The organism is Paenibacillus sp. P22 (assembly GCF_000469945.2).
Taxonomy (GTDB): Bacteria; Bacillota; Bacilli; order Paenibacillales; family Paenibacillaceae; genus Paenibacillus_O; species Paenibacillus_O humicus.
On sequence record NZ_CBRA020000129.1, the window covers coordinates 1 to 43,584 of the forward strand.

Here is a 43,584-nt window from a genome sequence, read left to right on the forward strand (position 1 = left end):
GCTCCACCGCCGCAGCCCGCCGGCAGGCGGAGCAGGCTGCGCGCTGGCTGCAGACGCATTATGCCGAAGCCGTGTCCATCTCGGAGCTGGCCAAAGCTCTCGGCTACCATCGTTCCCATCTGTCCAAGGTGTTCCGAAGCGTCACCGGCCTCTCTCCCATGCAATATCTCCAAAATATCCGCCTGCGCCGGGCGATGGCGCTGCTCGGCACGGAGCTGAGCGTGGAGCAGGTGGCGGCGTCCTGCGGATTTTCCGATCCGCTCTATTTCTCCCGGCAGTTCAAGCGCAGCGCCGGCTGCTCGCCTTCCGCCTACCGGGCGCGGCTTGTGAACCCATGAACAAAACAGGCAGCCCCGAAGCGATCGCTTCGGGGCTGCCTGTCGGAATGCAAAAAGCAGGTTCTGTCAGACCTGCTGGATCTCTCGACGAGATCCTGTTGCTGCGGAGACAGGTTTTGCCTCTAAACCTGCTGGATCTTGATGAGATTGGTCGCTCCGGAGCGTCCGCTCGGCACGCCGGAGGAGATGACGACATAATCGCCTTCATGCAGCAATCCCGTCTTGCTGCCGTCGACGATCGCGGACTGGAGCAGCTCGTCCGTGCTCGTCGCGCGCTCTCCGAGCACGGGAATGACGCCGCGCAGCAGGCTCAGCTTGGCCGTGACGCGAGGATCCGGCGTGATGGCGATGATAGGAGCCTTCGGCCGGTACTTCGATACCATGCGCGCCGTGAATCCGGATTCCGTCGGCGTCAGGATCGCCTTGGCATCGAGATCGATCGAGGAGCTACGGCCGCCTGGCTGATGACCTCGGTCGTCGTCGTGGCGTGGAGCGCCCGGCGCGACTGGAATTCAAGCCGGTAGTTCAGCATGGACTCCGCCTTGACGGCGATCGAGGCCATGCGGCGCACCGATTCCACCGGATACTTGCCGGCAGCCGTCTCGCCGGAGAGCATGATGCAGTCGGTGCCCTGCTGCACGGCGCCGGCGACGTCGCTCACTTCCGCGCGTGTAGGGCGCGGGTTGACCTGCATCGACTCCAGCATATGGGTGGCGACGATGACCGGCTTGCCTGCAATGTTGCACTTCGTAATCATTTCTTCCTGAAGGGCAGGCACGTCCTCGACCGGAATCTCCACGCCGAGGTCGCCGCGGGCGACCATGATGCCGTCCGATGCCTCGATGATGGCATCCAGGTTCTCGACGCCTTCGTCATTTTCGATTTTGGAGATGATCTGGATATGTCCGGCGCCGTTCTCTTCGAGAATCTGGCGGATCTCCATGATGTCTTCCGCTTTGCGGACGAACGAGGCGGCGATGATGTCCACGTTCTCGCCGATCCCGAAGTGGATATGCTTGACGTCGCGCTCCGTGACGCCGGGCAGGCGGGTGCGCACGCCGGGCAGGTTGACGCCTTTGCGGGGCTTCAGCATGCCGCCGCTGACGATCTCGCAGCGGATCTCGGTGCCGCCGGATTCCTTCACCTTCAGCTCGATCAGGCCGTCGTCGATCAGAATCGTGCTGCCTTCATGCACATCCTCCGGCAAGCCGGGGTAGTTGACGGAGATGCGGGATGCGTCGCCTTCGAGCTCGATCGTGGTGAGCACCAGCTCGGCGCCCGTCTGCAGGTGGACCGATGGGGCGGAGAGCTTGCCGATCCGCACCTCGGGTCCTTTGATGTCCATCAGGATGGGAACAAGCTGGCCGCCGACAGCGGCCGAAGCCTCGCGGACCGAGCGGATGCGGGCGGCATGATCCTCCAGCTCACCGTGAGCCATGTTGATGCGGGCCACGTTCATGCCGGCCTCCATCATTTGCTTGAGGGTGTCGACCGACTCGCTTGCCGGACCGAGCGTACATACGATTTTTGTTTTGCGCAGCATAATTGAAGTCCTCCTAGGTGTTTGCTTCCTCCATTGTACCTGTTGAAGAAGACCAAAACGACGTCCTATAGTATAATAAAAAACCTATAGTACGATAAAAGGAGCCAACCGATGGCGCAATTGCCCAACAACTGGGATATCAACCGGATTCAAGGAAATTCCGAATCGCTGATCAGCCGCCGATCGGACGATCGGAATGCATTGCTGCTGGCCAGCTACGGCAAGTTCACGCTTGAAATAGACGGGGAGCCGATCGGGACCGCCCGAGGAGACCTCATCTTCATTCCCGCGGCGGCAGAGGCCAGGTCCGTCGCTCTGCCGGGAGTGTTTCATGAGATGTATGTCATCTGGTTCAGCATGGAATCATCCCTGGCCTCCGGCTTTCCCCTTCCGCAGAGATGGGATCGGACAAGGCCTGCCGCTTATGATCTGCTGCTCGACCGGATCAAGTCGATGCTCGGCGAAAGCAAGGAGGGACTGCCCTACTCGCGCTTGCTGGGAACGGGGCTGCTGCTGGAAATAGTGGCTTTATGGGGAAGAGAGCGGTCCAAGGGTGAAGCCAAGGCAGCCGGAAGCCGCCATATCGACAAGATGAAAGCTTTCCTTCAGGATCATTACCGGGAGCATGTGACCAAGGAAGAGCTTGGCGAATGCATCGGCCGCACGCCGAATTATGCCGCTTCGCTGTTCCGAAGCGGCACCGGTCAGACCATCAGCGGTTATGTCCATTCCTTGCGGATGAAAACGGCGGTGTATATGCTGCAGGAATCGCTGCTCACCGTGGAAGAAATCGCGGCCTATCTCGGCTATGCCGAGGTATCCTACTTTCAGCGGGTGTTCAAGCGCTCCTACGGAGAACCGCCGTCTATGTACGCCAGCCGCATCCGCTAGGATGAGCTGGAGGCTCCTCAGATTTTGCCGGAGCCGTCTTCTTCGGCATCGATCGACTCAATGTGTTCATTAATGACGAAATCCGAGACGTCCAGATCGTCGTGCGAAGCCGCCGATGCGATGACCGCGAGCTCGCGATCTTCGCCGCGGTCCCAGAACTTGATTCCGGATGCCAAGGTTTCGGCCGTTTGAATGGCTTTATCCTTCAACGCCGTTGCTCCGGCAGCCGTCTGCCTTGCCGCTGCCGCAGCCTTGTCGCCGATGATCTCGCCGATTTCAACCGCCGTGTCGGCCGCCTTGGCCGCATACTCGCCGATGTCGGAGCGCAGCTCGCGGCCCGACTTCGGAGCCAGCAGCAGCGCCGTCACCGATCCGACGATACCTCCCGCAATCGCGCCCCATGCAAATCCATATTTCTTCTTCGCCATCTTAATCGCTCCCTTCCTCGTTAGGGTTCCCATTGTTCCGTCCGGAACATGCAGAGATTCCAAGCTTTTCGCGGCGGCTGCGCCAAAACATCCATCCTTCGAGCGCGACCTCGGCGATGCCGATCGCCTGATCGATCTGCTCCCGGTATTTGCCGGCCGCCTGCTCCACGCGGACTGCAGCCGATTCGGCCGTGTCCGCAGCCGCATGGGCGAGCTTTCGCGCCGCGAGCTGCGCATGGTTCGCTGCGTCCTGCAGCTTGAGAGCGGATTCCAGCACCGGACCGAGCAGCATCAGCTGCCTCCTCGCTTCCTCGGCCGCCTCTCTTGCGGGCCGCAGAGCATGGCGCGCATCGCTCAGAAGCTCGTCAAGCTGCTCCAGCGATTTGTTTCCTGACGACTGGGCTTCTTCCATCCACGCTTTCAGACGGCGAAGCACCCCGACGAACTGCCATGCAGCCGCAGCGACCGCGATTGCCGCCACGGCGGCGCCCAGCGCCGCGATCCAAGCTGCCATGCCTCCACCTCCTGCATGTTCCGGTTCCGGGCGGGAGCCCATTGCCTGAGATCAGTAGATGCGGCGTGGGCTTGGCTTGACACTTCAATCTCAAAATAAAAAAACCGCCCATTGAAAGGCGGCTTCAAAACGGGCAGTCGCGATGTTATTGTTCCTTGGCGAGATAAATCTCCACCTGTTCCCGGAAGCTTGCCAGCCAGCCGGGAAGCTGCGCCGTGAATGGATGCAGCTCGCTTCGCGGCCAGTCATAATATTCCTGAACGAGCTTGCGGCGCAGCGAGGCCAGCTCCGCCAAGCTGCGGGCAAGCCCGGCATCGATGACTTCCTCGCCGCCGATGATTTCGACAATATCCTCGTAGCTGCTGGCATCCCTCATGATATAACCGTCGATGAGGCAGCTGCCTACGTCGGTCACGGTTTCGATCGCCAGATGGAGAGCCCTTTCCTGGGCAAGCCCTTGAAGCAGGGTTCCCTGCCAGCCGGCCGCCAGCTCCCTCAGCGCCTGCTCAAGCTCCGGCATGGCGCCGAGCCTGAGACGGATGTCTTGCACGTTGACGTAATACATGAAGCGCCTCCGTTATCGGTTATTCTTTTTTCTGCCGCGCCGTTTCAGCCAGACGATCATGATGATGCTGCTGACGATGACGACGAACAGATAGACGATCATCTGATAAAAATCTTCCCCAAGCGATTCTTCCTGCATAGTTACGCACCTTCCTTAAGAAGCCGGAGCTCCTCCTGCTTGTTGGTTCAGCCTATGTAGTCCACGCTCACGGAAGATTCGCGGGCCTCGTTCATGTGCTCGATGACCTTCTGGTGAACGGGATGCACCTGGTATTCGCCAAGAGCCTCCAGGGAATCGAACCTGGTCACGAGCGCGATATCGTACGAACGCTCGGAATGGACGACATCAACGCCTACCTCCAGATGCCGGAGCACCTCGATGCGGCCTTCCATGCCGCGAAGGACGGAGGCCGTGCGCTCCACGCTGTCTGCGCTGCGGTCTTTGAGGCGGAAGAACACGATATGGGTCAGCATAGTAGTGAAAACGCTCCCTCTTGATCATGAATCGGCGCGGAACTTGCATCACCTGCATGTCCCGAGCCCTTTTGACCCATAATAACTCAAGCCGCATCATTCGGCAATGCCAGCAGAAGGGAGCAAGAACAGGTGCGTTATCCCGTCACGATCGCCGCGGTCCTGATCAGCCTTGCCCTATGCCTTTTCAGCTCAACGGGGTATGATCCCCATAACTTCTTCTTTTTCATGTTCAGTCCTGTCGCCTGGATCTCGGATGTCTTCTACGATATCCATGCCACGCCGGTCTTGATCATGTACATCCTCACGATCGCCTGTTATGCGGCCATCGGGTATGCCTGCGACCGGATCATCCAAGCCGAGCGCCGCAAAAGAAACGCTGCCTGAAAATCGGAAAGCCCTTGGGGACGCCTGCTTCGTGCAGGTTCCGCAAGGGCTTTTTCCGTTCGCCTGCCGATCCGGGCTCAAGCCGGCTGCAGCCGGCCGTTCTCCAGCTTCAGCACGCGGTCGCAATACTCCAGCACCCGATCGTCATGGGTGACCATGATTCCCGCCTTCTTCTGCGCCTTCACGCCGTCCCGCAGCATGCGGACGACATCCCTTCCGCGCTCGGCATCCAGGCTTGCCGTCGGCTCGTCGGCATAGATGACCGAAGGATCGTTCATCCACGCGCGGGCGACGGCTGTCCGCTGCCGCTCGCCCCCGGACAGCTTCTCGGGATAGGATCTGCTCCTGCGGGCCAGCCCCAGCAGCTCCAGCAGCTCCTTGGCCCGCTTCGAGGCTTCGGCGGCCGGAGTTCCGGCCAGCTTGGCGACCAGCAGCAGCTGCTCCTCGACGCGCAGGTACGGAATGAGGTTCGCGGATTGAAACACGAAGCCGAGCTTGGTGAGCCGCAGATCCGCCAGCTGCCCGGCGTCCATGCCGCCGAGCGGCCGCCCGTCTACGCTCACCTCGCCTCCGGTCGGAGACAGCAGCGCTCCGGCGATCGAGAGGAAGGTGCTTTTGCCGGAGCCGGAAGGTCCGGTCACGGCGACCAGCTCCCCCTCTCCGACTTCCAGCGACAAGCCGTCCAGAATCGTTACGCTTGATTCGCCGTCCTGGAACGTCTGGGTCACATTTTCCATAAGCAATCTCGGTTTCATCATGCCGTCCTCCCTATCGCATCCAGCGCGTCGGTGCGCGCCACCTTAATGACAGACAACAGCGAGCCGACTATCGAAGTAGCTAGAAACAAGGCGCAGGTGAAGGCCGTCGTGCCGGCATCGAGCTGGAACGGGACCGTGGAGGGCATCGCCGCACGCATCGCCCAGATGAGCAGCAGGCTCCCCGTCAAGCTGGCCGCGGCAAGCAGGAGCACCTGCCAGAGGACGCTTGCCGACAAATAGCCGGTTCTGGAGCCGATCGCCTTCAAGATGCCGAATTGGCTCGTCTTCTGGATGGTCATGACATAAAAGAACACCGCCAGGACGAATGCCGATATGACGAACAGAAACGCGATCATCATGACCAGCGTGCCTTGCTCCTCGGAATAGCCGGGAATCGCCTGGATGATCTGCTTCTTGGCGAGCAGCTCCGTGCCGGGCAGCTTGCCCTGCAGCGCTTGCGCATCGGCCTGGCTGCCGCGGAAAGCGATCGTGTTGTAGCCGCTTTCCCGTCCGGACTGCTGCAGCTTGCTCCATTCCGCGGGGCTGACGAACGCCGCCGGCGTATGGCTGTAGGATTCATCCTTCACGAAGCCGGCGACGGTCCAGCTGCGGCCCGTTACCGTGTCGGTAAGCTTCGTCCCGAGCTCGACTCCCGATTCCGACAGCTTCCGGTCCACGAGTATGGCGCCATCCGTTCCTGCGGCCGGCTTCGTCCCCTCGACAACGGGCGGCGCCAGCCATCCTTCCGGCTCCACGGACATGAGCGCGGCATCCAGCTTGGCCCCCGTCGCCTCGTTCTGAAGCGAAGCCATGCGCACGCCAAGCAGCTGGACGGCTTCCTCCCCGGCTGCCTCCTTGGCCGCTGCCGCCTGCTCCGGCGTTATCGCCGAGCGGGCGAGCCGGCTGTCCGAGCCTTTCTGGACAATAAAGTAATCGGCCTTCATATTCACGACCGAGGATGCGTTCGCATAGGACAATCCTTGCGCCAGCCCGGTCACGAACAGCACCAGAAAAGATACGAGCAGCATGATCGTCGTGATCAGCGCGTACTTCAGCTTGGAATGCCTGATTTCCCGCAAAGCCAAAAACATGAACATCTCCTCCTTCTCATGCCTTCAGCTTAGAGCTGCTGCGTGAACGGAGCGTGAACCGGAGATTACAAGCGGCCGCATGGCTCCGGGCTGAGCAGCCGGACGCCGCTTCCGCCCGGGCAATTCGAGCAGAAAGCTCAGCGGCTGCGCCGGCCGCATCTCGGAGCGATCGCCAGATCGCTGAAACGCAAAAAAAAGCGTTCCTCCTCTTAAGGAGAAACGCTTTTCCCATCTGCATGCTACTCGACGACGAGCTCGGATACCATGTTCGCATGTCCGGTTCCGCACATGACGGAACAGTGCATTTTGTAGCGGCCCGGCTTGTCGAAGGTAACTTCCTGCTCCATCTTGTCGCCTTGCAGGTCGATGCCGAAGTCCTCGATGGCAAGGCCGTGCATGCCGCTCTTGTTGTGCAGGACGAGCTTGTACTTCTGGCCGGCCTTGACTTTGTATTCCTTCTGGTCGAACACGAAGTCCTGCGATGCGGTTACCTTCAGCAGCTCGACGCCCTCGGGCAGTCCGGCGCTTTCGTCCTTCGGAGGCAGCGGAAGTCCGAGCGTCAGCATGTACAGACCCAGCAGGGCTGCGATAATCAGCATTGTCGACATTACGTATTTCATGCGTTCCTTGCTCCCCTTCATGCTTAGATGAGATGCCCATATTTGACCATGACTGCTTCTATAATACCTAAGAACAGGAAATGATCACAAGCTTTAACCGTTTTCAATTTTATTTTATCCCGAAATGTTTGACAGATTCATGAACATTCCGTGGCGATCATGAATCTTTTTTTTGCGGAAGATTTCAATGAAAGCCTTGATCCTTCCCGGCAGCGGCAAGCCGATCCGGCCGTAATTCTCCGTGATGGACAACAGCTCGTTGCCCGTATAAAAGAAGATCGCAGCCGTCATGACGGCGTTGCCTCCCATAAGCTCGTCTATCCGGTGCGCGATGAGGATGACGAGCAGCGTCAGTCCCTTGCGGGCCAGCCCCCACCAGCCGACGAGGCTGCTCAGACGCCTGCCTTCGCTCAGCGAGGCCGCCATTCCGGAAATATAATCGACCGCCATGCAGACGAGCAGCAGCGTCAGCGATTGATGCCAGGCGCCGAACGCAAACCCGATCATGGAGCCGATGATCGCAACAAGCGAGCCCGTGGAAGAATCTTTCATTCCTGCTCCCCCCTCTATCAGCATTTGATAGATTATCCTATGCCGATAACAGGGGGATGCGATGGTTGTCCGCCTTTTTACCGCTGGCCAGGCTCAGGTCAGATCGAATTTGCCGGTGTGGACCAGGTCGAAATGAACGTCGACCTTCAGCTCGCCGGGAATCGGGATCCATTCGCCGGCTTTGGTCAGCTGCTTCCACAGCTTGTTGTGATTCCGGTAGAGGAATTCTTCCAGCTGCAGGATGTCTACGTGCTTGCTGCAGCCGATCGCGAACGTCCGCTCGATTTCAGCCTTTATCTTCTGTTCGACCTGACGGGATATTTCCCGCTCCGTCATCGGGCCGGTCAGCTCGATCAGATGGCCCTTCGCGCGGATATCCAGCTTGATCTCGGGATTCTGGCCCGCTTGCACGAGACGGTAGGCAGGCTTGGAGGAAGTGATGTTCAAGGTTGCGATATTCTCTTGCCGCCCTCCGTCCTTGCCCGAATTCAACCCGGTGTAGATATAATGCTGCTGGAAGGTCGGATCGATCCAGCGCATGCCGCCGATTTCATCGACATCCATGAACGGCTTCGCTTTTTTCAGATAGAAGGGGACGATGCCCTCATACTGCTGGACCAAAAGCTTCTTCTCCGATTCCTGCCAGTCGCTGGCATTGGTTCCGATGACGGGAAGCACCGCCGTGAACCCCGGTTCTTCCATCGCCTTGACAAGCTCCTGCATCGTAACCGGGCGGATCAGGCTGTTTTGGTTGAACTGGATCTTGGGGTTGTACATGATGCTCAGCAGAGGCGAGCGGCCGAAAAAGGTGTCGGTGTTGAACAGCTTCTCGAACGGCTCTCTAGTGACGAATACGAGCGAAGTGTACCGGGAAGCCCTTTGCCGGTTGTTGGCATCCAGGATATCCTCCATGCGGGACAGCGCCCGTTCTTGAACGACCAGCACCTTCATATGGTCCAGGTTGACCTCGAACTGCGACGACTTCTGCAGATCGCCCAATGCGGTGAGCATCGTCTTTCCTTTTCCATTGCCGACCCATACGGTAGTCCCGTTTGTACTCATCGGATCCTGGGATTTGGCGACCGAGCTCATCTGCATGAGCTGCACGGTCATCCTGTACTGGCCGTCCGCATAATCGATCCCCAGCGCCGTCACATAGCCTTGATCGGTCAGGTCGACTTCATCCCAGCATCCAGCGGTCAGCAGAGACAAGGCGGCAAGCACGGCAAGCAGCAGCCCGGCCCTCATCAGAATCGGCCTCCCTTTCTCCGCCGCTTGACCCAAGGCAGCTGCAGGAATGCCTGCGGCATCAGCCTGAACCTCATCGTAGCGAGGGGAGCCATATAAGGCCTTCCGAACGATTCCAGCGAGCACAGGTGGATGACGATCGCGAACATCGAGAGGAAAAAGCCGAGCATGCCCATGAACGAGACCATGACCAGCACGAGCAGCCGCAGCACTGTGACCGTCCCGTTGAGCGTCTGGTTCACAAGGGCGAACGTGGACACGGCCGTCACGGCCGCGACGACCAGCATCGTGGGCGAAGTGAGCCCGGCGTCGATCGCCGCATTGCCGACGATCAGCCCCCCTACGACCGACACGGTCTGGCCGACCGCCCGCGGGAGCCTGACCCCTGCTTCCCGGAACAGCTCGAACATGAGCAGCATGAGGAACATCTCCATGGTGGTCGATACCGGGAGGCCGTTCCGGGACGTGGAAATGGTCGCGAGCAGGTTGAAGGGAATCTGATCGGTATTGAAGGAGCAGAGAGCGATCCAGAAGCCCGGCAGGAAGATGCTGAAAAAAAAGCCCCAAGAAACGCAAAAGCCTCTCTAAGGAAACATAAAAATAAGGCATATGCAGATCTTCGGGAGACTTGACGAGGAAGGCCAGATCGGTCGGCCCCATGATGACCGCAGGATTGCCGTTGACGATGACGATGAACCGCCCCGACATAAGCGAGGAGGCGGCATAATCGGGACGGCCGGTGTAGGTCGTCAGAGGGAACAGCGTAAAGCGCTTGTCGGAAATCAGGGATTCGATCTGGGTGCTGCTGTCGATGGAAACGACGTTCTTCGCGATCTCCTGCAGCCTGCGCCTCGCTTCGGCGATCATCTCCTCGTCCGCGAGACTGGCCATATACATCAGGGCGACCTGGGTTCCCGATCTGGAACCGATCGTCATGATCTCGCACTGGAGATCAGGCGTCTTGAGACGGCGGCGGACCAAGCTGATGTTGACGTTGACGCTTTCCACAAAGCCGTCCCTCGGTCCTTTGAGCGACACCTCCATGACGGATTCGTCGGGCTGCCGCTCCGTCAGGTTCCCGATGAAGGAGGCGTAGATTCTGGCCCCTTCGTCCAGCACGATCAGGACGGCGCCGCTGAACAGCATTTCAAAAAGATCCTGGCCGGCGTCCGACTCGTCGCTGATCATCATGAGATTGGTGTCGGAGCCCTCCTTCAGCCTGCCTCCGTCCGTCTGGAGAGCGGGCAGCAGAGACTGCTGGAGCAAGGAAGTATCCACCATCTGGGTGCAGTAGAATAAAGTCGCGGGAAAGTGCTCGCCGTTTTCGAGAATGAAGCTGGTCTCGATATGGACGACATCCTGGCAGCCTTCGAGCTTTTCCTGCAGCTGCCGCAGCGTCCATTTGGAGCCGGAGGCTGCGGCAGTCCCGTCGTCGGCAGACGACGAGGACGTCCTGCTTTGGGAATAGGCACTATTCTGGGTCTGCTGGCTCATGACGGCCCTCCATTTCCTTCCGCTGGCATCCCGGCCGCAGAGGTTTTCTTGTCGCTGCTGCGCGCGTCCATGACCGTCAGCAGCCAGATGATCATGCTGATGGCGACGACGGCAGCACCCGCGATGGGAAAGTAATACATCATGATTTTGCGGTAAAGCACCATATTGTCGCTGATTGCCTGACACAAAGGAACGAGCAGGACCAGCAGGACGATCGCGAATCCCCACTTTTTGCCCTTTGAACGAAGGGACAGCATGTCGGCCATGAGGAACAGCGACAGCGACAGCCGAATCATCGCTCCGGATATCCATTGGTAAATGGCGAAGAAATCCAGATGCTCGATGAACTTGCCGATCTGGACGAGCCTCCACTGGGAAAAGGCCGGGTACCTCATCTTCTCCGCTTCGACCGGCCCGAACTGGGTAATGGCTCCCGTCAGCGGCCCCAGCGTCAGCAGCGACAGGATCGTCATCAGCACGAACATGTGGATCCATTTGAACTTTTTCTTCAGATGATGCTGATAGAGGACGAGCGTATAGAGCTCCACCAGCGCGCAGACGCTGAGCAGCGCCCCGTACCACACGGGAGTCCAGCCATGCTCCAGATACGGCTTCAGATAGGAATAGTCCTTATGGGGCAGATTCGCCGTCATGACGAAGTCTCCGAGAAGCAAGACAAACGGGAGCAGAACGGCCGAGGCGTAGGCGATCGTCCGGAGGCCGGTGCCAACCGCATACAAGACAATGAGGATAATGGCGCTTGAAATGACCCAGGTCGGCGTCTTGGGCAGGTAGGTCGTCTTCGACCATGAGATCGTGTCGACCAGCGTATTGAGCGTAATTCCGAACAGCATGACGGCGAGCGGGAATTTGAGCGTCCAGGAGCCGGCTCTGCCCATAACCCTCTCCAGCATGGACTTCAAGGATCCGTTCAGCCGCTTCATCGTGCCGTATACGGGAAAGCTGACCCATAAAACGGCGATGATCCAAGCGATCACCGGACACATCCAGCTGTCCCGCTTGGCGGTGTGCAGAATAAGAGGCACGATGAGGACATGGTTGACGAGGCCGACAGACAGGATTTGGATCATGACAGCCGGCAGCAGGCCGAACAAATTCGTTTTTTTCATCTCCGCACCTCTTTCGAGGTTAGATTATCCCTCTGGCGGAAACTTTATCCACTGAAGCCTGGAGCCCCTCTGCTACAGCCATTGTCCGCGGATCGCAGTGGGCCGAATTAATCCCCGGGGAAAAGAAAAAAGCCGCCCCCGGCTGGAGGCGGCTGAAAAACAAGCGAAAGGCGCGGAATCGTTCTGGAGAAACGAATGGGGTCGCCTTTGTCACCGGATTTCGACCGCAACAATGGCAAGGATCAGATAAATTCGGGGACAACGGCGATCGGAAGAATGATCCGCGAACGCAGAAGACAGCTTTTTCAGCGGCCTCCCCTGCTGGCCCCGCTTCTTGCGCGTCGGCATTCAGGTACGGGTGCGGCCGCTTATTCGATGTAGATCATTTTGCGGGTCATGCCCCCGTCGACCGTCACATTCGTACCCGTGACGAAATCGTTGTCCGGATCGGTCAAGTAGAAGCAGGCCCGGACGACATCCTCCGGACGTCCTACCCTTCCCGCCGGATGCTGCCTGTGGTCGGCTTCGCTCAGCTTGGCCGTGCTGCCGGTCTCGATCCAGCCCGGGCTCACGGAATTGACCCGGATGGCTTCCCCGCCGAGCGACAACGCCAAGGCGTGCGTAAGCGACAGGATCCCTCCCTTGGAGGCGGCGTACGCTTCGGAGGAAGGCTCCGACATGAACGCGCGCGTCGAGGCCATATTGACGATGGAGCCTCCCCGGCCGTCCTCCTTCATCAGGAGGGCCGCAGCGCGGCTGCAGAGGAAGGTGCCGCGCAGGTTGCTGTTCAGCACCTCGTCCCATTCCTCCACCTTCAGCTCCCAGATGGACTTGAAGGCGCTGATGCCGGCATTGTTAATCAGAATGTCGACTCTTCCATACCTTTCCTTGATGCCTGCGAACAAAGCGGCGATGTCCTCAGGCTTGCCGAGATCGGCCGTCCATGCCGAGCAGCTTCCTCCGCTTGCCCGGATCAGAGACGCGGTTTCATCGGCGCCGGCCCGATTTCGGTCGACAAGCACGGCATCCGCGCCTTCCGCAGCGTATCCCAGCGCGACTGCACGTCCGATTCCGGAGCCGGCTCCGGTCACGACGACCGTCTTTCCTTTGAATCTCACCCTGCATCCTCCCCTTTCGGCGTTCCTGCCTGCCTATCATACTTTACCTTGGGGAGCCGCCGTCAAACCTGCAAAAAAGCCGGACCCGGCTTCCGCCCGGTCCGGCCCCCTTCGCGCTTGGCGCTTGCCCCGGTCAGCCTGTCGAAGGGCTGTTCGGCACATGGCCTTTCTGGTTCCTGTTCTCGTTCGTGGAAGCGGCAAGATTGTTCTCGGCTTCCTTGCTCCGCTCCGCGTATCCTTTCTGCTTGTCCTCGAACGAATGCTTTTTGTTGCGCGACATGGCTCATGCCTCCTTTCTCGCCTGGACCTGCACCCGCTCCGCTGGCAGGCGGCCCGACAGCGGCACGGCCTGCAGACAGCCGGACTGGCAGGCGGCCAGCCAGGCAGCGAAGCCTGCTTAGAATGCCCATGCCGGACGGAAGTCATGACGGCGTCGGCCCTTTTGTTTCCCTTTTGGCGCCAAACTCGTTAAAATATAGACCGTATTCATTATCGGCACAGAGAGGAAGCGTTCCATGATCATCAAACCAAGAACCCGCGGCTTCATCTGCACGACAGCCCATCCGGAAGGCTGCGCCAAACAGGTCCAGGAGCAGATCGACTACATACAAAGCCAGCCGAAGTGGGAAGGCCCCAAGCGCGTGCTCGTGCTCGGCGCTTCGACCGGATATGGCCTGTCTGCCCGCATCGCCGCCGCATTCGGAGCCGGCGCCGACACGATCGGCGTCTTCCGCCCGAGCGCCGCTACCGACAAGCGCACCGCGTCCGCCGGCTGGTACAACTCGGCCGCATTCGAGCGCAAGGCGGCCGAGGCTGGACTGAAGTCCATCAGCGTGACGGGAGACGCCTTCACCGACGAGACGAAGGACCGCGTCCTTGACGCCATCGCCAAGGAATTCGGCCAGGTGGATCTCGTCGTCTACAGCGTCGCGGCTCCCCGCCGTACCGATCCCGATACGGGAGAGACGTTCAACTCGGTGCTGAAGCCGATCGGCGCTCCTTACAGCAACAAAACCGTCAACTTCCATACCGGCGAAGTGACCGACGTAACGATCGAGCCGGCCGAAGGCGACGACATCGCCCAGACGGTAGCCGTCATGGGCGGAGCCGACTGGCAGCGCTGGATCGACCGGCTGCAGGCTGCCGGCCTGCTCGCCGAAGGCGCGGTGACAATCGCCTATTCCTATATCGGTTCGGAAATCACGCAGGCCATCTACCGCGACGGCACGATCGGGCAGGCCAAGGACGACCTGGAAGCGACGGCGCTGCGCCTCGGAGATCAGCTCTCCCCGATCGGCGGCCGCGCTTACGTATCGGTCAGCAAGGCGCTCGTGACGCAGTCGAGCTCGGCGATTCCCGTCGTTCCCCTCTACGTCTCGGCTCTCTACAAGATCATGAAGGAGAAGGGCCTGCACGAGAATACGATCCAGCAGTCCCACCGCCTCTTCGCCGACCGCCTCTACCATCCGGCCGGCACGCCGGTCGACGAGAAGGGCCGCATCCGCATCGACGACTGGGAGCTGCGAGCGGACGTGCAGGAGGAAGTGGATGCCGTCTGGAACCGCGTCGACACCGATTCCATCTACAGCCTGACGGATCTCGAAGGCTACCGCCGCGAATTTTTCCAGCTGTTCGGATTCGAGACGGAAGGCGTCGATTACGACCAGGATGTCGACCCCCAGGTCGAGATTCCGGGCGCCAAATAAGAACAAAAAAAACGCCTGCGAAGGCGTTTTTTTTTCATTTACGACTGAGAATGGGAATCCTCGTCTTCAAGAACGAAAACGCTGATCTCCCCAAACAGACGGCCCGACAGGTCATGGATATCTCCCGCCTGGCCCGCGATTCCCCGGATCGCCTCATGCTGCTCCGTGCTCAAGGCGCTCATCCGCTCCACTCCCGCTGCGGTCTGCCCGGCTATGGCGGCGACGCTGCGGACCGCTTCGGCCAGCTCCTCGTTGCTGCTGCGCGTGCGCTGCACCTGGCCGTGGACATGATGGATGCGGGTGCCGATGTCTTCCATGGAACGGCTGATGGATTCGAAGGCGTCGAGCGTGACCGCGACCTGTCCTTCCTGCTCGTCAAGTCCGCGCTTCGTCTCCAGCATGGACTCCCGGAAGCTCGCCATCCCTTCCTGGAGCCTTTCGATCAAGCCGCCGATATGGAAGGTCGACTGCTTCGTCTGGGACGCCAGCTGGCGGACCTCCTCCGCGATGACGGCGAAGCCTCTGCCGTGGACGCCGGCTTGGGCCGCTTCGATAGAGGCATTCAAGGCCAGAATTTGCGTCTGGGCCGATATCTGCGCGATCAGCCGCGTCACGCCGGTAATTTCCTCCGACTGGCGGCTCAGCGTATCCAGCTGCCTGTACATCCCCTCGATCGATTCGCCGGAGCGTCTCGCCGAACCGCCCAGCTCTCCCATCGCCGACAGCCCGTTGCCGATATTGGCGCCGGACTGCTTCCTTGCCGACATGACGGCGTCCATCGCCTCCAGCATCTCATCGAGCTCATGCTCGAGCCGCCCGATAAGCAGGGCGCTGTGCTCCGACAATCCGGACTGCTGCTGCGCACCGGCGGAAATCTCCCCGATGGAAACGAGAATGTCCTCGTTGGCCTTGGCCGTCACGCCGGCAGAGGAGCGGAACGACTCGGAGTAGTCCGTCATCGAGGCGGCCACTCCGCGCGTCTGGCCCAGCATGCTGCGGACCTTGGACACCATATCGTCGAAGTGCCGGCTAAGCTCGCCGAGCTCGTCCCGCCTGCGGGAATTGATCCGCACGCGCATATCCCCGGCCGCCAGCGCCGCGACCGCCTTCTGCAGCCGGTTGACCGAGGAGGCGAACGAGCGGATCAGGAAGAAGGCGACCAGAACCGTGAACAGGAGGACGATGCCGAGTCCGTACAGGGCGGCATCCGATGTTTGGCTGAGCAGCTCGAACGACCGCTCCTGGGCCGACCGCGCGTTCCGGTCTGCTGCCGCTCCCAGCCGCGAGGTGATGTCGAGCATGTTCTGGCTTTCCGCCGACGCTTTCGTATGGAGCTGATCGACTTTTTCGAGGACGGCGAGCGGATCCATGTCGGGATCGTCGAGAGCCTCCACCATGCCGGCAAAATCCTTCTCGTACTCGCCGACCTTGCTTTTCAGATTGGATAGATCCTCCGCAGCCGTTCCTCCTTCCGGAAACGACAGCTTGTCCAGCTCCTTGTGCAGGGCGGCGCTCATCGTCCCGAACGGCTTGGCCGTATCCGTGTCGCTCGTCTGCTTCAGCTGGCTCTCGGCCGCGTTCAGTTCCTGCAGGAACTGATTGATCTTGGCCGTCGTGATCCGCTTCTCCATCTCCGTCTTCAGCTGCGTCATGGAATTCCTGACGCCGCCCTGCATGCCGTCCTGATAAAGGACCGCCGCCAGGAAAAAGAGGGCAATAAAGAGGAAGCTTGCCGCCAGCTTCATTTTCATGGACCTTGCAACCGCGCTTATCTTCTTCATCTCGTCAGCCCCCGCATGATGCCAATTTATGCTAGTTCCGCATCTATCCTAGCAGAGGAAAGTTAACGAACATGAGGATTTTCATTAACTCCCTGTTAACGTTGGGACTTCCGGAGAAGGACTTCAGTCCTGCCTCGATCGGTTGTTTATGCTCGTTATTTTGTATTGACAACCTCCTTCCGCTCGTTTTATAGTGGGAAACGAACTAATACTGATAATCATTATCAATTAAAAAGGGGAGTTCATTTTGAAAAAGCTTCTAGTTCCTGCCCTGCTGGCCCTGGTCCTTGTCCTGAGCGCATGCGGCAGCACAACCTCGGAAAATGCAGGCAGCGCAAATACAGGCAGCGCCAACGCCGGAGCCGCTCAAAACACCGCCTCCGGAACGGAAACTGCGGCCGGGCCGGCAGCGACAGGAACGATTACATATCAATCGGAAAATGGTCCCGTCGAAGTGCCGGCCAATCCGCAGCGGGTCGTCGTCCTCGCCTCCTATACAGGCAACGTGATTGCGCTCGGGGTCAACCTGGTCGGCGTGGACAGCTGGTCCAAAGACAATCCCCGCTTCCAGGATAAGCTAGCAGGCGCTCAGGAAGTCAGCGCGGACAGCCTGGAGAAGATCGTGGAGCTGAACCCCGATCTCATCATCGCGGCGTCGACGGACAAGAACATCGACAAGCTCAAGGAAATCGCTCCTACCGTCACGTTCACCTACAACAAGGTCGACTACCTGACCCAGCATCTGGAGATCGGCAAGCTGCTGAACAAGGAAAAAGAAGCCCAGGCCTGGATCGACGACTTCAAAGCGCGCTCCAAGGCTGCCGGCGAGGAGATCCGGGCGAAGATCGGAGAGGACGCGACCGTCTCGGTCACCGAGAACTTCGACAAGCAGATCTACGTATTCGGAGACGCATGGGGACGCGGAACGGAGATCCTCTACCAGGAAATGAAGCTGAAGATGCCGCAAAAGGTCATCGACAACGCGCTCAAGGAAGGCTATTACGCCTTGTCGATCGAGGTGCTCCCGGAATTCGCCGGCGATTATATGATCGTCAGCAAAAACCCGGACACCGACAACTCCTACCAGGAATCCGCAACGTACAAAAACATTCCGGCCGTCAAAAACAACCGGGTGTTCGAAGCCAACGCCAAAGAATTCTACTTCAACGACCCGGTTTCGCTCGAATACCAGCTTGAATTCTTCAAGCAGCATTTCCTCGGAAACGAATGAAAGCCGGAAGGAACTCTATCTGGAGTTCCTTTCCTCTATTTCGGGTAAAGGAATGATCATCGATGTCCAGTCCAATCCGCCGCAGGCTTCCCTTCGGGTATAAGCTTGCCGCCTCCCTGCTTGTCCTTGCCGCCGCCTTCCTCGCTTCGATGCTGCTCGGAGCGGCCGACATCGGCTTCCGCGAAGTTTGGCTGGCCATGACCTCCAGCGAAACGAGCAAAAACATCCTGCTCATCCGCGAATTCCGCCTGCCCCGCGAGTTGGCCGCGCTTGCCGTAGGAGCCGCGCTCGCCGTATCCGGCGCCGTCATGCAGGGAATGACCCGCAATCCGCTCGCGGATCCGGGCCTGCTGGGACTGACGGCCGGAGCCAACGCGATGCTGGCCATCACGATCGCCTTGTTCCCTCAGGCCGGCTACTTCGGCATCATGCTGAGCTGCTTCGCCGGAGCCTCCTTCGGCGCGCTCGTCGTCTTCGGAATCGGGGCCGTGCAGAAGGGCGGCTTCTCGCCTCTGCGCATCGTGCTTGCGGGAGCGGCCGTATCGGCTCTTCTCTACGCGGTCGCCGAGGCGGTCGGCCTTTATTTCAAAATATCGCAGCAAGTATCCCTGTGGAACTCCGGCGGCGTCATCGGCACGACCTGGAAGCAGCTCGGCTCGATTACGCCTTTCATCGCCGCCGGCATCGTGCTGGCGCTGCTGTTCTCCAGACATCTGACGATCATGAGCCTGAATGAGGACGTGGCGACCGGGCTCGGCCAGAACATCGCCCGGATCAAAATGCTGCTGTACGTCGTCGTCATCATCCTGGCCGGCGCGTCGGTCGCCCTGGTGGGCAACCTGGCGTTCCTCGGGCTGCTCGTGCCGCATATCGCGAGAAAGATCGTCGGACCCGACTACCGGTTCGTCATCCCGATATCGGCTGCAGGAGGAGGAGCGCTCATGCTGGTCGCCGATACGCTCGGCCGTACGATCAACGCTCCGTACGAAACATCGATTACGGCCATCGTGGCCATGATCGGCCTGCCGTTCTTCCTCTGGATCGTGAAGAAAGGAGGGCGTGCATTCCAATGATCGCCCCTTCGATTATTCGCAGGCAGCGCATCATCGTCGCTGTCCTGATCGCGCTCGCCGCAGCCGTCATGTTCATCAGCGCCGGATGGGGCTACTCCAGCCTCGGCTACAAGCGCCTGCTCCCGGTGCTGTTCGGCCACGGAACCGTCAAGGAAGATCTGATCCTCTCGATCCGGCTCCCGAGAATCTTCATTACGTTCCTGGCCGGCATGGGCCTCGCCCTCTCCGGCGCCATCCTGCAGCGGGTGACCCGCAACGATTTGGCGGATCCCGGCATTATCGGCATCAATACCGGCGCCGGCCTCGGCGTCGCGCTCTTCTTCCTGTTCGCCCCCATCGAGCCCGGCTCGTTCGTGTACTTGATCACGTTCGTCTCCTTCGCCAGCGCGATGGCCACGGCTCTGCTCATCTACCTGTTCTCCTACCGAAGAGGAGAAGGCCTCCAGCCTGTCCGGCTCGTGCTGGTCGGGGTCGGATTTTCCCTGTCCCTCTCCGGCATCATGGTCGTCATCATCTCTTCGGCCACGCGCGAGAAGGTGGACTTCATCGCCAAATGGCTCGCGGGCAGCATCTGGGGAACCGACTGGATCTTCATCTGGGCTCTCCTGCCTTGGCTCGTCATCCTGATTCCGTTCACTCTCTACAAGGCCAACCAGCTCAATCTGCTGGAGCTGAGCGAGACGGTAGCCGTCGGCATCGGCCTGCCCGTGAACCGGGAGCGGGTCAAGCTGCTCATCGCCGCCGTCGCCTTGGCGGCCTCCTCGGTCGCTGTCACCGGCGGCATTTCCTTCATCGGGCTGATGGCGCCGCATATCGCCAAGACGCTTGTCGGGCCGCGCAACCAGCTGTCGCTGCCGATCGCCATCCTTACCGGCGGCGTGCTGCTGATGGCGGCCGACATGATCGGCCGCAACATGGCCGATCCGGCCGGCATCCCGGCCGGAACCGTGGCCGCGTTCATCGGAGCCCCTTACTTCATCTATCTTCTGCTCAAAAAAGCCTGATTCATGAAAAACGGGACGGTCCGAATGGACCGTCCCGACCGCGAAGCCGCCCGGATGCATCCGGGCGGCTTTAGTTGTTGTCTCCTGCATATGGCTTCATCAGGGCATCCCACTGATCCGCCGGCTGGAGGACGGTATCTCCGTGGCAAACTTCCAGCTTGGCCGGACGCAGCTCCTTGAGGATGGCGCTGCTGCGCATCGCCTCGTCCGGATCCGGCGTGAACCTGGCTTGGAGAACTTTGCCCTTCCGCGAGTTGAACAAGTCCCCCGCCAGCAGGACATCATCGCCTTCATGATAATAAACGACATGGCCGGGCGAGTGGCCGGGCGTGAAATACGGCTTCAACTCTCCGATTGTCGCCAGTGCTCCCGATGCCTCTTCGGGCAGCGCTGTCAGCGTGCCTTCAGGGACGCCGGCCGAAACCTTGTCTTTTTTCGGATAAGGCGTCCGCCCCTCGGCATAAGGAATTTCCCGGCTATGAGCGTATACGGGAACTTGCTTCGCTTCGAGAAGCTTCTTGAGCGAGCCGACATGGTCGGCATGGCCATGCGTCAGCAGAATCCGCTGCAGCGGACCCGCCTGAAGCCCGTCCAGCAGGCGGGTGATGTTCTTCGCCATCCACGGCACGCCCGCATCAACCAAGGTCACGCCGTCCTTGCCGACGACCGCCCACACATGGACCGGGATGATCATCCAGGCTTTCAAGCTCCAGATATGCTCCGACACTTGCTTGACATTCATGTCGCGGATCTCTCCTTTATCGGTTCGTACAGCTTGCAATAGACCCATGCCGCATTCAGCAGCAGCAAGACGCCGGTGAGGAAAAAGACGTACCGGATGCCCAGCCACGCCGCAATCTGTCCTCCCAAAACCGATCCGGCAAACACGCCCAAATATCCGGCCGACATGGAAAAGCCGAACATCCTGCCGGTCAAGGACGGAGGCGTGATTTTCTTCAACAGCACGTTCACGGACGGCGTCAGTCCCGCCGCGGTCAGGCCGAGCAAAAACCTGAGCCCCATAAGCTCCCAGGGATTGGCAACGAACGCCTGCGGAATGAAGAGGACGCCGGCGGCAATCAAAGCGGCCAGAATGATCTTATGCGCCCCGATCCGATCGGACAGCCTGCCGAGTCTCGGAGCAGCGACAATCGTCGCCACGCCTGATGCCGAGAAGGTGATTCCGGCCATCAGGGCAATGTGCCCGCTGCCTCGGGCCAGCTCCGTCATGTAGACGGCAAGGATCGGCTCGGCGGAGTAAAGCGCCACGGTGAGGATGAAGAAGGTCACGAACAAGGTGAGCGTCAGGCCCTTCTCGGGGATCGAGCTCCATATCCCGCCCATCTCCGGCCTCCGTTTCTCTTCCCGGACAAAGGATTCCTTGACGAAAAAAGCGGTGGTGAGAAAAGCGACCAGCATCAGCGCGCCGGTAATGAAAAAGACGTATCGCAGCCCGAACGACTGCGCCATGAAACCGCCGATCATCGGGCCGAGAAGGCCTCCGGACACATTGGCGGTGGAGAGCGTTCCGAGCGCCCAGCCCGCATGCTCCCGATCCGTCTGCGCCGCGATCATCGCGGTACAGGCCGTGCTGTAGCCGGTTATGACTCCCTGCAGCAGCCGCAGTCCGATCAGGACCGGCACATTCGCCGCGAAGCCCATGCAGAAGATGACGACAGCCATGCCGAGGCTGGCCCGCAGCAGCATCGGCTTGCGCCCGACCTTGTCGGCTGCCGCGCCCCAGATCGGCGAGAAGACAGCGGATAGAATGAAGGTAACTCCGAAGGCCCATCCGGACAGCCGCGCGATCGAGGCCGAGCTGTGCACGCCCATATGCTGAATGTAGAGCGGCATGATCGGCGCGATCTGGCTCATCCCCACGCCGGTGACGAACATGCCGAACCAGCAGAAGATCATATTTCGTTTCCATAACGGCATGACCAAGACTTCCTTTCCGTCCGCCTCGCCCGGCAGAGGCTGAACCGATTCATGAATTTGCGAGAACGGATCGGATTCGCCCCTATCGGTCGCTCCCGCATAGACCGAAAACCCCTTGTTGCGCATGCTGATTTCCGGAGCTCCGCTGCGGAAGGCGAGCTTTACGAAAATAACCGGAATCCCATGGCTGCGGGCCGCCGCTATTGCCAGCTGAAAAGGCTCCGGCACTTACGTCTGGCCGGCGAAGCGGGACACGATGCCGTTCTGCATGTCCATGACCGGAAGCGCGGCGTTTGAGGATGGCTGCTGCATGTTTACTGCACCTCTTTCGTTGGTTATGATGGAAGGGTGCCTATAAACGGAGAGCTCTCCTCTTCATGTTAAGCGGAGACATCTCCGCTTGTCAATGAAGCCTTCTCTATCTGGATTGAGGATGGGATCGAAAATGAAGGATGATAAAATACCAGCCCCTCGAATGGAAAGACGGGACGCCGCCGAGAACCGGCTGCGGATATTGGATGCCGCCCAGCGGCTGTTCGACGGGCACGGAGTCGAGAATGTCAGCATGAACCAGATCGCCATCGAAGCCGGAATCGGGCCCGGAACGCTGTACCGCCGCTACCGCAACAAGAGCGAGCTGTGTCTCGATCTCATCAAGGATACGGTGGTGCTCTTGTTCGAAGAAATGGAGGCTTTCCTCGAGCTTCATGCTTCCGCTCCTCCAAGGGAGCGGCTTCAAGGGGTTCTCGCTCTCTTTTTGAGGTTCAGGGAAAAGAAGGTCCAGCTTCTCGCCGGTGTGGAAAATCCCGCTTCCTCCGGAAGAGGCTTTCAAGCCAGAGCGGCGAGTCCTCTCTACGAGGAGCTCCATGGGCTGCTGGTCAGGCTGCTTGATGAAATGGCGGCCGCAGGGCAGCATCAGCCCGACAGCATCTTCACCGCCGATCTGCTGCTGACCGCACTGAGCAGCGATTTCTATCTGTTCCAAAAGAAGACAAGGGGCATGTCGTCGGAAACGTTCCTGGAACAGCTGTTCCTTTCGTTTCTAGGATTGAATGCAGGGTGAAGCGAGCTGGCGAAGAATAAGACTTCCTTCTAAAATAGGATATACGAAATCAGTATAGAAAACCTGGAAAGGAATCCTTGACCTTGTCATCCGCTTCCGCATCATCGCCGCAGCCCGTCAACGATCGTCTGATCATGACGGTATGGACCTGCGGCCTCTTTATCGTCATCATGAACACCACCATGTTCAATGTCTCCATGCCGAGCATCATCCGGGATCTCCATATTACGGCGGATCTCGCTTCCTGGATCATCTCCGGCTACTCGATCGGATATGCCCTCTCGACCGTGATCTACAGCCGGCTCTCGGATTCCGTGCCGCTCCGGCGGCTGCTCGTCATCGGCCTGACCGTGCTCGGCATCGCCTCGATGACCGGATTGTTCGCCCGCAGCTTCGCGATCCTGCTCGCCGCGAGGCTGCTGCAATCGGCCGGCGCGGGCGTCATGGCCGGCCTCGGCCTGATCATCGCCGGACGTTATGTGCCGGCTAACCGCAGAGGCAGCGCCATTGCGATGATTTCGGCAGGCAGCGCGATGGCCTTCGGGATGGGTCCCATCGTCGGCGGCCTGATTACGGAATACTGGGGCTGGAACGGCTTGTTCGGCTTCACCTGCCTCGTGCTGCTCGTCATGCCCTTCCTGCTCCGGCTGCTGCCGAAGGACGCCCCGCCCTCCAGCGGCTTCGACGCGGCCGGAGCGGCTCTCACCGTCATCAACGCGCTGTCGCTGCTGCTCGCAATTACGAGGCTCTCGCCGTGGTGGCTTGCCGTCAGCCTGCTCTCGCTGATCGTCCATGTATGGCATATCCGCCGCAGCCGGTCCCCCTTCCTCAATTCCGGACTGCTGAAAAACCGGAGCTACCGCAAGCTGCTGGCCGTCGGCTGGTGCGTGCTCGTCATGAACCTCGGCAATCTGTTCCTGATGCCGCTCGCCCTGGCCGATCTGTACGGGCGCTCTCCGCTGGCGATCGGCCTCACGATCGCTCCGGGAGCGGTCCTGTCCGCGATTCTCACGCCGTTCGTCGGCCGCTGGATCGACCGCTTCGGCAACCGGCTGTTCCTGCTCATCGGGCATGGCGTGCTGGCCGGGGTGCTGCTTGCCCAGATGCTCGGCGTGTCCCGTTCCGCCGCCTTCATCCTGTGCGGCTATCTGCTATTCTCGCCGGCCATATCGGCCTCGACCGCATCGCTGAACAACGAGACGTCGCAGCTGCTGCCGAGAGAATCCCTCGGCTCGGGGATGGGCTTCATGCAGCTGATGCAGTTTTTCGGAGGCTCGGTCTCCACCGCCGTATGCGGCCTGCTGCTGCATCATTATTCCGCTCTGCCCGCTGCCGACAGCTATTCCAAGGTTTATGCCGTCCTGCTGGGAGTCAGCCTGATTTCGTCGGCCGTGCTGGCCTGGTACTGCCTTGCGTCCAGGCAGACTCGCGGCGGCGAAGGCACAGCCGGAGCCGTATGACGAATTCGATGGACAAGAAACAAGCCCGGGAGCAATCCCGGGCTTGTTCAGCATGCCGATGAAGGCGCATCGTAAAACCGGGCTTCGAACTGGCGTGCTCCACGCTTGCGCGGCTGGGGTGTATTTCATTAACTTGACCAATAGTCATTTATCCGCATACAATGGAACCATTCGTTCCGCTCGATTGCAACGAACCGATTTTTTTTAAAAAAAGATGCTGTATGTAGAGCGACATTTAAACCGTGTACTTTGGGTCATAAATCAATACAGTCCACTTTCGGCCGAATATACGTTGTCTGGAGCTGGTTCCGATCAACCGAGAAGAGAAGAAAAAAGCGACCCGAGACGCCATCGTCCGCTGCGCGCTGGAGCTGTTCGCCCGGCATGGATACGCGGAGACGACAGTCAACCAGATTACCGATCATGCCGGCGTAGCCAAAGGAACCTTTTTCAATTATTTTGAAAGCAAGGAAGAGGTGCTCTGCGACATTCAGCTGACGTTCGCTGCCGAGGAGCTGTCGAAGCTGGCGGAGCATCCCGGTCCGATCATTCCGCTCGTCCGCGAGTTCCTGATGGATATGTGCCGCAAGCTTCCGCCGGACCGTCCGCTCATACTCGCATTGAACCAATCGACGCTGACCAACCGGAAGCTGCTGGAGCTGGAAAAAACCAAAAACGAGCCCTTCAAGGAGATGCTCGCCGGGATTATCGCCTCCGCCCAGCTCAGAGGAGAGATCAACGCTTCCATCCCTGCCCGGATGATCGCGGATCTGGCCGTACAGACGTATGACGGCGTTCTGCTTTACTGGGGCAAGGGACTGGGAGACGATCGGCTGTCCAACCAGATGGCGATCAGCTTCGAGCTGTTTTTCAAAGGCATCGCGCCTTGAACGTGAATTCAAAACGAGAGGAACGTGATGGGATGAATATGGAGACATCGGCTCCGCGCCGCAAGCTGGGGAACTCGGATTTGATGCTTTCGCCGCTCGGGCTTGGCTGCTGGCAGTTCAGCGGGGGCAAAGGCTTGATCGGCAAGTTTTGGCCCGCGCTGCCGAAGCCGGATATCGTCGAGATCGTCCAGACGAGCCTTGCGGGAGGCATCAACTGGTTCGATACCGCCGAGGTTTACGGTGGCGGGAAATCCGAGCAGATGCTGGCGGAGGCGCTCAAGGAAACGAACAGCCCTCTGGCGGAGGAAGCCCATATTGCGACAAAATGGTGGCCGGCGTTCCGAACGGCCCGCAGCATCGGCGCGACGATCGGGGTCCGGCTGCAAATGCTCGATCACCGCACGATTCATCTTCATCAGGTGCATCAGCCGTTCTCCTTCTCGTCGGCAACAAGCGAAATGAACGAAATGGCGAAACTGGTGAAGCAGGGCAAAATCGAATATGTCGGCGTCAGCAACTTCTCCGCGGCCAAAATGCGCGAAGCGGACCGGGCGCTCAAGGAGCATGGACTTCGCCTCGTCTCCAACCAGGTCAAATACAGCCTGCTGGACCGCAGAATCGAGCAGAATGACAGCCTGGATACGGCCAAGGAGCTTGGCGTTGCGATTATCGCTTATTCGCCGCTGGAGCAAGGGCTGCTGAGCGGCAAATTCCATCGCAGCGAAGCGCTGGTTCGGGCCGTCAAGGGGCCGAGAAGGTGGAGCTCCGGCTTCCGGGCTGCCGGCCTGAAAAAATCGCTCCCGCTCATCGAGCTGCTGGAGCATACCGCCGCCAAGCATGACGCGACGCCGACCCAGGTCGCTTTGAGCTGGATGATTCATTTCCATGGCCAGACGGTGTTCGCCATTCCGGGAGCGACAAAGGTCAAGCATGCGGAGGAGAACGTCAGCGCGATGAAGCTCTCCTTGACACGGAGCGAGATCGAAGCCATCAGCGCCGCTTCGTGGGATGTGCTCAAGAAGAAATAGGCGGAAGCAAGCCCGGGAGCGATCTCGGCATGTTTGGATCGGACGCCGAAATCTCTGCCCGGACCGGCTTCTCGGCGCCAGCCGCAGGTTTGGAGAACCGGGGGCACTCATGATATGATTTCATCGACCGTTCAAGTTTTTAAACCTTTGGACTATAAATAGAAGGAGGAGATTCCCATGGGCAAGCTGGCGCTTCAGCATCTGCGGGAATGCCTTCCTGTCTTTCAGACGCTGGGAGATTCCAACCGTCAGGAAATTCTGATGCTGCTGCATGAGCATGGAACCTTGACCGTGAACGAGCTGACCGACAAGCTCCGCCTCTCGAGGCCCGCCGTCTCCCACCATCTGAAGCTGCTCCTGCAGGCCGGACTCGTCGCCTGCGAGCAGCAGGGCACGCAGCGCCATTACTCCATCACCCTGGGGGCTTCCGCCGCGTTGTTGAAGAAGCTTCTCGCCGCACTGGAAGAAGACTGCCTGTAAGCCATCCTTATTGTCGAGGAGGAAGCTGGATGAATACCGTTAGCCCCCCTGATGCCGAAGCCGTTCTTCAAGAGCATCGCCGCTTCTTCGCCACCGGCGCCACTCTTCCGATCGCCTTCCGCATCGGGCAGCTTAACCGGCTTGGCGAGGCGATACGCCGGTATGAGCAGCGCCTTAGCGAGGCTCTCTACCAGGATCTGCACAAAAGCGAAACCGAAGCCTATATGTCCGAGATCGGGTACACGCTCAGCAGCCTGCGCCTGATGACGCGCAAGCTCAAGCGCTGGGCGAAGCCCGAACGGACCGGCACCCCGATATTCCAAATGCCGGCCAGCAGCCGCATCCTTCGGGAGCCGTACGGCACCGTGCTCATCATCGGCCCGTTCAACTATCCGTTCCAGCTGCTGATCGAGCCGCTGCTAGGGGCGATCGCCGCCGGCAACTGCGCCGTGCTCAAGCCTTCCGAGAATACGCCCCATGTGTCGGCTGTCATCGCGGAGCTCATCCGGGACACGTTCGACCCTTCCTATATCCGCCTGATCGAAGGCGAGAAGGAAACGACCGCAGCTCTGACGGCGGCTCCGTTCGATTACATCTTCTTCACCGGCAGCGTGCCCGTCGGCCGCATCGTCATGGAGGCCGCGGCGAAAAATCTCGTTCCCGTCACGCTGGAGCTTGGCGGCAAAAGCCCCGTCATCGTCGAGCGTACGGCCGACCTGAAAACAGCCTCGCAGCGGATTGCCTGGGGCAAGCTGATGAACGCCGGCCAGACCTGCATCGCTCCGGACTACCTGCTCGTGGACAAATCGGTCAAGCAGGAGCTGACAGCCCGGCTGAAGGAAACCTTCACCCGCTTTTATGGAGAAGATGCCTCCGTCAGCCCGGACTTCGGCCGGATCGTGAACGCCCGCCAGTTCGACCGGCTCGCGGACGTGCTGGAGCAGGACAAGGAAACCATTCTTCACGGAGGCAAAAGAGACCGGGACTCTCTCTATATCGAGCCGACGCTGCTGGAGGCCGACTTCCACCGCTCGGCTTCCATGCGGGAGGAGCTGTTCGGCCCCCTGCTTCCCATCCTCGAGTACGAAAGCCTGGATGAAGCGATCCGTCTCATCAACAGCCGTCCCAAGCCGCTGGCTCTCTATCTGTTCACCTCCAGCAAGGAGGTGGAAGAGGAGGTGCTGGCCCGCGTGCCGTTCGGCGGAGGCAGCGTCAATGACACGATCTCCCATATCGTCAATCCCGAGCTTCCGTTCGGAGGCATCGGCAGTTCCGGCATCGGCGCTTACCACGGGCGCCACAGCTACGAGCTGTTCTCCCACAAGAAGAGCGTCATGAAGCGCAGCACGAAGTTCAACTCCAGCTTCCTGTACCCGCCATACGGAGACAAGCTGAAGTGGATCAGGAAGATTTTGAAGTAGCGCCGCTTCGCAGGAGCCTGCGTTCTTCCCGTAAAGACGCAGGCTGCCCGTTTTCCTCGAGCTTCTCCGCTCCGGCAGGAGAGCAGGCCCGGAAAAACAGCCGATGGAGAATTTTTTAAACCTGTCCATGTCCATGAGGCAGGTTTTTTTGCTGCGCGCAGATGGCTGTCCAACCGGGCGCCGCATCGGCTACAATAAGGATATCGAGGAAAAAATTATGATCGGAATCATGCGCATGCTGAAAAGGATGGTCACATGAATAGACTTAAAAAAATTGTTATCATCGAGGATGAAAAGGATATTTCCCGCATCCTGCGGGATTATTTGACCCGCAACAGCTATGAAGCCGCCGTGGCCGGAAACGGCCGGGACGGCTTGAAGATCATCGAGCTGCTTCAGCCGGATTATGTCATTCTCGATCTCATGCTTCCCGATATGGAGGGCATCGAGCTGTGCCGCGAGATCCGGGAACGGAGCGAGGTGCCTATTCTCATTCTGAGCGCCCGCGCCAGCGATACGGACAAGGTGCTCGGGCTTGGCTTCGGCGCCGATGACTATATGACAAAGCCGTTCTCGCTAAGCGAGCTTCTGGCACGCATCAACGCTTACTTCCGCCGGCATGACCGCCTGGCCGCGCCGGCCCATGATCCGGATTGGCTGCGCTTCGGAGGACTGGAGCTGGACCGCAAAGCCTATAAAGCTATGGCAGACGGGCAAGAGATCGCCTTGTCCGCCAAGGAATTCGAGCTTCTGTTCCATATGGCCAGCCACAAAAACCAGGTGTTCTCAAGAGCCCAGCTGCTGGACGCGCTGTGGGGACATGCCGCCTATGGCGATGAGAATTCAGTCACCGTCTATATCCGAAGGCTGCGGGAAAAGCTTGAGGCCGACCCTTCCAATCCCGTCTATCTCAAAACGGTATGGGGCGTCGGCTATAAATTCAGCGTCGACTAACAAATGCGTCTGGGGATGAAAAATGTCATTTCGCAACGGGTTCAAACGATGGATGGCAGCTGTCCTGCTGCTTCTCCTGCTTGCCGGAAGCACCTCCTATATGGCGGCGAAGGATTTCTCCGCAGAACGGGAGCCTTCTCCCGCCCATGTCATGAATCAGGTTCGGCTGGCGGTCAATCCGCTTATGCTCTATCTCGAGCAAAACCACGAAAGAAGCGGCACCGAAGAGGCGCAGGCCGAGCTGAAGAGGCTGGCGGCCGCGAGCAAGGTGGACCTGGCCTACGCCCGATTGGACGGGACGGTTTCCTTCCGCTCGTCCGACTCCCTTCTTCCAGGAGTGGACAACGCCAACCGCGAGCTTCACTACGACCTGTATTCGGCCAAGCGGGAGTTCAAGATCGCTTTTCCGGTCTTGGACGAAATTTCGCAAAAGCAGGTCGGAAACGCCATTTACTTCCTGGCGAAGGACAGGCTTGTCCAGCCGGAATCCGCCCTTCGCCCCGCTCTTCTGCTGCTTGTCCTTGCGGTTTCTTTCCTCTCCATCGCCAGCCTGCTCTTCTACATGAGATGGAGCATAGACCGCCGCCTCCTATCTCCTCTCGTCCGGCTCAAGCGCCATGCGGAAGAAATCCGGAAAGGAAACTACGGGGAGACGGCCGCCTATCCGGAAGCGGGCGAGATGGGAGATCTCTATGCGATGTTTGACGGGATGCGGATGGAGCTCCTGCATTCGAGCATCCGGAAGAACAAGCAGGATCAGGCGCAAAAGGAACTCATCGCCAACATTTCCCATGAGATCAAAACGCCGATTACGACGATAAAAGCCTATGCGGATGCCATTCTCGAAGATGTCTGCACGGATAAGGAGACGATGCTCGACTATGTCGGCGTCATGCGGTCCCATATCGATAAGATGGCCCGGCTGACGGAGGATCTCCTCCTTCATGCCCTGCGCGATCTGGGACGGATCGCCGTGGAGCCCAGGGAGCAATACAGCCGGGACGTATTCCGCCGGATGCTGACGCCTATCGGCCATTATGTGCGGACAAGCGGCCTGTCCTATGTAGAGCCGGAGAATATGCCCAATGTGCTGATCGGGATCGATGCCGTCCGCATCGAGCAGGTCATTTCCAATCTTGTCTTCAATTCCATCAAGAACTCCTCTCCCGGCGACACGATTCAAGTGGATGCAGGACTGGAGGCAGGCAAGCTGAAAATCACCGTGTCCGACACGGGCAGAGGCATTCTGCCCCAGGACATGCCCTTTATCCTGGAGCGTTATTACCGGGGTCAACCCCCTGCAGACAGCGGTATGATTCCCCAAACAGGGACCGGAATCGGCCTTTCCATCTGCAAGACGATCGTCGAGGCCCACGGCGGCTCCCTCTCCTTCGCCAGCAAGCAGGGCCAAGGAACGGCCTTTTCCTTCACTTTGCCCTTGTCGTGATCGGCTCTGTAATATTTCCGCAATAAGTTGATAAGCTTTCTAAAAGATCCGGGAGGTACACTCCTTATCATAGACAATCCGGGAGTGATGCTTCGTGGCCAAGAGAACGATCCTGCGCGCCAAAAACCTCAGCAAAACCTATCAGACCGGCAAGGAGCCCTATCATGCCATCCGCAATGTGGATCTGGACATCTATGAAGGGGATTTCACCGTCATCATGGGCAATTCGGGCTCAGGAAAGTCCACCTTGCTCTATCTGCTCAGCGGACTCGACCAGGTGTCGGCAGGCGAGGTGCATTTCCGCGACCGGCGCATCGACCATTACAGCGAGAAGGAGCTTTCCGAGTTCCGGGCGGCAACGATCGGTTATGTCTATCAGGGCATCAACCTGGTTCCCGATCTATCCATCCGGGACAATATCGCTCTGCCCGGCTATATCGCGGGCCGCAAGAAAAGCGCCGTAAAAGCAAAAGCGGCCGAGCTGATGCAGGCGATGGAAATCGACGGACAGAACAGCCGGCTTCCCTCGCAAACATCCGGCGGCCAGCAGCAGCGCGCGGCGATAGCGCGGGCATTGATCAATTCGCCGGACATCATCTTCGCGGATGAGCCGACCGGCAGCCTGAACATCGAGCAGGGCACCGCCGTGCTTGATATTCTGACCCGCATCAACCAGGCCGGACAATCGGTAGTCATGGTCACGCATGATATCAAGGCTGCCTGCAGGGCGGACCGCCTGATTTTGATCCGGGATGGAAAAGTCGGCGGCATTCTCGAATTCGACAAATATGACGGCAGCGACACCGGGGACAAGGAATCCATCCTCTTTGCCTTCGTTACCGGGAAGGAGTGATCTCCATGGCTGCAATCTGGCTGCTGTGCCGCTCCCGCCTCAAGAACAGCAAAACGCAAAACCTGTTCGTCTCCCTGCTCATCCTGCTGTCCACCCTGCTCGTCGCGACGGCGGCAATCGTCATGGCCAACACAGGCCGCTCGTTCACCGACATGCACGACAAGACCCATGGATCGCATCAGCTCCTATTGCTGGAGAAAGGACTGCATGATCCGCAGTTCGTCCATCAATGGTGGGAGGCGCAGCAAGGCGTCGAAACCTCCCGGCTACTGCGCTTCCGGGCCCTATCCGGAATTACCTACAACGGCCATGACGCCCCCAATCTCTATCTGTACATGATGAATACGCCCGAACCGCCCCTGCTCGTGGACACTCTTGTTTTCGCGCAGGGCGTCCAAAGCGATGCTCCGGAGAGGGGAACGGTATGGATTCCAACCTCGATGGCCAATTCGTACGGAATTTCGGTCGGAGACAAGATTTCCTTCCACACCGGATCGGGGCAGCTGCAGCAGCGGGTTTCCGCCGTCGTGATCGACGTCCCTTTCGGAGCGCCGTTCACCAATACGGCCCGCATATGGATGAACAGCGACGATTACCGGGACTCGATGACGCCTCTCCCAGGCACAGACAGCAGCATGATCGGGCTTCGGTTCGATGATTACAGCAGCCAAGCCGGTTATTGGGACCGCTTTGCGCGGGAGCTTGGCGGACCTTTCCTCGAAACCAAAATGGAGTTCGAGGCCATCTCCTCCTTTTACCTGATCATCAATCAGATCATCGGCTTCATCATGATTGTCCTCGGGCTCGTCATGATGCTGATCGCGCTGATTACGATCGGCTTCACCCTATCCGACGCCATTCTCGCCCACTACCGAACGATAGGCGTGATCAAGTCGCTCGGCCTGACCGCCCGCGGCACGGTCCTCGCCTATGTATGCCAATACGGCCTGCTGGCCTGCCTGGGCATCCTTCCGGGGCTTGCCCTCAGCATCCTGCTGTCCAAAGCGATTCTGAACCTGTCCGTGTCCTCCTTGAAGACGAAAAACGAGGAGCTGGCTGTTCATGGAATCGGCACGGCCATGCTCGTCGGACTGTTTGTCTTCGTCCTGGTTGTCCTGTTCGCGGCCTGGCAGGCCGGCAGGACCCGCTCCATCCAGCCTGCCCAGGCGATTCGGTACGGCATGTCCGAAACGGAAAGCAGACGGGCCGCAGCGTTGAACGAGGCCGCCGCGAGCCGGCTTGAATTCGGAAGGCTGCCTGTGTTCGCGGTCATCGGCTTGAGAAACCTGATCAAGAACCGAAAAGTCTCCGCTCTCATGCTGGCGCTCACGATGGCGGCCTCCTCCGTGCTCGTGCTCGGTTATGTCCTGCTGAACAGCATCATCCACATTCAGCAGACGACAGCGAAATGGGGCTACGACTCCGCCAATGTCGCGGCGATTGTCGTCAATAAAACCACGTTCTCCCGCAGCGATTTCGAGCGCGCCTTATCTGCCGACCCCCGCATCAAAAATGCGAGCTGGCAGGGAAACCGGACCGCGGTCGTGAGTCCGGAGCCCTCTGGCCGCGGCAAAGCGGCCGGCAGACAGCCTTTGAGCCTTTATTTGAGCGTCCTGGACGGCAGCTACGAGCAGATGGGCTTCGGAACCTTGAGCGGGCGCAATCCCCGCCAGAACAATGAAATCGCCTTGGGCGTCAACGTGGCCAAAACGTTGGACAAGGAGCCGGGCGACTTCGTGGACATCTACATCGAGGGCAAAAAGCAATCGCTGCTCATCACCGGCGTCTATCAGTCGATCGCCAACGCCTCGTATTCGGCGCGGGTGACGATCGAGGCCGCCCGGGCGGCAAGTCCGTCCTTCAACGATATGGACGTGTCTCTGATCAACGTCAAGGACATCGAGGCGGCTGAAGCCGTCGCGAGCGGCCTCGACGCCGCCTTCAAGGGCTCCGCCTCCGTCGTGACGCAGAAAACGCTGCTGGATTCCGTCTTCAAGGAAGCCGCCGACATCCTTGTCTATCCCATAAGCCTGCTCGGAGCGCTGTTCGTCCTCGTGGCCTTCATCATTATTTACAGCAGCTGCCGCATCAATATGCGAAGAGAGAGCAAAACCTACGGCATCTATAAATCCATCGGAATGACCTCAACACGGATCCGGATGTCCGTCGCGCTTGGCATAACGGCTCTTGCGCTTCTGGGATCCATGCTCGGCATCCTCGTCGGCGTTTATGCGCTGCCCCTCCTGCTGGAGAATGTTCTCGCCGGCTACGGCATCGTCGAGCTGCCGGTCATACTCCACTGGGCCGGAATTCCGGCCTTTGCATCCATTCCTGTCGCCGCCGCCTTCGCGGGCTCGTGGGCATCGTCCAAAGCCATACGGACGACCTCTCCGCGCATTCTGACGGCAGAATAGCGGCCTGCCTCTCCATATTTCCATAAAAACACCCCCCTCGGGAGTGGATCGGAACGTTCCGATTTCCATTCCAAGGGGGGTATTTCTGCGAAGCGCCTGTGCCAGCCCAATCCGGGCATTATCCCGGAGGCTTGAGCGAAGCTCGGCTTACTGGCCGTGGCGCCGCCTTCGATGACGAACTCGCCTCTCCTCTTCTTCCGTCAAACAGCCGTGTAGCCGCCGTCGACGAGCAGGCTTGCTCCCGTGACGAAGGAAGCGTCGTCGCTGGCGAGAAACAGGACGGCAGCGGCGACTTCCTCCGGCTTGCCGAGCCTTCCCATCGGGTGCAGGCCGACGAGATGATCGGTGACCGCCTCGCTGCGGCCTCCGATCAGCGGAGTGTCGATATATCCCGGGCAGACCGCGTTCACGCGGATGCCTTTGCCGGCGTAGTCGGCGGCCATCGACTGGGTCAGCAGCTTGACGCCGCCTTTGGCTGCGGCATAAGCGGTCACTCCCGCTTTGCCGACATGGCTGTGGATGGAGCCGCAGTTGACGATGGCGCCGCCTCCGCCCTGCTTCAGCATTTGCTGCAGAGCGTATTTGCCGCATAGAAAGACGCCCGACAGGTTGATGTCGATCGTTTTTTGCCAGGCGTCGGAAGCCAGCTTGTCCGCAGGCGCGTCATGGGCGATCCCGGCGTTGGCGAACAAGATGTCGAGGCGGCCGAACTTGGCGACCGTCTGCTCCACCATCGCCTGCACCTGATCTTCCCTGGTCACGTCGGTGCGGACGAACAGTCCCGCTTCGAGGCTGTCCGCCACGGCTTGTCCGTGTTCCGAGAAATCCGCGATGACCACCGAGGCTCCTTCCGCGGCGAATCTGCGCGCGGTCGCTTCTCCGATTCCGCTCGCCCCGCCCGTTACGACAACGACCTTATCCTTGAATCTCATGCTGTCTTCCTCCTCGTATGCTGGTCTTTTCTGTCTTGCCTCTCCTGTCCTGTCATTACCCTTTGCCGCCCTTATTAATTCAGTACTAAAGGATATTTCCGAACCGGCTTCCTAGTTTGGTTTATCCTGCCAGATCTCATGCAAAAAAAAGGACGGCATCCCGCAGGCAGCCGCCCCTTTTTCGTCTTTTCCGCTCTCCCTCCGCATCCGATTGCAACCTCCTACCCCTTCGTCCCGCCCTGCAGCCCGAACCCTTTGGACATGAAGCGCTGGGACAGCACGTACAGCACGATGGACGGCATGGCGTACATGACCGAGAAGGCGGCCAGCTTGCCGTAATCCGCCATTCCATACTGGCCGAAAAACTGGTACAGCTTGAGCGAGGCCGGGAAGTTGCCCGGCGACTGCAGCAGGATGTAAGGCACGAAGAAATTTCCCCAGCTGCCGGAGAAGGTGAAGATCGCGACGGTGCAAATGCCCGGCACCATGAGCGGAGCCACGACCTTGCGGATTCCGGCGAATACGGACGCGCCGTCTACCCAAGCCGCCTCTTCGAGATCGGCCGGAACGGCATCGAGGAAGTTCTTGAGCATCCAGATTCCGTAGGGCATCGAAGAGGCGACGTAGAACAGGACGACGCCGAATACGTTGTCGTAGAGCTTGAGGCTCAGGAACAACTGATACACGGGCACCATGACCGCCGTAATCGGCAGCGAGGTCATGAACAGCACCGTCAGCATGAACGGCTTCTTGTATTTGAGCTGATACCGGGAGAGCGGATACGCCGCCAGCAAAGCCAGAAGCACGACGAGCACGGCCTGGCCGAGCGACATCAGCAGTCCGATCGCGAACGCGCGCTGGTTGCCGCTGTCCGACAGCACGGACGCGTAATTCCCTCCGGTCAGGCGGCTTGGCATCTTCAGCGTCTGCATCGCATTGGGGTCCACGGACGCGACCAGCACCCACAAAAGGGGCAGAACAAAGCAAAGGCCGATGGCGGCCAGGATGGCATAGGGAACCATCCGGACCGCATGCTTGCGTTTCATCCTCTTCATAGGGCGGATTCTCCTTAAGACTTCATCGAACGGATGTAGAACAGGCTCAGCACGATTCCGATCAGCAGGAGCAGCAGCGAGATGGCGGTTCCGTATCCGAGCTGATAATTGACGAAGGCCTGATTGTACATGAAGATCGGCAGCGTCGTCGTCGCCGTGCCGGGCCCGCCTCCTGTCATCGCGTAGATGAGGCCGAACACTCCCAGCGTCTGCAGCGTCACGAGCATCATATTGGTCGTGATGGAATCCTTGATGTACGGAATCGTAATCCGGATCAGAATCTGCCATCTCGAAGCGCCGTCCACGACGGCAGCCTCCTCGATCTCGCTCGGCACATCGTCCAGCGCTGCCTGGAACACAAGCATGGAGAAGGCGGTGCCATGCCAGATGTTCGCCAGAATGACCGTGAACATGGGCATCGTGTACAGCCAGGCGATTCCTTTCGCTCCGACAAATCCGAGGATGGCGTTGAGCGTGCCTTCGTCTCCGAAAAAGCTGTACAGGCATAACGCGCATACGATCTCCGGCGTCACCCATCCCGCCAGCACGACCGTGCCGATGATGCGACGGAACGTCTTGTTCTTGCGCTTCATGAGCAGCGCGATCAGAAAGCCCAGCACCTGCTGGCCGATGACCGCCGATCCCAACAGGAAGACGATCGTGTTCCAGATGCCCGTCCGCACCGTCGGATCCTTGAACATATGCGTGTAATTGTCGATGCCGATGAACTTCAATTCCTTCGCGGATTCCCCGGTCAGCGCCAGATTCGTGAAGGAGTAGAAGAAGGTCAGCAGAATCGGATAGACGAAGAAGAGCAGCATGATGGCGACGGACGGAAGCAGAAAGTAGATCCACGTCCGGTTCTTGCGCGTCCTGCCCGGCACGGCGGCCGCTATGGAGCTCATGGTCGTTCCCTCCTATCGGATATTCCGCTGCGCGGACGTCCCGCCGCCGGCTTCGCCCGGATGCCGATGCCCCGGACCTTCTTGCGATCCGGGGCCGCGGCAGGCATGTTATTTCTCCATCGTATGGTCGGCTCCCACGATTCTCGATACGTCCTGCGCGTACTTGCTGGCCGCATCCGCCGGCGATGTGCCGGTCGCGACCGATTCCACCATCGCCTGGATCTGGGTGGACACCTCCGGATATTTATCCTGCGCAGGGCGGAACTCCGCATTTTTCAGGTAATCGGTAGCGATTTCGTTGAACGGCATCTTCGTGTAGGCCGGGTCCTTGGACACGTCGGCGCGAACCGTAATATTGCCGGAGGCGATGACCAGCTTGGCGGTGTTCTCCTTGTTCAGAGCGTACTGGATGAATGCCCATGCCGCGTCCTTATGCTTGGCGTTGCTCGGGATCGAGAGCGCCCAGCCGCCGGCCAGCGTGATGGAGCCCGGCGCCTGCCCCTTGCTCGTCGGCATCGGGGCGAAGCCGAGCACATCCTTGTATTCCGGCCACGGGGGCGGCTCCGCCGTCGAGGTAATTGCCCGGTATCCACGAGCCGTCGAGCGAGATGGCGAGCTTGCCCTTCGGCAAGTACTCCCGCGACGCCGTATTGCCCGCTTGCCCATTCAGCACCTTGGAGAGCGGGGGACCCAGCTTTTCCTTGTTGACCGTTTCGATGAAGGACAGGGCATCGGTGATTCCCTGGCTCTTTGTGACCCATTTGCCGCTGGCGTCGTCGTAGAGCCTCTCCCCGGTTCCATAGAGCAGCATCTCGTACGTCTGCATCGAGGTCGCCTCGCCCGTCGCCTTGCCCATGTTCATCCAGATCGGCACGACATCCGGCACCTTGGCCTTGATCGCTCTGGCGGCGTCCAGCACCTCATCCCAGGTTTTCGGCTTCCAGTCCTCCGGCAATCCCGCTTTCTTGAACAGATCCTTGTTGTACCAGAGTCCCCTGGAATCCGTGTTGTAGGGAACTCCGTACACCTTGCCGTCGCTGGCCGTCACGCCCTTTTTCATCGCCTCGATGAAGGAGCCGTTGCTCCAGTCCTTCCAGCCCTTCAGCCTCTCGTCCAGCGGCTCCAGGTAACCCGCTGCGGCGTCGGAGTTGAGGATGAACGTATCCTCGGTCACGATGTCGGGAGCGGTGTCCTTGGACTTCAGAGCGAGTGCGATTTTGGCGAAATAATCGCCCTCCGACGCCTGGATCGGAGTCGGCTTGATCTCGATGCTTTTGTCCGGGAACGTGGAGGCGACCTCCTTGATCCACTTGTACAGAACGCCCTTCTCTCCGATTCCGTCATCCCTGTACGTAATGGTTACCGTCGTCTTGCCGGAGCTGGTCTTGCCGCCGTCTCCGGACTGGCTGCTGCAGCCTATCGCCATCACCGTGCACATGACGACTGCGCCCGCAGCCATCAGCCTCCGATTGCCTGGCCTCATGGAATCCCCTCCCGATATCCGCTTCACGATGCAAACGCTTACGAAATGCCAATACCAACATACGGCCGGACTTGGCCCTTTAGTACGTTCAGGCCCATGTTGTCGCGATTTCGCACCTCCGGCCGCCCGGGATGTCGCGAACCAGCAGCCCAAGATCATAAGATCCGACATAACCGGGATGGATTCTGACCTTGCAACCGTTCCCAGATGAAGTAAATTAAGGGTAAAGGAATGGAACCTTGGGAGGTGAACGATCCATGCCCGCAGATTCCCCGCTTATTCTCCAGGCTTCCGGCATCACGCGCACCTTCGGCCGGGGCAAGAGCTCCGTCACCGTGCTGAAGGGAATCGATCTCTCCCTTCCGGCAGGCAGGCTGATTGCCTTCAAGGGAAGATCGGGATCCGGCAAAACAACTCTGATCAACCTGCTCGGCGCTCTCGATACGCCGACCGAAGGCAGCATCGAGCTAGGCGGCCGCGATCTCACGAAGCTGACCGGGCGCCAGCGGGATGAGCTCCGGCGCACCGAAATCGGCCTCATCTTCCAGTCGTTCGCTCTCGTGCCGCTCATGACCGCCTACGAGAACGTCGAATTCATGCTTCGGGTGGCGGGAGTGCCCGCCAAGGAACGCCAGGCTGCCGCAATCGCAGCCCTACAGCAGGTCGGACTCGCGGAACGCATGCATCACCGGCCGTTCGAGCTGTCCGGAGGCGAGCAGCAGCGCACCGCCATCGCCAGGGCGATCGCCCGCAAGCCGAGGCTCGTCCTTGCCGACGAACCGACGGCCGAGCTCGACAGCCGGACCGGCCTGACGATCATGAAAGCCTTTCGCGAGCTTGTCCAGCAAGGCCTGACCGTCGTACTCGCCACCCACGACCCCGCCGTCATGGAGATTGTCGATCTCGTATTCGAATTGGAGGATGGCCACATTGCCGAAGTCCGTTAATAGATCCGCTGCAGCCGCGCTTCTCGTCCTGTCCCTGGCCGTATCCGGCTGTTCCCTTCTTCCGCGCGAGGAAGCGGAGCTGAAGCCGCCCCTCGTCAAGCCCGCGACGGAAAACTACCGGACGGCCGAAGTTGCCGAAGGAACGGTCCGGAAAGAAGTCGGCGGCACCGGAGCTTTTGAATCCCTGCGCACCGACCGCGCCCAATTATCGGGTCAGGCAGGCAGGCTGGAGAAGATCGAAGTCCAGGCCGGCGACAGCGTCCAGGCCGGAGACGTGCTGGCCCGGCTGCTTGTGGACGGGCTGGACCTGCAGGTGAAGGAACAGGAGCTGGCTGCGGAGCGCGCTGCTTATGCCTTGAAGCAGTTGCCCTCATCCGACAAGGAAGGGCGCCGGCTGGCGGGCCTGCAGCTGGATATCGAGCAGCTCAAATACGAGAGGCTGAAGGAGCAGCTGGACCATACCGTCATCCGCGCCAAGCTCAGCGGCGTCGTCACGTTCGCGGACTCGCTTCAGGAAGGAGATCTCGTCGCGCCCTACCAGACGCTCGCCGTCGTCTCGGATCCATCCAAGCTGCGGCTGGCGATGGGAATCGATTCCGGAGCGGATCTCGGCGGCGTCAAGCTCGGCTCGCCGGCCGAAGTGAAGATCGAGGACAAGACCTATGCGGCCAAAGTGGTGCAGACGCCGGATTCGGCTCCGCAGACGCCGAACAAGGCGCTGGCGGACAAATACGCCTCCACCCTGTACCTGAGCGTCCAGGGACTGCCGGAGAGTGCAGGGATCGGCACGCAGGCAAGCGTCCTCATCATCACCGAGCAGCGCAGCCATACGCTCGTCATTCCGAAGAGCGGCCTGCGGACGTACCAGGGACGGACGTTCGTCCGGCTGCTGGAGGACGGCAAGCGGCTGCGGGAAGCCGATGTCGAGGCCGGCATCTCCAGCTCCACCGAGGTGGAGATTTTGAAAGGCTTGAAGGAGGGACAGGTCATTGTCCTCCAATAGCCGCTCTCTTATCCCGTTCTTAGAGGAGGCCCGGCCATGGCCCTGCTGACGATGATCCTCCGCAAGATGGCGAACAACAAATGGCTGGCCGCCAGCCTGCTTCTCGGCATGGCGCTGACGACCGGCCTCGTCAGCACCATGCCCGTCTACTCCGACGCCATCCTCTCCCGTATGCTCGTGAAGGATCTTGAAAGGCAGCAGCTGGATTCGGGGGTGCACTCCGGCACTTATTTCTCCAAAATCACCTTGATGGACATGAAGCCGGATAAGAAGCTTCAGGCCGTCTCCAGTCTCGACCGGTTCATGAAGGACGAGGCTATCCCCGGCTTCGGACTGCCGCTCAAGCAGGCTGCGGCCGAGCTGCAGACCGAGCAGCTGGTGCTGGAGGTGGAAGCTCCGCCGCCGATCCCAAGCAGCTCAAGCCTACCGGAGCCGTCCGCTCCGTCAGCGGCATCCAGAATCATATCCGTCTGATCGACGGCCGGCTGCCGTCGCCGCGGCCGGATGCCGACGGCGCTTATGAAGTCATGGTCAACCAGCGGACGCTGCGGGAGCTCGACTTCGTGCTGGGACGGATCGTCAAGCTCGACGACGACAGCCTCGACCTGCATCTGCGCTTGAAGCCCGTCGGCATTTTCGGCGCCAAGCAGGAAGGCGATCTCTTCTTCCGCGACCCGTCGCTGGATGATTACAACCGCGTCTTCGTCATGGATGAAGGCTTGTTCGCCCAGGAGATGCTGACAGCCCGCAAGGCCCCCCTATTTTCCGCCAGCTGGTATTTCGTGCTGGACTATACGAAGATGACGCTGCGCGATATACAGCCTTTCCAGAACACCGATCACGCTATCCGAAGCGCGGCAGCGAAGCTCGTTCCGGTCAGCCAAACCAAGTTCGACGTCCCGGCCGCCGCGGCGATCGGCGGCTACGAGGAACGGTCGCAGCGCCTCGCCACGCTGATGTGGTCCCTCAATATCCCGGTGCTGATCATGCTCGCTTTCTATATGTACATGGTCTCCGATCTCATCGCCGGCAGGCAGAAGAACGAGATCGCCGTCCTTCGCAGCCGCGGCGCATCGAGGCTGCAGATCATCTCTGCGTTCGCCGCCGAAGGGCTCCTGATATCCGGAGCGGCCTTCGCGGCTGGACCGTACCTCGCATCCGGATTGACGGAGCTGCTCGGCGCATCGAGCGGCTTCCTGCAATTCGTCCAGCGCTCCAGCCTTCCCGTCCATGTCGGCGCCGAGGCGTTCGCTTACTCGGGAGCGGCGGCCGCCATCGCCTTCGCCATGACGCTGCTGCCCGTCATCACCGCCACGCGCGTCACGATCGTCGGCCACAAGCAGTCACTGGCAAGAGCCGGCCAGACGCCTTTATGGCGCAAAGCTTTCGTGGACATCATCCTGCTCGGCATCTCCTTCTACGGTCTCTATACGTTCCGGGAACGGCTGAACAGCCTGAAGACGCTCGGCCTCGGCTCGGATGACCTGCAGATCGATCCGCTTCAGTTCGTCATGCCCGCGCTGTTCATGATCGGAGCCGGCCTGCTGCTGCTGCGCCTCTACCCGCTGCTGCTCGCCGCCGTCTACAGGCTTGGACGCCGCTGGTGGCCGCCGGCCTGGTACGCTTCCCTGATCCAGGTGAGCCGCTCTCTCGTCCAGTATCAATTCCTTATGCTCTTCCTCATCCTGACGATCGCCTCCGGCGTGTTCAGCGCGGGGGCAGCCAGGACGATCAACAACAACCGCGAGGAACAGATCCGGTACCGCAACGGAGCGGATTTCGTCCTCTCCGGCCCGTGGCAGACCGATGTGCCGGCGGACGCTTCGGCTTATTCGCCTGGCGGCGGAGAAGCCAAGGCGGCCGGGACCGACGCCCCTGTCGTTCATTATACGGAGCCTCCCTTCGACGCCTACCCGGCTCTGCCCGGAGTCGAACACGCGGCGAAAGTGTTCATCAAGAAGGAGGCCGCCTTCACCGCAGGCGGAAGCGGCGGCACCGCCGAGCTCATGGGCATCGATACGGACGATTTCGGAGAGACGGCCTGGTTCGGCGACTACATCCCCCGTTATCCGCTGGCCGATTATCTCAATCTGATCGCCCCGGATCCGCGCGCGGTTCTGATCTCCCAGACGCTGGCCGAAGACAAGAAGGTGAAGCCCGGCGACACGATCTGGGCCGGCTGGGACAAGATCGATCCGCAGCCGTTCGTCGTATACGGCATCCTGCCTTTCTTTCCATCCTTCAATCCGAATCCGGGAGCGGCGGACGGCCTGCAGGCTTCTCAAGGCTCCGCCTCCGGCAGCGCGCCGATGCTCATCGTCGGCCATCTGTCGCGCATTCAGTTCCAGCTCGCGCTAGAGCCCTATCAGGTTTGGCTGAAGATGAAGCCCGGCGCCTCCACGGCGCGGCTCTACGAGGGCATTTCCCATGCCGGCCTGAACTTGACCAGCATCGCGAATACGAGAGATGAGCTCGCGCGAGCCAAAAACGATCCGTTTTTCATGGCGCTCAACGGCATCCTGACGCTGGGCTTCCTGATCTCGATTCTCGTCGCCTTCTCCGGGTTCATGCTGTACTGGATACTGACCTTGAAAGGGCGTACGCTTCAAAACGGCATTTTGCGGGCCGTCGGCCTGTCGCTGCGGCAGCTGATCGGCATGCTCGCCCTGGAGCAGCTTCTCACATCGGGGACGGCCGTCCTGATCGGCATGGCCGCAGGCTATTCGGCGAGCCGCCTGTTCGTCCCCAATTTTCAGCTTGCATTCGATCCGGCAGCTCTCGTCCCGCCATTCCGGGTCGTCCTTGCCGCCGGCGATTTCGCCAAGCTGTACGGGATGGTCGGCATGACGCTGCTGATCGGCTTGACCGTGCTCGGGATCATGCTGTCCAGAAGCCGGATCCATCAAGCGCTCAAGCTCGGGGAGGATTGATGGAATGATTCAATGCGAAGGGCTCGTCAAAATCTATAAGGCTGCCGAGCTGAAGGTATTCGCCCTGCAGGGACTCGATCTCGAGGTCGAGTCCGGCGAGCTGATGGCCATCATCGGCAACAGCGGCAGCGGAAAGTCGACGCTTCTCAATATGCTGGGAGGACTTGACCGTCCCTCAGCCGGCAAGCTGGTCGTGAACGGGCGCGACATGCTCAAGATGAGCGAGCGGGATCTCGTCGAGTACAAGCGCAGCAGTGTCGGCTTCGTCTGGCAGAACAACGCGCGCAACCTCATTCCTTACCTGACCGCTCAGGAAAATGTCGAGCTGCCTCTCCTGCTCGGCGGGAAGCCGCGCCGTGATCGAGCGCAGAAGCTGCTGGAGGCGGTCGGCCTCGGCCATCGCCGCGGCAGCAGACTGCACCAGCTGTCCGGCGGC

At 59.9% G+C, this 43,584-nt stretch carries 42 protein-coding genes and 4 pseudogenes; 23 read left to right on the forward strand and 23 right to left on the reverse strand.

Features of this window, described 5'->3' with window-relative positions; genetic code table 11:
- A partial coding sequence (locus BN871_RS17545) for a helix-turn-helix domain-containing protein (protein ID WP_048748148.1) occupies positions 1-338 on the forward strand: 338 nt, incomplete at its 5' end.
- 122 nt (positions 339-460) lie between these two features.
- On the opposite strand, the pseudogene pyk reads toward BN871_RS17545, so the two are convergent.
- Positions 461-1,878, reverse strand: a pseudogene (gene pyk, locus BN871_RS17550) (pyruvate kinase).
- A gap of 114 nt (positions 1,879-1,992) precedes the next feature.
- Here pyk and BN871_RS17555 point away from each other — a divergent pair.
- On the forward strand, positions 1,993-2,772 hold the full coding sequence (locus BN871_RS17555; RefSeq protein WP_048748149.1) for an AraC family transcriptional regulator: 780 nt from the start codon (positions 1,993-1,995) through the stop codon (positions 2,770-2,772).
- Positions 2,773-2,789: 17 nt separating this feature from the next.
- Here BN871_RS17555 and BN871_RS28505 read toward each other — a convergent pair whose 3' ends face one another.
- The 5 genes from BN871_RS28505 to BN871_RS17575 all read right to left on the reverse strand — a co-directional run bounded on the left by BN871_RS28505 (position 2,790) and on the right by BN871_RS17575 (position 4,752).
- Positions 2,790-3,200 carry a YtxH domain-containing protein gene (locus BN871_RS28505; protein WP_048748150.1) on the reverse strand — a complete coding sequence of 137 codons (411 nt, stop codon included), beginning with the start codon at positions 3,198-3,200 and terminating at the stop codon, positions 2,790-2,792.
- Position 3,201: 1 nt separating this feature from the next.
- The gene (locus BN871_RS28510) at positions 3,202-3,714 is read right to left on the reverse strand and encodes a hypothetical protein (protein WP_021880372.1); all 513 of its coding nucleotides are present in this window, start codon (positions 3,712-3,714) and stop codon (positions 3,202-3,204) included.
- Positions 3,715-3,859: 145 nt separating this feature from the next.
- Positions 3,860-4,279, reverse strand: a complete 420-nt coding sequence (locus BN871_RS17570; RefSeq protein WP_021880371.1) for a DUF86 domain-containing protein — start codon at positions 4,277-4,279, stop codon at positions 3,860-3,862.
- A 12-nt stretch (positions 4,280-4,291) separates the two neighbouring features.
- Positions 4,292-4,417 (reverse strand): hypothetical protein, encoded by a 126-nt coding sequence (locus BN871_RS29735; protein WP_021880370.1) that lies wholly within the window; start codon positions 4,415-4,417, stop codon positions 4,292-4,294.
- Positions 4,418-4,464: 47 nt separating this feature from the next.
- Positions 4,465-4,752: a Dabb family protein gene (locus tag BN871_RS17575; RefSeq protein ID WP_021880369.1), complete on the reverse strand. Its 288-nt coding sequence runs from the start codon at positions 4,750-4,752 to the stop codon at positions 4,465-4,467.
- Positions 4,753-4,884: 132 nt separating this feature from the next.
- Between BN871_RS17575 and BN871_RS17580 the strand changes: the two genes are divergently transcribed.
- The gene (locus BN871_RS17580; RefSeq protein WP_021880368.1) at positions 4,885-5,139 is read left to right on the forward strand and encodes a hypothetical protein; all 255 of its coding nucleotides are present in this window, start codon (positions 4,885-4,887) and stop codon (positions 5,137-5,139) included.
- A 77-nt stretch (positions 5,140-5,216) separates the two neighbouring features.
- Here the strand turns inward: BN871_RS17580 and BN871_RS17585 are convergent, their stop codons facing one another.
- From BN871_RS17585 to BN871_RS28515, 10 genes and pseudogenes are all read right to left on the reverse strand, one after another.
- Positions 5,217-5,897, reverse strand: a complete 681-nt coding sequence (locus BN871_RS17585) for an ABC transporter ATP-binding protein (RefSeq protein ID WP_021880367.1) — start codon at positions 5,895-5,897, stop codon at positions 5,217-5,219.
- Positions 5,894-6,988 carry an ABC transporter permease gene (locus BN871_RS17590; protein ID WP_048748151.1) on the reverse strand — a complete coding sequence of 365 codons (1,095 nt, stop codon included), beginning with the start codon at positions 6,986-6,988 and terminating at the stop codon, positions 5,894-5,896. The genes BN871_RS17585 and BN871_RS17590 overlap by 4 nt, the downstream gene beginning before the upstream one ends.
- Positions 6,989-7,227: 239 nt before the next feature.
- Positions 7,228-7,608 carry a cytochrome c oxidase subunit II gene (locus tag BN871_RS17595; RefSeq protein ID WP_048748152.1) on the reverse strand — a complete coding sequence of 127 codons (381 nt, stop codon included), beginning with the start codon at positions 7,606-7,608 and terminating at the stop codon, positions 7,228-7,230.
- Between the two features lie 114 nt (positions 7,609-7,722).
- A complete protein-coding gene (locus BN871_RS17600; protein ID WP_048748153.1) occupies positions 7,723-8,160 on the reverse strand; it encodes a holin family protein in 438 nt (145 codons plus the stop codon).
- A gap of 93 nt (positions 8,161-8,253) precedes the next feature.
- Entirely contained in the window at positions 8,254-9,408 is a 1,155-nt protein-coding gene (locus BN871_RS30285; protein WP_048748154.1) for a Ger(x)C family spore germination protein, read from the reverse strand.
- Positions 9,408-9,956 carry a spore germination protein gene (locus BN871_RS30290; RefSeq protein ID WP_374725890.1) on the reverse strand — a complete coding sequence of 183 codons (549 nt, stop codon included), beginning with the start codon at positions 9,954-9,956 and terminating at the stop codon, positions 9,408-9,410. The genes BN871_RS30285 and BN871_RS30290 overlap by 1 nt, the downstream gene beginning before the upstream one ends.
- A 55-nt stretch (positions 9,957-10,011) precedes the next feature.
- Positions 10,012-10,902, reverse strand: a pseudogene (locus BN871_RS30295) (spore germination protein); the annotation flags it as partial.
- The gene (locus tag BN871_RS17615; RefSeq protein WP_021880361.1) at positions 10,899-12,032 is read right to left on the reverse strand and encodes an endospore germination permease; all 1,134 of its coding nucleotides are present in this window, start codon (positions 12,030-12,032) and stop codon (positions 10,899-10,901) included. The pseudogene BN871_RS30295 and the gene BN871_RS17615, both read right to left, overlap by 4 nt.
- A 368-nt stretch (positions 12,033-12,400) precedes the next feature.
- Complete coding sequence (locus tag BN871_RS17620) at positions 12,401-13,150, reverse strand: SDR family NAD(P)-dependent oxidoreductase (RefSeq protein WP_048748155.1); 750 nt, start codon at positions 13,148-13,150, stop codon at positions 12,401-12,403.
- Positions 13,151-13,283: 133 nt separating this feature from the next.
- On the reverse strand, positions 13,284-13,430 hold the full coding sequence (locus BN871_RS28515; RefSeq protein WP_164762954.1) for a hypothetical protein: 147 nt from the start codon (positions 13,428-13,430) through the stop codon (positions 13,284-13,286).
- Positions 13,431-13,665: 235 nt separating this feature from the next.
- On the opposite strand from BN871_RS28515, the gene fabV reads away from it, so the two are divergent.
- On the forward strand, positions 13,666-14,856 hold the full coding sequence (gene fabV / locus BN871_RS17625; RefSeq protein WP_048748156.1) for an enoyl-ACP reductase FabV: 1,191 nt from the start codon (positions 13,666-13,668) through the stop codon (positions 14,854-14,856).
- A gap of 38 nt (positions 14,857-14,894) precedes the next feature.
- On the opposite strand, the gene BN871_RS17630 is transcribed toward fabV, so the two are convergent.
- Entirely contained in the window at positions 14,895-16,637 is a 1,743-nt protein-coding gene (locus tag BN871_RS17630; RefSeq protein ID WP_048748157.1) for a methyl-accepting chemotaxis protein, read from the reverse strand.
- 247 nt (positions 16,638-16,884) lie between these two features.
- Between BN871_RS17630 and BN871_RS17635 the strand changes: the two genes are divergently transcribed.
- From BN871_RS17635 to BN871_RS17645, 3 genes are all read left to right on the forward strand, one after another.
- A complete protein-coding gene (locus tag BN871_RS17635; RefSeq protein ID WP_048748158.1) occupies positions 16,885-17,868 on the forward strand; it encodes an iron-hydroxamate ABC transporter substrate-binding protein in 984 nt (327 codons plus the stop codon).
- Between the two features lie 62 nt (positions 17,869-17,930).
- On the forward strand, positions 17,931-18,941 hold the full coding sequence (locus BN871_RS17640; RefSeq protein WP_048748159.1) for an iron ABC transporter permease: 1,011 nt from the start codon (positions 17,931-17,933) through the stop codon (positions 18,939-18,941).
- Positions 18,938-19,945, forward strand: coding sequence for an iron ABC transporter permease (locus BN871_RS17645; protein ID WP_048748160.1), 1,008 nt, complete (start codon positions 18,938-18,940; stop codon positions 19,943-19,945). The genes BN871_RS17640 and BN871_RS17645 overlap by 4 nt, the downstream gene beginning before the upstream one ends.
- A gap of 70 nt (positions 19,946-20,015) precedes the next feature.
- On the opposite strand, the gene BN871_RS17650 is transcribed toward BN871_RS17645, so the two are convergent.
- A complete protein-coding gene (locus BN871_RS17650; protein WP_021881187.1) occupies positions 20,016-20,687 on the reverse strand; it encodes an MBL fold metallo-hydrolase in 672 nt (223 codons plus the stop codon).
- Complete coding sequence (locus BN871_RS17655) at positions 20,684-22,111, reverse strand: MFS transporter (protein WP_021881186.1); 1,428 nt, start codon at positions 22,109-22,111, stop codon at positions 20,684-20,686. Before BN871_RS17655 ends, BN871_RS17650 begins: the two co-directional genes overlap by 4 nt.
- 217 nt (positions 22,112-22,328) lie before the next feature.
- Here BN871_RS17655 and BN871_RS17660 point away from each other — a divergent pair, with 217 nt between their 5' ends.
- The 11 genes and pseudogenes from BN871_RS17660 to BN871_RS17705 all read left to right on the forward strand — a co-directional run bounded on the left by BN871_RS17660 (position 22,329) and on the right by BN871_RS17705 (position 33,893).
- A complete protein-coding gene (locus BN871_RS17660; protein ID WP_048748161.1) occupies positions 22,329-22,946 on the forward strand; it encodes a TetR/AcrR family transcriptional regulator in 618 nt (205 codons plus the stop codon).
- Positions 22,947-23,029: 83 nt separating this feature from the next.
- Positions 23,030-24,406, forward strand: a complete 1,377-nt coding sequence (locus BN871_RS17665) for an MFS transporter (RefSeq protein ID WP_232313155.1) — start codon at positions 23,030-23,032, stop codon at positions 24,404-24,406.
- Between the two features lie 350 nt (positions 24,407-24,756).
- A pseudogene (locus BN871_RS30300) lies at positions 24,757-24,876 on the forward strand (TetR/AcrR family transcriptional regulator); the annotation flags it as partial.
- Positions 24,877-24,882: 6 nt separating this feature from the next.
- Positions 24,883-25,296, forward strand: coding sequence for a hypothetical protein (locus tag BN871_RS17670; RefSeq protein WP_048748162.1), 414 nt, complete (start codon positions 24,883-24,885; stop codon positions 25,294-25,296).
- Between the two features lie 38 nt (positions 25,297-25,334).
- Positions 25,335-26,324 (forward strand): aldo/keto reductase, encoded by a 990-nt coding sequence (locus BN871_RS17675; RefSeq protein ID WP_048748175.1) that lies wholly within the window; start codon positions 25,335-25,337, stop codon positions 26,322-26,324.
- 177 nt (positions 26,325-26,501) lie between these two features.
- The gene (locus tag BN871_RS17680; RefSeq protein WP_048748163.1) at positions 26,502-26,804 is read left to right on the forward strand and encodes a helix-turn-helix transcriptional regulator; all 303 of its coding nucleotides are present in this window, start codon (positions 26,502-26,504) and stop codon (positions 26,802-26,804) included.
- A gap of 29 nt (positions 26,805-26,833) precedes the next feature.
- The gene (locus BN871_RS17685; protein ID WP_048748164.1) at positions 26,834-28,225 is read left to right on the forward strand and encodes an aldehyde dehydrogenase; all 1,392 of its coding nucleotides are present in this window, start codon (positions 26,834-26,836) and stop codon (positions 28,223-28,225) included.
- 255 nt (positions 28,226-28,480) lie between these two features.
- Positions 28,481-29,179: a response regulator transcription factor gene (locus tag BN871_RS17690; RefSeq protein WP_021879299.1), complete on the forward strand. Its 699-nt coding sequence runs from the start codon at positions 28,481-28,483 to the stop codon at positions 29,177-29,179.
- 22 nt (positions 29,180-29,201) lie between these two features.
- The gene (locus tag BN871_RS17695) at positions 29,202-30,626 is read left to right on the forward strand and encodes a HAMP domain-containing sensor histidine kinase (protein ID WP_021879300.1); all 1,425 of its coding nucleotides are present in this window, start codon (positions 29,202-29,204) and stop codon (positions 30,624-30,626) included.
- A 94-nt stretch (positions 30,627-30,720) separates the two neighbouring features.
- Positions 30,721-31,479: an ABC transporter ATP-binding protein gene (locus BN871_RS17700; protein ID WP_021879301.1), complete on the forward strand. Its 759-nt coding sequence runs from the start codon at positions 30,721-30,723 to the stop codon at positions 31,477-31,479.
- A 5-nt stretch (positions 31,480-31,484) separates the two neighbouring features.
- Complete coding sequence (locus BN871_RS17705; protein WP_048748165.1) at positions 31,485-33,893, forward strand: FtsX-like permease family protein; 2,409 nt, start codon at positions 31,485-31,487, stop codon at positions 33,891-33,893.
- A 200-nt stretch (positions 33,894-34,093) separates the two neighbouring features.
- Here BN871_RS17705 and BN871_RS17710 read toward each other — a convergent pair whose 3' ends face one another.
- The 4 genes and pseudogenes from BN871_RS17710 to BN871_RS17725 form a co-directional block, all read right to left on the reverse strand.
- Positions 34,094-34,825, reverse strand: a complete 732-nt coding sequence (locus tag BN871_RS17710; RefSeq protein ID WP_048748166.1) for an SDR family NAD(P)-dependent oxidoreductase — start codon at positions 34,823-34,825, stop codon at positions 34,094-34,096.
- 221 nt (positions 34,826-35,046) lie between these two features.
- The gene (locus BN871_RS17715; RefSeq protein WP_373864518.1) at positions 35,047-35,871 is read right to left on the reverse strand and encodes a carbohydrate ABC transporter permease; all 825 of its coding nucleotides are present in this window, start codon (positions 35,869-35,871) and stop codon (positions 35,047-35,049) included.
- A 23-nt stretch (positions 35,872-35,894) separates the two neighbouring features.
- The gene (locus BN871_RS17720; protein ID WP_021879304.1) at positions 35,895-36,785 is read right to left on the reverse strand and encodes a carbohydrate ABC transporter permease; all 891 of its coding nucleotides are present in this window, start codon (positions 36,783-36,785) and stop codon (positions 35,895-35,897) included.
- A 108-nt stretch (positions 36,786-36,893) separates the two neighbouring features.
- A pseudogene (locus BN871_RS17725) lies at positions 36,894-38,244 on the reverse strand (ABC transporter substrate-binding protein).
- Positions 38,245-38,525: 281 nt separating this feature from the next.
- Here BN871_RS17725 and BN871_RS17730 point away from each other — a divergent pair.
- From BN871_RS17730 to BN871_RS17750, 5 genes are all read left to right on the forward strand, one after another.
- Positions 38,526-39,215, forward strand: coding sequence for an ABC transporter ATP-binding protein (locus tag BN871_RS17730; protein WP_048748168.1), 690 nt, complete (start codon positions 38,526-38,528; stop codon positions 39,213-39,215).
- Complete coding sequence (locus tag BN871_RS17735) at positions 39,199-40,218, forward strand: efflux RND transporter periplasmic adaptor subunit (protein WP_048748169.1); 1,020 nt, start codon at positions 39,199-39,201, stop codon at positions 40,216-40,218. The genes BN871_RS17730 and BN871_RS17735 overlap by 17 nt, the downstream gene beginning before the upstream one ends.
- Positions 40,219-40,254: 36 nt before the next feature.
- A complete protein-coding gene (locus BN871_RS17740) occupies positions 40,255-40,692 on the forward strand; it encodes a hypothetical protein (protein WP_048748170.1) in 438 nt (145 codons plus the stop codon).
- Positions 40,693-40,745: 53 nt separating this feature from the next.
- Entirely contained in the window at positions 40,746-43,148 is a 2,403-nt protein-coding gene (locus BN871_RS17745) for an ABC transporter permease (RefSeq protein WP_048748171.1), read from the forward strand.
- A gap of 4 nt (positions 43,149-43,152) precedes the next feature.
- Positions 43,153-43,584 (forward strand): ABC transporter ATP-binding protein (locus BN871_RS17750; RefSeq protein WP_048748172.1); only part of this gene is annotated, 432 nt, incomplete at its 3' end.

Coding starts and splice junctions, on each gene's coding strand:
- BN871_RS17645 (WP_048748160.1), top strand. CDS start 18,938: ATGATCGCCCCTTCGATTATTCGCAGGCAGCGCATCATCGTCGCTGTC.
- BN871_RS17695 (WP_021879300.1), top strand. CDS start 29,202: ATGTCATTTCGCAACGGGTTCAAACGATGGATGGCAGCTGTCCTGCTG.
- BN871_RS17675 (WP_048748175.1), top strand. CDS start 25,335: ATGGAGACATCGGCTCCGCGCCGCAAGCTGGGGAACTCGGATTTGATG.
- BN871_RS17575 (WP_021880369.1), bottom strand. CDS start 4,752: ATGCTGACCCATATCGTGTTCTTCCGCCTCAAAGACCGCAGCGCAGAC.
- BN871_RS17745 (WP_048748171.1), top strand. CDS start 40,746: ATGGTCAACCAGCGGACGCTGCGGGAGCTCGACTTCGTGCTGGGACGG.
- BN871_RS28505 (WP_048748150.1), bottom strand. CDS start 3,200: ATGGCGAAGAAGAAATATGGATTTGCATGGGGCGCGATTGCGGGAGGT.
- BN871_RS17705 (WP_048748165.1), top strand. CDS start 31,485: ATGGCTGCAATCTGGCTGCTGTGCCGCTCCCGCCTCAAGAACAGCAAA.
- BN871_RS28510 (WP_021880372.1), bottom strand. CDS start 3,714: ATGGCAGCTTGGATCGCGGCGCTGGGCGCCGCCGTGGCGGCAATCGCG.
- BN871_RS17595 (WP_048748152.1), bottom strand. CDS start 7,608: ATGAAATACGTAATGTCGACAATGCTGATTATCGCAGCCCTGCTGGGT.
- BN871_RS17555 (WP_048748149.1), top strand. CDS start 1,993: ATGGCGCAATTGCCCAACAACTGGGATATCAACCGGATTCAAGGAAAT.
- BN871_RS17570 (WP_021880371.1), bottom strand. CDS start 4,279: ATGTATTACGTCAACGTGCAAGACATCCGTCTCAGGCTCGGCGCCATG.
- BN871_RS17590 (WP_048748151.1), bottom strand. CDS start 6,988: ATGTTTTTGGCTTTGCGGGAAATCAGGCATTCCAAGCTGAAGTACGCG.
- BN871_RS17650 (WP_021881187.1), bottom strand. CDS start 20,687: ATGAATGTCAAGCAAGTGTCGGAGCATATCTGGAGCTTGAAAGCCTGG.
- BN871_RS17685 (WP_048748164.1), top strand. CDS start 26,834: ATGAATACCGTTAGCCCCCCTGATGCCGAAGCCGTTCTTCAAGAGCAT.
- BN871_RS17720 (WP_021879304.1), bottom strand. CDS start 36,785: ATGAGCTCCATAGCGGCCGCCGTGCCGGGCAGGACGCGCAAGAACCGG.
- BN871_RS17715 (WP_373864518.1), bottom strand. CDS start 35,871: ATGAAACGCAAGCATGCGGTCCGGATGGTTCCCTATGCCATCCTGGCC.
- BN871_RS17630 (WP_048748157.1), bottom strand. CDS start 16,637: ATGAAGAAGATAAGCGCGGTTGCAAGGTCCATGAAAATGAAGCTGGCG.
- BN871_RS17690 (WP_021879299.1), top strand. CDS start 28,481: ATGAATAGACTTAAAAAAATTGTTATCATCGAGGATGAAAAGGATATT.
- BN871_RS28515 (WP_164762954.1), bottom strand. CDS start 13,430: ATGTCGCGCAACAAAAAGCATTCGTTCGAGGACAAGCAGAAAGGATAC.
- fabV (WP_048748156.1), top strand. CDS start 13,666: ATGATCATCAAACCAAGAACCCGCGGCTTCATCTGCACGACAGCCCAT.
- BN871_RS17585 (WP_021880367.1), bottom strand. CDS start 5,897: ATGATGAAACCGAGATTGCTTATGGAAAATGTGACCCAGACGTTCCAG.
- BN871_RS17600 (WP_048748153.1), bottom strand. CDS start 8,160: ATGAAAGATTCTTCCACGGGCTCGCTTGTTGCGATCATCGGCTCCATG.
- BN871_RS17640 (WP_048748159.1), top strand. CDS start 17,931: ATGTCCAGTCCAATCCGCCGCAGGCTTCCCTTCGGGTATAAGCTTGCC.
- BN871_RS30285 (WP_048748154.1), bottom strand. CDS start 9,408: ATGAGGGCCGGGCTGCTGCTTGCCGTGCTTGCCGCCTTGTCTCTGCTG.
- BN871_RS17740 (WP_048748170.1), top strand. CDS start 40,255: ATGGCCCTGCTGACGATGATCCTCCGCAAGATGGCGAACAACAAATGG.
- BN871_RS17730 (WP_048748168.1), top strand. CDS start 38,526: ATGCCCGCAGATTCCCCGCTTATTCTCCAGGCTTCCGGCATCACGCGC.
- BN871_RS17615 (WP_021880361.1), bottom strand. CDS start 12,032: ATGAAAAAAACGAATTTGTTCGGCCTGCTGCCGGCTGTCATGATCCAA.
- BN871_RS17710 (WP_048748166.1), bottom strand. CDS start 34,825: ATGAGATTCAAGGATAAGGTCGTTGTCGTAACGGGCGGGGCGAGCGGA.
- BN871_RS29735 (WP_021880370.1), bottom strand. CDS start 4,417: ATGCAGGAAGAATCGCTTGGGGAAGATTTTTATCAGATGATCGTCTAT.
- BN871_RS17680 (WP_048748163.1), top strand. CDS start 26,502: ATGGGCAAGCTGGCGCTTCAGCATCTGCGGGAATGCCTTCCTGTCTTT.
- BN871_RS17660 (WP_048748161.1), top strand. CDS start 22,329: ATGAAGGATGATAAAATACCAGCCCCTCGAATGGAAAGACGGGACGCC.